We start from the raw sequence: 55623 nt of genomic DNA, 5'->3' as shown, positions 1-55623 counted from the left end.
GCACGTCGACCGAAGGCCCGGCGCGGCCCGCGGCGGCGTCCGAGCGGGCGGCGGCGCCGCGGACGGCAGTGGTGCCCGAGCGGCAGGCCGCGCCGGGGCGGTCGGCCGCACCCCCGCCGGCGGCCGGATCCGGGCCCGCCTCCCGCCCCGCCCCGTACAGCGACCCCGCGTCGGCCGTCCCGTGTGGCGGTCCGGCACCGGCCGCCCCGTCCCGCGACCCCGCGTCTGCCGCTCCCCGCGGCGACCCCGGGGCGCCGCCCGTGTCAACGATCCTGCCCGACGGCGCGGGCCCGGCCGACCCCGTGGCCCCGCCCGACCCCGCAGCGCCGCCCGAGCGCGCCGCGCCGCCCCGCCCCACGGTGCCGACCGCCTGCCCGGCCGGGCCGGCCGCACCGGCCACCGGAGACCCGGAGTGGAGGACCGCATGAACATCCTGCTCTGGCACGTGCACGGTTCCTGGACGACGGCGTTCGTCCAGGGCCCGCACACCTATCTGGTGCCCGTCCTGCCCGGCCGCGGCCCCGACGGCCTCGGCCGCGCCCGCACCTGGGCCTGGCCGGACTCCGTCCTCGAACGCACCCCCGAGCAGCTGCGCGACGAACCCGTGGACCTCGTCGTCCTCCAGCGGCCGCACGAGGCGGAGCTCGCCGAGCGCTGGCTCGGCGGGCGGCGGCCCGGCCGGGACGTCCCGGCCGTCTACCTGGAGCACAACGCGCCCGACGGCGACGTCCCCCACACCCGCCACCCGGCCGCGGACCGGGCCGGCCTGACCCTCGTCCACGTCACCCACTTCAACCGGCTGTTCTGGGACAACGGATCCACCCGCACCGCCGTGATCGAACACGGCATCGTCGACCCCGGCCACCTCTACACCGGCGAGGTGGAGCGCGCGGCCGTCGTCGTCAACGAACCCGTCCGCCGCGGCCGCACCACCGGCACCGACCTGCTGCCCCACCTGAGCGCGGCCGCGCCCCTGGATGTCTTCGGCATGCGCACCGAAGGACTTCCGGCGCACCTCGGGCTGGACGAGGAGCGCTGCCGGGTCCGGGACCTGCCGCAGAGCGAACTGCACACCGCCATGGCGCGGCGCCGGCTCTACCTCCACCCGGTCCGCTGGACCTCCCTCGGGCTCTCCCTGCTGGAGGCCATGCACCTCGGGATGCCGGTGGTCGCCCTCGCCACCACCGAGGCCGTGGAGGCCGTCCCCGCCGGAGCCGGCTTCGTCTCGACGCGGCCCGAGGAACTGGCCCGCGCCGCCCGCGCCTATCTGGACGACCCCGCGGCGGCCGCCGAGGACGGGGCGCGGGCCCGCACCGCCGCCCTCGAACGCTACGGCCTCAAGCGCTTCCTGAGCGACTGGGAGCACCTGATCGAGGAGGTCACCCGATGACCGTCACCGTCCGGAGCGGCGCGGGCTCCCTCGCCATCGCCCTCATATCCGAGCACGCCAGTCCGCTGGCCGTCCTCGGCGGAGTCGACGCGGGCGGACAGAACGTCCATGTGGCGCACCTCGCCGGCGCCCTCGCCGACCGCGGCCACAGGGTCACCGTCCACACCCGGCGCGATGCGCCCGACCTGCCCGACCGTGTACCGCTGCGCCCGGGCGTCGAGGTGTGCCATGTGCCGGCCGGGCCCGCGCGGGAGCTCCCCAAGGACGAACTGCTGCCCTACATGCCCGAGTTCGGCCGGCGCCTCGCCCGGCAGTGGGAGCTCGCGCCCCCCGACCTGGCGCACTCGCACTTCTGGATGTCCGGGCTGGCCACGCTGCAAGCCGCCCGCGAGACCGGCGTGCCGGTCGCGCACACGTACCACGCCCTCGGCGCCGTCAAGAAGCGCCACCAGGGCGGCGCCGACACCAGCCCGCCGGAGCGGATCCTGCTGGAGACGGAGATCGGCGAGAGCAGCGACCGGATCATCGCCACCTGCCGCGACGAGGTCGCGGAACTCATCACCATGGGCATCCCCGCCGGGCGGATCTCCGTCGTCCCCTGCGGCGTCGACACCGAGCGGTTCACCCCCGACGGGCCCGCCGCGCCCCGCGGGCCGCTGCCACACCGGCTGCTGCAGATCGGGCGGCTCGTGCCGCGCAAGGGAGCGGCTGTGTCGATCGCCGCGCTCGCCCTGCTGCCGGATGCCGAACTCGTCATCGCGGGCGGCCCGCCGCCGCACCGCATCGGCGCGGACCCGGAGGTGCGCCGGCTGCGCGCGCTCGCCCGGAAGGCGGGCGTGGCCGACCGGGTGCGCTTCACCGGCGGAGTACCGCCGGAGGACGTGCCCGCGCTGCTGCGCGGTGCCGACCTCGTCCTCTGCCCGGCCGACTACGAGCCGTTCGGCATCGTGCCGCTGGAGGCCATGGCCTGCGGAACCCCCGTGGTGGCCAGCGCCGTCGGCGGCCAGATGGACTCCGTCGCCGACCCGGGCACCGGGCGGCTCGTGCCGCCGGGCGACCCCGCGGCCCTCGCGGCCGCCGCCTCCGCGCTGCTGCGCAACCCGGAGCTGCGCGAGGCGTGCGGGCTCGCCGGGCGCCGCCGCGCCCTCCTCCGCTTCGGCTGGAACCGGGTCGCGGCCGCCACCGAGACCGTCTACCGGGACGTGCTCGCCCTGCGCCCCGCCGCCGTGACCGGAGCGGCCTGAACCGCGCCCCGCGCCGCGCCGCTTTCGCGGCCGCGCCACCGAACTCTTGTTCTTCTGGGAGGACGAACGCATGACGGACACGCTGCGCGCAGCACACGCACACTGCCAGTCGCTCCAGGACGCCCTCGGCCGGCTCCGCGACCGGGACCTCGGCCTGATCACCGCCTGGGGCGAACACCTCGCCGCCGTCCTCCCCGTGGGCGGCCGGCTGCTCGCCGCGGGCAACGGCGGCAGCGCCGCACAGGCCCAGCACCTCACCGCCGAACTCGTCGGCCGCTTCCAGCGGGAGCGTCCCGCGTACTCGGCGATCGCCCTGCACGCCGAGACGTCCACCGTCACCGCCATCGGCAACGACTACGGCTTCGAGGAACTGTACGCGCGCCAGGTCGCCGCGCACGGGCGGCCGGGTGACGTCCTCGTCCTGATGTCGACGTCCGGGCGCAGCCCCAACCTGCTCGCCGCCGCCGACACCGCGCGCGCCGCCGGACTGCGGGTGTGGGCGATGACCGGGCCCCGGCCCAACCCGCTCGCCGCCCGGGCCGGCGAGGCGCTGTGCGTCGACGCGGACAGCACGGCGACGGTGCAGGAGGCGCATCTGGTGGCGCTGCACCTGCTGTGCGCGGCGTTCGACTCTGCGGCGGCGGTGCCGGCGGCGGCCGCCGCGGCGGCAGGAGCACCCGCCGCCCCGGAGCCCGGGTCCCGCGCCGCCCGGAACGGACACGTGAACGGACATGTGAACGGCGTGCGGACCGCGACGGTGCGCCCCTGGCGGGACATCGCATGAGGACCGCCGCCTGCGGCGCCGCCCCGGGCCGGAACACAGCCGCCCCCGGCCGGACCACCCCCGGAACGGCACGCCACGCCGCGCCGGACCCGCACAGCGCAGCTGCGAGGTGATCATGAACCACCGTCCGCCTCTCGTCGTCGTCGGTGACGTCCTGCTCGACCGGGACATCGACGGCACGGCCGAGCGCCTGGCCCCCGACGCGCCCGCGCCCGTCGTGGACGTCGCCGGCGACCGCAGCCGCCCCGGCGGCGCCGGACTGGCCGCCGTCCTCGCCGCGGCGGACGGGCGCGAGGTCGTGCTCGTCACCGCCCTCGGTGACGACCCGGCGAGCCGCACCGTCCGCGCCGCGCTCTCCCCGCGCGTCCGGCTCGTCGAACTGCCGCTGCACGGCACGCTGCCCGAGAAGATCCGGGTCCGTGCCGACGGCCGTCCGCTGGTCCGGATCGACCGGGGCGGCGGCAGCCCCGGGGAGCCGGACGACGCCGTACGGGCCGCGCTGCGCGGGGCGGGCGCGGTCCTCGTCGCCGACTACGGGCGCGGCACGGCCACCGCCGTCCGCCGGTACCTCGCGGAGGCCGCGCGGCGCGTACCGCTGGTGTGGGACCCGCATCCGCGCGGGGACGAGCCGGTGCCCGGCGCCCGGCTGGCCACGCCCAACGCGGCCGAGGCCCGCGCCTTGGTGCCCGGCGGGCCGCCGGACCCCGGCCCGGGTGCTCGCCCAAGCGCTTGTACGGGTACGGAAGCCGGCGGTGCGGGGCCGGGCGCGGGCGGCGGGGGCGAGCCGGGGCCCGTGCCCGGTGCCGGGCCGGCCACGCCCAACGCGGCCGAGGCCCGCGCCTTGGTGCCCGGCGGGCCGCCGGACCCCGGCCCGGGTGCTCGCCCAACTGCCCTTACCTGCACGGAGTCCGACGGTGCGGACCGGACCGGTGCGGCTCTCGCCGGCGGAGCTGCGGGCTCGCGTGGCGCGGACGGTTCGGACACCGGCCCGGGCCCCGCCGAGTCCGCCGCCGGGTGGACGGCCGGCCGTGACACCGCCGGGAACGCCGCCGGGCACGACGCCACCGACCGCACCGCCACCGCCACCGGCGCCCCCGGTGACGACTCCCTCCGCGCCCACGGCATCCGCGGCGCCCGCCTCGCCGAACGCTGGCGGGCCGCCACGGTGGCCGTCACCCTCGGCGCCCGCGGCGCCCTCCTGACCCGCCCCGGGAGCGACAGCCCGATGCTCGTCCCGGCACCGCAGGCTTCCGGCGGCGACCCGTGCGGCGCCGGCGACCGCTTCGCCGCGGCGGCCGCCGCCGCGCTCGCCGACGGCGCGCTCCCCGAGGAGGCCGTGCAGCGGGCGGTCGCCGAGGCCGCCGCGTTCGTCGCGGCGGGCGGCGCCGGAAACCCCGCGCTGTGGCGCGGCCGGCCGTCCGCCGCCCACCGGCCCGCCGGCCCCGAAGACCCGTTCGCGCTCGCCGAGGCCGTACGCGCCCGCGGCGGCACCGTCGTCGCCACCGGCGGCTGCTTCGACCTGCTGCACGCCGGGCACGTCGGCCTGCTGGAGAACGCCCGCCGCGTCGGCGACTGCCTCATCGTCTGCGTCAACTCCGACGACTCCGCACGCCGCCTCAAGGGACCCGGACGGCCGTTCAACCACCAGGCCGACCGGGTCCGCGTGCTGGCCGGACTGGGCTGCGTGGACGCGGTGGCCGTGTTCGACGAGGACACGCCCGAGGAACTGCTGCGCGCCCTGCGCCCCGACATCTGGGTCAAGGGCGGCGACTACAGCGTCGACGCGCTCCCCGAGGCACCGGTCCTGCGCCAGTGGGGCGGACAGGCCCTCGTCCTGCCCTACCTGGACGGCCGCTCCACCACCGAGATCGCACGCCGCGCCGCGCTCGCGCCCGCGGCCACCACCACGGCCGGCACAGCCGGCACAGCCCCCGGAGCCGCCGGATGACCTCCCGCGACATCATCGACATCACCGCACCGCCCGGAACCCCGTCCCTGCTGGTGCTCCGCGCCCTCGGCCTGGGGGACCTGCTGACCGCCGTGCCGGCCCTGCGCGCCCTGCGCCGCGCCCACCCGGCGCACGAACTGGTGCTCGCCGCACCGGCCCGGCTCGCCGAGGCCGCCTTCGCCACCGGCACCGTCGACCGCCTGCTCCCCGCCGCCGCGCCCGGGCGCGCGGTACCCGAACGCGTCGCGTGGACGGGCCCGCCCCCCGGCATCGCCGTCGACCTGCACGGCAACGGCCCCGCGAGCCACCTGCCGCTGCGGGACCTGGGCCCCGGCCGGCTGATGGCGTACGCCCACCCGGACACCCCCGGCATCGCCGGTCCGGAATGGCGGGACGACGAACACGAACGCGCCCGCTGGTGCCGGCTCCTGGAGTGGTACGGCATCCCGGCCGACCCGGACGACCTGCGGATCCCCCTGCCCGGCAGACCGTCGCCGGCCCCCGGCGCCGTGATCGTCCACCCCGGCGCGGACGCCGGCGCGCGCTGCTGGCCCGCCGACCGGTACGGGGCCGTGGCCCGCGCGCTGCGCGAGGCCGGGCAGCGCGTGGTCATCACCGCCGGCGCGGGCGAGGGCGCGCTCGCCCGCTCGGTCGCCGCCCACGCGGGACTGCCCGCCACCGCCGTGCTGGGCGGCGACGCCGACGTGCCGTTCCCCGATCTGGCCGCGCTGGTCGCGCGCGCCCGCGCGGTCGTCGTCGGCGACACCGGCCTGGCGCACCTGGCGACGGCCCTCGGCACCCCGTCCGTCGTTCTGTTCGGGCCCGTCGCGCCGCGGCTGTGGGGCCCGCCGGACGACCCGCGCCACCGGGCGCTGTGGCACCCCGACAGCCCTGGGGCCCGCCCCGGCGACGCCCATGGTGAACAGCCCGACGAGCGGCTGCTGCGCATCACGGTGGAGGAGGTCCTGGCGGCACTGGCCACGCTGCCCGAACCGGTGGCCGCCCCGCCACCGCCCGGCGCCGGACAGCGGCCCCCGGCCGCCGCAGCCGCCGTCAGCGGATGACGGATGGACGGACAGGCGTGCGAACAGGCAGCCGGACGGCCGGACGGCCGGACCAACGGACGGCCGGACCAGCGGACCGGACCAACGGACGACCGGACGGCAGGACCAACGGACGACCCGGCGGGCAGGCCGGCACACGGCCGGCCGGCTCCGTCCGGGCAGCCGGCCCGTCCGCCGCCGGAGGGACAGCGGGCGACTGCGGGCGTCCGCGGCGGTCCCGGCGGGGCAGGCGTCGTGAAACAGCGGTTTCGGGGCACTTGCATCAGGGGGCACACCGGAACCGGGGACACCTCCCCGAAGTCCCGGCGGACCACCGGCCGGGAGGACACCGGCGCACCGGCCGCCACCGCGCCCCACCGGCCCCGGGCATCCGGGGCCGGCGAACGGAAGGAGACCGGACGATGAGCGACACCTACACCACCCCCTCCCAGGCCGAGGGCGACCGGGACGACGACCCGCTCGAGCAGGAGCACGAGATGACCCCGCGCACCACGCCCTCCCAGGCGGAAGGCGAACGGGACGACGAGGACGAGGAGTAGCGGCGGGCCATCCGGCGGGTCCCCGGCCACCCGCGAGGGAGACGGCCGGTCAGGCACGGCGGACGGGTCGGGCACGGCGGACTCTCGGGCACGACGGCCGGCCCGGCCCGGTCACCGCGAGCCCGCGGCGCGGCCGCCGGCATACCCCTCCCGGGCTGCCGGAAACCCGCCGCATCCCCTCCGCAGCCAGGGGGGACGGGGGGCGGGCCGCGTCCCGCCCCCCGTTCCGGCAGGGGGCCGACGGCAGGACGGCCGGATGGGCGCCCCGGGGTCCCGGGGCACAGCCGGAAGGCCGCACGCCGGCCCACAGCGCCCCCGCCGGCGCGATGAGCGCCAGGGCGGCGGCACAGCAGGGAAGCAGCACGGCACACCGTCACCACACGGCACTGCGCCGCGGCGCAGTGGAGAGCAGGAGCACGGCGCGGAGCGGGAAACACGGCGCGGAGCGGCAGGCCCGCCGGAAGCGGCACGAGCGGCGGACCCGGAGCCTGCCGGAGCAGAAGGAGCCGAGCATGACGAGCCAGAGCGGCACCACACCACCGGGCGCCGCCCGGGACGAACGGGATCGGGGGCTTCGCATCGTCGTCACCGGCGCCACCGGCAACATCGGTACCGGGCTGCTGCGGCAGCTCCGGGAGGACGACCGGGTCGGCTCGGTCCTGGCCATCGCCCGCAGACCGCCCGGCACCCCGCCGGAACGGCCGGCGGCCGGGGCAGGGACCGGGGCCGGGGCCGGAGGAGCGGGCAGCCCGGAGCACGCGGACCGGGACGACAAGACAGCGTGGCTGCGCGCCGACGTCTGCCAGGCCGACCTCGTACGGCATTTCGAGGGCGCCGACGCCGTCGTCCACCTCGCCTGGCTGTTCCACCCCTCGCACAAGCCGGCCGTGACCTGGCGCACCAACGTCCTGGGCAGCGCCCGGGTGTTCCGCGCCGCGGCCGCCGCCCGGGTGCCCGCCCTCGTCCACGCCTCCTCGGTGGCGGCCTACTCGCCCGGCCCCAAGGAGAGCGGTGTCGACGAGAGCTGGCCCACGCACGGCTGGCCCGCCTCCGCCTACTGCCGCGAAAAGGCGTATGTGGAGCGGGTGCTGGACGCCTTCGAACAGGACCATCCCGCGATGCGGGTGGTCCGGCTCCGCCCCGGCATCGTGTTCCGGCGCGAGTCGGCGGCCGAGCAGCGCCGGATCTTCGCCGGTCCGCTGCTGTCGCGCCGCATGGTCCGCCCCTCGCGCTACCCGGCGATGCCGGACGTGCCCGGGCTGCGCTTCCAGACGCTGCACACCGACGACGCCGCCGACGCCTTCCGCCGTGCCGTCCTGGAGCCCGTGCGGGGCCCCTTCAACCTCGCCGCGGACCCGCCCGTCGACGCGGAGATGCTCGCCCGGGTGTTCGGAACCCGGACGGTACGTGTCCCCGCCCGGCCCGTGCTGGCCGCGGCCGCGGCCGCCTGGCGGCTCCATCTCGTCCCCACTCCCGACGGACTCCTGGAGGCCGTGCTGCGCATGCCCCTGATGGACACCACGCGCGCCCGCACCGAACTCGGCTGGCAGCCGCGGTATTCGGCGGAGGAGACCGTCGAGGAGTTCGCCGCCGGCCTGCGCCACGGCGCCGGCGGCCCGACCCCCGCCCTGGCCGCCCGCCTCCCCGGCGGCGGCCGCGCCCGCGAATTCGCCACCGGCCTGGGGGAGCGCACATGACGCCCCGCGGAACGGCCGGACCCGGCGGCCGGGACGAGCCGCACCCGGGCCCGGGCACGGCCGCAACCCCGGCCACGGCCCCGGCCCCGCCGGCCGAGGCGGCGGGCCCCGTCGCGGCACCGCGTCCCGCCGCGGCCGGCGACGCCGACGCGGTGGTGATCGGCGCCGGCCCCAACGGCCTCGTCGCCGCGAACATCCTGGCCGACGCGGGCTGGAAGGTCCTCGTCCTGGAAACCCAGCCGGTGCCCGGCGGCGGCGTCCGCAGCGACCGGGGCGTCCACCCCGACTACGTCAGCGACCTGTTCAGCTCGTTCCACCCGCTGGCCGTCGCCTCCCCGGCGATCGCCGCGCTCGGCCTCGAACGGTACGGACTCCGCTGGAGCCACGCGCCCGCCGTCCTCGCCCATCCGCTGCCCGACGGCCGCTGCCCCGTCCTCCACCGGGACGCCGAACGCACCGCCGAGAGCCTGGAGGAGAGCGGGACGGGCGACGGCGAGGCGTATCTGCGGCTCGTCGGCCTGTGGGACCGCCTCGGCCCCGAACTGCTCCAGGGCCTCTTCACGCCCTTCCCGCCGGTGCGCTCCGCCGCGGTGCTCGCCGCCCGGCTCCGTGCCGCGGGCGGCCTGCGGCTGATGCGCACCCTGCTGCTGCCCGTACGGCGGCTGGGGGAGGAGGAGTTCACCGGCAGCGGCGGGCGGATGCTGCTCGCCGGCTGCGCGCTGCACGCCGACTTCCAGCCCGAGTCGCCCGGTTCCACCGCCTTCGGCTGGCTGCTGGCCATGATCGGCCAGCGGCACGGCTGGCCGGTGCCCGAGGGCGGCGCCCAGGCCCTCACCGATGCCCTCGTCCGCCGGCTGGAGGCCAGGGGCGGCGCCGTGCGGTGCGGCACCGAGGTGCGCCGGGTCGTGGTCCGCGAGGGGCGCGCGCTGGGGGTGCTCACCGCGGACGGCGAACCGGTACGGGCCCGGCGCGCCGTCCTCGCCGACGTTCCGGCGCCCGCGCTCTACGGCGGCCTGGTCGGCTGGGAGCACCTGCCGGCCCGGCTGCGCGACGACATCCGCCGCTTCCAGTGGGACCCCGCGACGTTCAAGGTCGACTGGGCGCTGTCCGGGCCGATCCCCTGGGCGTCACCCGCCGCGGCCGGCGCCGGCACCGTGCACCTGGCCGAGGACATGGACCACCTCACCCGTCACGCCGCCCAGTTGGCCACCGGCCACATCCCCGACCGGCCCTTCTCCCTGCTCGGCCAGATGACGACGGCCGACCCCGGCCGCTCGCCCGCCGGCACGGAGTCGGCGTGGGCCTACACCCACGTACCGCACCAGGTGCGCGGCGACGCGGGCGGCGAGGGACTGGACGGACACTGGGGCCCGACCGCGGCGGAGACGATGGCGCGACGCGTCGAGGCCGAGGTGGAACGACGCGCGCCGGGCTTCCGCGACCGCATCACCGCGCGCCGCATCCTCACCCCGCCCGATCTGGAGCGGCGCGACCAGAGCCTGTGGCAGGGCGCTCTCAACGGCGGCACCGCAGGCATCCACCAGCAGCTCTTCTTCCGCCCCGTGCCGGGCGGCGGGCGCCCCGAGACACCCGTCCGCGGCCTCTATCTGGCCTCGGCCTCCGCCCACCCCGGCGGCGGCGTCCACGGCGCCTGCGGCGCGAACGCCGCGCGGGCCGCGCTCCGCGGCCGGGGCGGCCCCGTCCGCCGGACCCTGACCCCGGGGCTGTCCGCGCTCCAGCGGTCGCTGATGGGCGGCGCGGGACGGGTCCGTCCGGGCGGCCCGTGAACGGCGCCGCCGGACCGGGCCGGGAACGCCGGGACCGGCCCGCAGGCCGTTCCCCCGCCGCTCGCCCCTGACACACCAGCCGCACCACCCGCCCCCGCCGGACGGAACCGCACCCCGGCCGGCCACGAACCCGCCGGCCCACCGGGCCCGGCCCCCTCGATATCCCCACAGAGAGACTGGAGAGCCCCATGGCCGTACGGTATGCGCTGATCCGCCGCCCGCCCGAGGCGGTGTGGGCCGTCCTCTGCGACGGCGAGAAGTACGAGCAGTGGGTCATCGGCACCGACGAGACCGAGGAGATCGACGCACGCTGGCCCGCCCCGGGCTCGGAGATCCGCTACACCGTGCGCCTGGGCCGCTGGACGTTCCAGGGGCGCACCGTGGTCCGGATCTCCGAGCGGAACGAACGGCTCGAACTGGAGGCCAAGGCCGGGCCGCTGGGCTCCGCGCGCATCGCGATCGAGCTGCGCCCGTGGGGCGGGGACTGCCTGGTGATCGTGGACGAGCACCCGCTGACCGGGCCGGGCGCCCGGCTGCACGGCATGGCCACCGAGGCGTTCCTCCAGCTCCGCCACCGCCGCATGCTCCACCGGCTGGCGCGCGTCGTGGAGGCCACCGAGGACTCCGGGCGGACGGTCCCCGCCTGATGCGGCCGGTTCCATGACACGCCGCCGGCGGCCGGTCCGGGGACCGGCCGCCGGCGGCGGTGTGCGTCCGAGCGTCGTCAGATGCGGTCGTCGTCGACGATGCGCACCGCGTCCTCCTCCGCCGAGAGCCCGTGCGTCGAGCCCTCCTGCGAGTAGACGTCCTGCTCGCGGGGGCGGTCGGGGTCGGGTTCGTCGTAGAGCAGGCCCGCGCGCGGGTCCTCCTCGCCGTTCTCGTCCTCGTCCAGTGGCCGCTGGTCGGCCTCCGGGTCGTCCCAGACGGCGGCTCCGCGCGGCTCGGCGAGCTCCGCCGGGTCCGGCTCCGGCACCTCGTCGGAGAGCCGCTCGTCGAGCGTCTCGCCCTCGCGGACCTCGTTCGGCGTCGTCTCGCGGAACTCGGCGAACGTCGGCTTGTCGCCCGGCACCGGCATCTGCTGCGGGTCGGACGCCCGCTGCTGCTGAGGGGTGCCGTCCTGCAGGTCGGGGATGCCCTCGTCCTCGGGATCCACCGCAGGGTCGTGTGGCGTGGTCACGGCACCGGCTCCTTCCATCGTCTGTCCGTCCCCCGGTCTTCCCCCACGCCGCTCGGGTGCCCGCGCGAGCGGTGGTCATGCGGTGGGACGAGGCCGGGCAGCCCGCCGAGCAGCGGCGACGAGGAGCCGCGGCCGGGGAGAGCCCGAGGCCGCCGGGCCACCGGGCCACTCGACCGCCCGGTCACCGGGCCACCCGGGAACCGGGTTCCGGGTTCCGGCGCGGAGTCCCGGAAACAAGCCCGGCGAAGGCACTCCGCCCCGCACCGGCCCGGGAACGCCGGGTGCCGGCCGCGGAACCGGGCCCGTCCCCAGGACGTACGCGCCCGGGACGGCGACCGGCGGCGGGCCGGGTCCGGAAGGGCCGCCGAGCCGTCCGGCGCGGCGACCGTGAACGGCGGCACCGCGACCGGCCGGGAACCTCCGTCCCGGCCGCCGCCGGTGCCGCCGTCCGGTACCCGGTCCGGGCCCCGGACGGGACACGGACCGGGGCGGACCGGGCCTCAGGTGAAGCGCTCGCCGCGACCGCCGCGTTCGCGCGCTCCGGGCCCCTCGGCGGTGCCCTTCCCCCGGCCGCTGTCGTAGTCGATCTGCTCCTTGCGGACCTTGGTGCTGACCTCTTCCTCCTCGGTCACCCGCTCGGCCTCCAGCCGCACCCGCTCGACGGGCACGGTCTCCTTGCGGACGACGGGGCGCTCCTCGTGGAGGGTGATCTCCACCTGCTTCTCCTCGATCGGGGAGGCGGAGGCACGGGTGCGCTCCTCGGGGCTGACGGGCTCCCGGGTGACCCGGACCTCCTCGTGGCTGACCGGGACGCTGGTGTGCACGTCCTCGGTGACCACGTGCTTGCGGAGCCGGGCGCGTCCGCTCTCGTGCTGCTCGGTGTCGATGTGCGCGCGCTCCTCGGAGCGCGTCATCTCCGGCGTGCCGCGGACCCGGGCGGTCTCGCGCTCGCGGGCGGCGGGCGCCGGGGCCCCGGCCGGGGCGGGTGCGCCCGCGGTGCGCCCGGGCCCGGTGGTCCTCGGGCTGCCCGCGGTGTCCTCGGGGCGGCGCCCGGGACGGCCGCCGGCCACGCTCATGTCGTAGTGCCGGTAGAGGTTCTCCTCCTCGGCGGGATCCAGGTGGCCGCCGGCGTCGATGCGCGGCGCCTCCTTGATGTCCTCCTTGCCGTACGGGACCTGCAGCCGGTCCGCGGAGATCTGCGCTCCGCCCAGCGGCACGAAGGTCTCCTTGGTCCCGAACATGCCGGTGCGCACCGTGACCCACTCCGGTTCACCGGAGGCGTCGTCCAGGTACACCTGCTGGACGGAACCGACCTTCTGGCCGTCCTTGTCGTACAGGGAGCGGCCGGCCAGTTCCTGCGGGCCTGTGCTCTGCGGTGCAGTCATCGCTGCGTACTCCTTCCGTGTGCATACGGGACGAGCAGGCGTGCTCTCTCTCCATTGCGCCTCGCCCGGCACACCCCTGCGACCGCTGCGAACGGCTGTTCCCGCACCTCGTCCCCGCACCGGCATGCCCGTGGGCGGATATGGATCCGGGTTTTCCGGTGGCATTGGGCCATACGGGTGAAGTACCGCCCGGAAACGGTCTGCGGGCACCTCGCGCCGCGCGCCGCCGGCATCCGCCCCCGCCGTCCCTCAGCGCACCTGGCCCTTCACCGCCGTCAGCAGGGCCAGCGGAGCGGCGGCCGCCCAGGCCTGCGGCCGGCAGGAGTGCGGGTACGGCACCGGGGCCGGCTGGTCGCCCCGGTCGTAGCCCGCCATGACCTCCGGCAGCCGCCAGCCGTGGGCGGCCGCGGCGTCCACCAGACCCCGGGTCACCTGGAGCACCTGCTCGGTCAGCCCGTACTGCGCGAGCCCCAGGACGGCCAGCGCGTTGTCGTGCGGCCGCACCGCGCCCTTGTGGTACGAGAGCGGGTGGTAGGCGGGCTGGTCCGCCGCCAGCGTCCGGATGCCCCAGCCGCTGAAGAAGTCCGGCTCCAGCAGACGCCGCCCGACCGCCTTGCCGTGCTCCCGGTCCAGGATCCCGGACCACAGCAGATGCCCCGCCTCCGAGCCGAGCGCCTCGGCCCGCCGGCCCGCCGAGTCCACGGCCTGCGCCGGGAACCCCGGCCCGTCCATCCAGAACTCCTGGTGGAACCGCTCGCGCAGCGCGGCCGCCGCCGCGTCGAGGCGGTCGGCGAAGCGGGGGTCCTCCCAGACGGTGCGCGCCAGGGCGGCCGTGCGGACCAGCGCGTCGTAGGCGTACCCCTGCACCTCCGCCACCGCCACCGGGCCCTTCGTCCGCACCTCCCGGCCGAAGCAGAGCGCGCCGGGGGTGTCCTTCCAGCTCCGGCCGGCCGCGGCCGTGCCCTCCACCCCGCCGGGCGCGGCACAGGCGAGCCAGCCGTGTCCGGACAGGCCGCCGTCGCGGAACATCCAGTCGACCGCGGACCGCGCCTGCTTCTCCAGCGCCACCGCGAGGCCGGTGTCCGAGGTGCGCTCGGTGTAGGCGTGCAGCAGGACGAGGAAGAGCGGGGTGGAGTCGACGGCCCCGTAGTAGCGCCCGTACGGCACCTGCCGGAAGCAGGACAGCTCGCCGTGGCGCAGCTCGTGCACGATCCGGCCGGGCTGCTCCTGGCGCTCGGGGTCGTGGGCCTGGCCCTGCGCGGCGGCGAGCGCGGGGAGCGTCGCGGCGGCGAGCCCGGGCCGGTACGGCAGGGCGAAGAGCGAGGTCAGCAGGGCGTCCCGGCCGACCAGGGCCAGGTACCAGGGGATGCCCGCGGCGGGCACCCGCAGCGGCTCGCCGTCCGGGCCGGTGGCGGGGGCGCGCAGCCCGGCCAGATCGGCCAGCCCCTGCTCGCAGGCGCGGGCCAGCCCGGTCCAGCCGATGACGTCGCGGGGCCGCGGATAGGCGCCGGCGAAGGACTCGTTGTCGGCGGCGACCCGCGCCAGGGCGTCGCCCGGCGGCCGGATGTGCGGGGGAGAGGAGGGAGCCGTGCCGGAGGGCAGCGCGCAGGCCTGGACGAGGATCTCGGCCGCTCCGTGCGGCGGGAGCTCCATCCGCCACTCCAGGATCCGGGCGGTGCCCTCGCCGGGCCGGGCCACCGCCTCCGGCGAGGGCACCGCGCGGACGACGGTCCGGGAGTGCCAGGAGGGCTCACCGGAGGGCGCCACCCGCTCGTAGCCGAACTCAACGCCGTCGGGGCGCTCCAGCGCGGAGCGGACCGCGCCCGGCTTCTCGTAGACCCGGTTCTCGAAGCGGAGCTCGAACTGGTCGGCGAAGTCGGCGTCAACGGTGAGCGCGATCCGCGCGACGGTGCGGGCGGGGCGGTTGCTCGTCACCCGCAGCAGCTCCAGCAACGACCGGTCCGCGACGGCCTGTTCGCGGAAGACCGTGTACGCGGGCGGTTCCGCGCGGCTGCCCGGCGGAGTGAGGACGGCGGCCAGCGGCCGGTCGGGCCCGGCCTGCCCGGCGGGGACGAGCACCTCCGGGGCGGCGCCCTCCAGGGCGAGCCGCCAGCGGCTGAGGTGGCGCGCGTCCCGCGCGAACAGCCCGTCGGGTGAGGCGCCGCGCGCCTCCGTGATGTCGCCGGAGTCGTTCACCGCGGCGAACGTGCCGTCGTGTACGAGGAGATGGTGTCCGGTCATCGGGGGAACTGCCCTTCGTCGGGCTCCCTGCGGAGCGGGTTCCAGGAGGCCGGGGGCGCGGACCCCGCCGCGGTGCGGATCGGCCGGGGGCTCGCGGGAAATCGGTATCACAGGCGGCGTCCGGCACCCGGTGGCGCGCGAGCCGCGCCGCGCGAGTTCGCCGTACCGGTCCAGCCCCCGCCGGGGACGGGTACGGGGGCCGGGCCGGGAGCCGCCGAACCGGGGTGCGGCGCGCGGGGATACGCCACCGGGAACGGGGCACGCGGGGAGAGGGCCGCCCGCGTGCCCCCCCCGGCTGATCCGAACCGGTGGCGCGCGCGTCACGGCCCCCGCGGGTCGGGGGCGTCCGCGCGCACCGGCGCCCCGCGTCTCCTACGGTTCGTGGGGGAGCGGACCCGCAGCAAGCACACCCCGACGGGCAGAGGAGCGCCGCCGATGAGTACCGAGCAGAGGCCGACCCACGTCAGCGTCCAGCTCACCGACTGTGCCCGGGACGACGCACAGGCGGTGTTCGCCGCCCTCGGACGGGCCTTCCCGCTCGTCGTCGAACCGGCCGGCCACGGCCCCGGCGCCGCGGACGGCCGCCCCACGGTGTGGTCGACGACCGTGGACGTCGCGCGGTCGGGCGGCCATGTGGACGGCGGCCCGCTGGAGGGCGCCGTCATCGCGGACCTCTCCGGTGGCTACCAGGCGGTCGGAAAGGTGCGCGAGGCGCTGGAGGAGTGCTTCCACGCGGAGGACAAGGGCAGCGCCTCCGGCGACCAGGAGATGGAGATCCGGCTGCGCATCACCCCGCGCGACTGAACGGGCGCGGCCCCGTCCGGCCCCGGGACCGCCGGGAATCCGGTGCGGGTGGGGTAACAGACCACTACTGATTCGTGGTTAAACTATTTCAAGCGCCGCTGACCGAACAGGGATACGGTTCCGCTCGCCGTGAGGCGACCGCGGACGACGGCGCTCCCCCTGCGGTCCCGGCCAGGTCCCCCCGTCCTGGCCGGGACCTTCCCGTTTCCCGGCCCGGGCCCGCTGCCCCCTCGCACCCGCGCCGGCAGCCCTCCGCGGAACGGACCGGCACCCGGGTGGCGCCATACCGGCCGGGAGGGTGCACCATCGGCGGATGGAGACTGAACGACAGCAGGAGGGCGGTGACCCGGCGTGCTGGCTCGACCGGGTCTGCGACGAGTGCGGCCGGATGAAGGAAGGACCGGACCCCACCGTCTGCGAGAACTGCGGCACCTCCGACCGGGCCCGCACCGGTGTGCCGACGCCCCTCGCGGACACGCCCGGCGGCGACGGCCGTGAGGACGGCGCGGACGACCAGGACGGCGAAGGCAGCCGGGACGGTGACGGCACGAATCCCGGCGAGCCCGGCGACAGCGACGGCGGCACCGCCGACCGCGACCGCGACGAGGAGGGCCGCGCGCGCAACGCCCGCCCGCGCGACGGACTCGGCAGGCCCCTGCCTTACGGCGCACCGGGCGTCGAACGCCAGCCGGAAGGGATCCCCCGCACCCCCGGCCAGACCCTGGAGGAGGCGCAGCGGCTCCTCGACGAGGGCAAACCCTTCCACGCCCACGAGGTGCTGGAGGACGCCTGGAAGGCGGCGGGGGAGGAGCCGGAACGGGGGCTGTGGCGCGCCATGGCCCAGCTCGCGGTCGGCATGACCCACGCGGCCCGCGGCAATGCCAGGGGAGCGGTCGCGCTGCTGGAGCGGGCGGCGGACGGCATGGAGCCCTACGCCGCCACGCCGCCGTACGGTATCGACGCGGCCGGGCTCACCGCGTGGGCCCGCCGCGCCGCCGCCCGGCTCGCCGCGGACGGAACGCCACCGGCCGCCGCCGCACCCCCGCGTCTCCGCCCGCCCGGCGCGACGGGCGGGAGCGCCGGGGAGACGCGGCAGGGCGGGCAGGCGCGGCAGACCGGCGGGACGGAGCAGGCCACCGGGGACGCCGGCACCCCCGGCTGAGCCCCGCCGTCTCCGCCTCCGCGCACACGGACGGGCCGCGGCGCCAATGCCGCGGCCCGCCCGTACGCACCGGTCCGTCCCCGCGGGTCGCCCGCCCGCGGGGAGCCGGTCTCAGCCGAGCTCCGCCAGGATCTTCTCCAGGAACGGCACCGTGCTGCTGGGCTGGTCCGCCTCCGCGCACAGCCGGTCCATGACGGCCAGGTAGTTGTCCAGGTCCTCCTGCTTGTCCAGGTACAGCGCGCTGGTCAGCTGCTCCAGGTACACGATGTCCGGCAGGTCCGGCTCCAGGAACCGCAGGATGGTGATGGGGCCGCCCGCGGCGGAGACGCCGCCGATGCTGAACGGGGCCACCTGCAGCACGATGTTGGGCCGCTGCGACATCTCGATGAGGTGCTCGATCTGCTCCCGCATCACGGCGTTGCCGCCGAGCGGCCTGCGCAGCGCCGCCTCGTCGAGCACCGCCCACAGCCGGGGCGCGCCCGGCCGGTGCAGCAGCTCCTGACGGGTCATCCGCAGCCGTACGCGGCGCTCGATCTCCGAGGCGGCGGCCCGCGGGTGCCCCAGGTAGGTGACGGCGCGGGCGTACCCTTCCGTCTGCAGCAGGCCCGGCACGAACTGGTTCTCGTACGTGCGGATGACGGAGGCGGCCTCTTCCAGGCCGAGGTGGGTCTCGAACCAGCCGGGAAGGATGTCGCTGTACTGGTGCCACCAGCCGGGCTCGGTGGCCCGGCGCGCGAGGGCGAGGAAGTCCTGCCGCTCGTTCTCGTCCGTGACGTTGTAGAGCGTCAGCAGGTCCGCCACGTCGCGCTCTTTGCACCCGACCCGCCCCAGCTCCAGCCGGCTGATCTTGGCGTGGGAGCCCCGGATCGCCTCGGCGGCGGCCTTGACGGAGACACCGCGCGCCTCGCGCAGCTTGCGGAGTTGTGTGCCGAGGACGATCCGCAGGACGGTCGGTCCACCCTGCGGATGCTCGAGAAAGCGCCTTATCGATGGTTCAAGGCCCGGCCGAGCGGCGGTCATGCTGGCTCCCCTGAGTGAATGGGCGAGTGCCCAGTGTTCCACCACTGGGGCCGTCTCGTACAGCAACAGAGAGTCACCGCGCGGCGGGTGGTCACTTCTCGCCGACCATGGCGTCGAACTCGCCGTCCTTGGCGCCGAGGAGGAAGACGGCGATCTCGTCGAGCGTGTAGACGAGGGCGGGCCCCTCCGGATCGCGCGAGTTGCGCAGGGCGATGCTGCCCCCCGGAAGCCTGGCCAGCTCCACGCAGTTGCCGCTGGGGTTGCTGTAGCGGCTCTTCTGCCACGCCGCCCCGACCAGCCGCGCCGCCGACACACCGTTCTCGTAACTCTGTTGCACCATTCGCCTCTTCTCTTGATTTTCCGGGCACGGGCGTGACCTACCGTCACCCCGTACTGAAGTCCTCAACGAATGCAATTGCAAGTGTTCTTGCAGATGTACTTGCAGTGATCGAGCGACTCCCGCGATAGTGAGACCGGACACGGCCGCGCCGCTTGCCGGGAAGGCGGGCGGGGGACGCCGGCGGTGCGGCCGTGTCCGAGCACGCCCCTAGCAGGCCGTCGCCGGCGCGCGGGAGACCGACCGGCGGAGCACAGAGGAGTGGTGAGCGTCAGCAGCAACCGCAAGCCCGCTTCGAGCTGCGCCATCGGCGAGCTCGCCCTGGACGCCAGGCAGGGGCGGGTAGGAGTCGTCATGGACACCCAGGGCGGCCGCATGTATCTGCGCCGCCCCGAGGGCGGTCGCGAGTGGGAGGCGGCACCCCAGGACGTCCGGCCCGCCACCCCCCGCGAGGCGGCCGAGGGCGCGGCCCACAGCGCCTACCCGCAGCAGAGAGGTTCTGTATGAGCGCGGAGACCATCCACCGCCACGCCGACTGGGTGCTGCGCAGAGAGCCGGCCCCCGAGGCGCCGCCCGCCGTCTACGAGGTCGAGTGCACCAGCTGCACCCACTCCTCCGGTGCCGCCGACGAGGCCGGCGCCGTCTACGAGTGGGCGGCCCGGCACGCCGCCCTGGGGCCCGGGCACACCGGCTTCCGGGAGATCGTCCACCGCTTCTGGCGGGCCTTCCCCACCTCCTGACCCGCGCCGGGCTCCGGGACACCGCACCGCACGGGCCCCGGCGGACCGTTACGACCGGTTCTCCCCGGGTACGCGGGTGGCAGCCCGCCCACCACGTGCCAGGAGGCGAACGATGCACGACCGACAGCCCGATGCCGCTTCCCCGGACTCCGTGGAGCACCGGCAGCGCGCGGACGCGGAGCGGCGCGAGGAGCAGCACATCCGCCCCGAGGCCACCCCGGAACAGGACGGCGCCGCGGCCCCCGGAGACCTGCCGATCGGCAAGGCCGACACCCCCAACGTGGCCGGCAGCGACGAACAGCAGCCCGAGATCGCCGAGGGGCCGGTGCCGGGCGTGCAGCCCGGCGAGAAGGAGCACGCCGCCTGGCGGCCGCCCGTGGCGGAGGACCCGCCACCCCGGGGCGCCGCGCCGGCCTCCGGCGACTACGAGGCGGTCCGCCGGCAGAAGAAGGAGGGCGGCCCGTAACCGCCCGTCGCGAGAACACGCCCGACCAAGGGGCCCGGCCGTCGTCACCGCACGGCCGGGCCCCGGGCATGACGCGTTCCCCCAGGCGTGACGCGTTCCCCCGAGCGGACGCACTTCACCGCCGCGCCCGCCGGGTTGCCGCCGCCCGGCGCCTCCTCCGGGTCAGGATCGTCCGGTCCGTCACGGCCGTCCGCCCGGACGTCCGCCCAGAACCGGGCATCAGGAGGCGTCATGAAGATTCTGCTGGTCGCGAGCGCGTTCAACAGCCTGGCACAGAGGCTGTACACCGAGCTCGGGGAACACGGCCACACGGTGGAACGGCTGACACCCGACGGTGACGAAGCCGTACGCCGCGCCGTGCGCCACTGCGCCCCCCAGCTCCTCATCGCGCCGGACCCCGCGCCGCCGCTCCCGGAGGACGTCCGCACCGCCCACCCCTGCCTGCTCGTGCGCACCGCGCCGCCGGGCGACCTCGGGCCGTCCCCGCTGGACTGGGCGCTGCGGGAAGGCGCGGACCGGTGGGGCGTCACCGTGCTGCGGGCGGCGAAGGAACCGGAGGAGGGCGACATCTGGGCCTCCGTCTCCTGCGAGGTCCCGCCGGCCGGCAAGGGCGACTTCCTGCGCGGTGAGATCGCCGACGCGGCCGCCGAGGCGGTGCTGCTCGCCGTAGCCAGATTCGCCTCGGGGACGTACCGCCCGGTACCGCAGGCGTCCCTCGAGACCCGGGTCGTTCGCCGGCCCCCCTTCACGCAGGAACTCCGCCGAATCGACTGGGAACGGGACTCCACCGCCACCGTGCTCGCCAAACTGCGCGGCGCGGACTCCCGCCCCGGGGTCCTGGACGAACTGCTGGGCGGTGAGTGGTTCCTGCACGGCGGCCACCCCGAGGACCGGCTCGCCGGCCGCCCCGGCCATCTGCTCGCCACTCGCGCCGGCGCCATCTGCCGGGCCACCACCGACGGGGCCGTCTGGATCCCCGAACTCCGCCCCAAGCGGCGGCCCGGCGCCCCGGCGGCCGTCCGGCGCCCCGCCACCCTGGCGCTCGGCGGCCTCCTCCCCGACCTCCCCGAGGTGCACGCCCCGCTGCGGCTCCCCGCCCAGCGCCGCACCTGGACCGACATCCAGTACGCGGAGCGCGGCCCGGTCGGCCACCTGCGGTTCTCCTTCCCGGGCGGCGCGATGAGCACCTCGCACTGCCGGCGGCTCCTCGCCGCCTTCCGCTTCGCCCGCAACCGGCCGACCTCGGTCATCGTCCTCGGCGGAGCCCGGGACTTCTTCTCCACCGGCCTGCACCTGCACGTCATCGAGGGCGCCGACGACCCGGCGAAGGAGTCCTGGGCCAACCTCACCGCGCTCAACGACCTGGTGGAGGCCGTGCTCACCACCACCGACCGGCTGGTGGTGGCCGCGCTCGGCGGCAACGCCGCGGCGGGCGGCGCGATGCTGGCCCTGGCGGCCGACGAGGTGTGGTGCCGCTCCGGCTCCGTCCTCAACCCGCACTACGGGCGCACGGGGCTGTACGGCTCCGCGTTCTGGACGTACACCCTGCCCCGGCGGGCCGGCGCCGACCGCGCCGCCGCCCTCATGGCCGAAGGGCTGCCGGTCGGCGCGGCCGAGGCCCGGCGGACCGGGCTCGCCGACCGCGTCCTGGACTGTGCGCCGAGGGAGTTCGGCGGCGAAGTGGTCCGGATGGCCGCCGAGTTGGCCGGCGACCCCGGCCTCGCCGTGCGGATCGCCGACAAGAAGCCGGCCCGGGAACGCGACGAGGAGATCCGTCCGCTGCGCGCCCACCGGGAGGAGGAGCAGGAGCGGATGCGCCGGGCCTTCTTCTCCGACGGCGACCCGTACCACGCGCGCCGCGCCGCGTTCGTCCGCCCCGGGCCCGCCGCGCTCACCCCGGCCGGGCGCACCGAGATCCCCTCACCGCCGGTGAAAGACATGACATGCGCGTAATGCTCGTCCACCCGAGCGCCCTGATGTACTCGGAACTCTTCCTGCGGCTGGAGCCGCTCGGGCTGGAACGGGTCGCCGCCGCGATCCGCGGGGCGGGGCACGAGGTGCGCGTCGTCGACCTCCAGGTGCTCTCCCGTGACCTGCTCGACCGCGAACTGGTCTCCTACGCCCCGGAAGTCCTCGGCATCGGGCTGAACTACCTCGCCAACATCCCCGAGGCCATCGAGATCGCGCGGATGACCAAGACGGTGCTGCCGCACTGCTTCGTCTTCTTCGGCGGGCACAGCGTCTCGTTCATCGCGGACCACGTGCTGGCACAGGCGGACGGCGCGGTCGACGCCGTCGTGCGCGGGGAGGGCGAGCCGGCCATGGCCCCGCTCATGGCGGCCGTCCGGGACGGCGGCCTGACGAGCGTGCCGGGCCTCGTCTCCACCGCGGGACGCGGCCCGGCGCCGCTGCTCCTCGACAGCCTCGACGAGCCGCGCCCGGCCCGCGATCTGATGCGGAGACGGAACCGGTACTTCATCGGCGAGCTCGACCCCTGCGCCTCCATCGAGTTCACCCGCGGCTGCCCCTGGGACTGCTCCTTCTGCTCCGCCTGGACCTTCTACGGACGCAGCTACCGCAAGGCGTCCCCGGAGGGCGCCGCCGAGGAGATGGCCTCCATCCGGGAGCCGAACGTCTTCATCGTCGACGACGTCGCCTTCATCCGCCCCGAGCACGGCGACGGCATCGCGGCCGAACTCGAACGCCGCCGCATCCGCAAGCGCTACTACCTGGAGACCCGCAGCGACGTCCTGCTGCGCAACGAGGAGGTGTTCGCGCGCTGGCGGCGGCTGGGGCTGAAGTACATGTTCCTCGGCATGGAGGCGATCGACGCCGAAGGGCTGGACCTCTACCGCAAGCGCGTCAGCCCCGACGACAACTTCCGCGCCCTGGAGCGGGCCCGGAAACTCGGCATCACCGTGGCCATCAACCTCATCGTGGACCCGGCCTGGGACGAGCAACGCTTCCGAGTGGTACGGGAGTTCGCTCTCTCCGTGCCGGAGATCGTGCACCTCACGGTGATGACCCCGTACCCCGGCACCGAGGTCTGGCACACCGAGGCCAGGCAGCTCACCACCCGCGACTACCGGCTCTTCGACATCCAGCACGCCGTCGTCCCCACCACCCTGCCGCTGGACGCCTTCTACCGCGAACTCGTCCGCACCCAGGCCGTCATCAACCGCAAGCACCTCGGCCTGCGCACGGCCGTGGGAGCGCTGGGCGTCCTCGGCCGCAACCTCGCCCGCGGCCAGACCAACTTCGCCCGCATGCTGTGGAAGTTCGGCCAGGTCTACAACGCCGACCGCCAACTCGCCGATCACGCCCGCCCGGTCCGCTACCACCTGCCGCTGCCGGAACGCCGCACCACGCCCGGGCGGCGCGAACTCTACGTCCACACGCGGCCGGTCAGGACCCGCACGGCGGAGGACGCCACCCCCGCGGAGCGGGACGGCACGGCGCCGGCCGAGCCGGACGGCAGCGCCCCCGCCGGCTGAACGGGACGCGGCCTCCGGCCTCCCGGTGCTGCCCGCGCGGACGTTAGGCCCCGGCGGGCCAGGGGTACGCGGTCCGGACCCGGCACCGGCCGGGGACGCGAAACGACGCGAGCCAACAGCGGGACGACAGCCAGAAGGAGAGAGCCGGAATGGGACACGGCGGAAACGTCATCGACGAACTGGCCACCGACCACCGAGAGGTCGAGGAGATGTTCGGCCGGATCGAGGCGCTGCCCCCGGGAGATCCCCGGCGCAAGGAGCTCGCCGAGGAGGCCGTCATCGAACTGGTCCGGCACTCCGTCGCCGAGGAGATGCACCTCTACCCGGCGGTGCGCCAGTACCTGCCGGACGGCGACTCCATCGCCGACAAGGAGATCGAGGACCACACCTCCGCCGAGCGGACCATGAAGCAGCTGGAGCGCCTGGAGGCGGACGACCCCGATTTCGACCGCCTCATCACCACCCTGATGCGGGAGATCCGCCTGCACATAGAGGACGAGGAGACCACCCTCTTCCCCCGGCTGCGCGCGGCCGTGGACGCGGAAGAACTCGACCGGCTCGGCGAGAAGGTCCGCCAGGCCAAGCAGACCGCACCCACCCGGCCGCACCCGGCCTCCCCGTCCAAGCCCCCCGCCAACAAGCTGCTCGCCCCGGGGACCGGTCTCGTCGACCGCGCCCGGGACGCCCTCACCGGACGCGGCAAGAGCGGCTGACCCCCCCCGCCGGGCCGTCAGACAACCCATGGAGAACCGATGAGCCAGGTCGCCGACTACGTACTCAACCGCCTGACCGAATGGGGCGTCCAGCGGGTCTACGGCTATCCCGGCGACGGGATCAACGGCCTGCTCGGCGCCTTCGACCGAGCCGCCGGGAAACCGGAGTTCATCCAGGCCCGGCACGAGGAGATGGCCGCGTTCATGGCCGTCGGCCACGCCAAGTTCACCGGCGAGCCCGGCTGCTGCGTGGCGACCTCCGGGCCGGGAGCCGTCCACCTGCTGAACGGTCTGTACGACGCCAAGCTCGATCACCAGCCGGTGGTCGCGATCGTCGGCCAGCAGAAGACCCTCTGCCTCGGCTCGCACTACCAGCAGGAGATCGCCCTCGAACAGGTCTTCGCGGACGTCTCCGAGTTCTGCCAGATGGTGGTCCACCCCGGGCAGGCCCGGCACGTCATCGACCGTGCCTTCAAGACCGCCCTCACCACCCGCGGCGTCGCCACGGTCATCATTCCGGAGGACATCCAGGAGGCCGACGCCCAGCCCTCGCCGCCCAAGGCGCACGGCTCGGTCTTCTCCAGCGTCGGCTGGAGCCCGTCCAGGATGCTGCCCGACGAGGACGAGCTCCGCCGCGCCGCGGCCGTCCTCAACGAGGGCGAGAAGGTGGCGATGCTCATCGGGCAGGGCGCGGCCGGCGCCGAGGGGGAGGTGATCGAGACCGCCGAACTCCTCGGCGCGGGGGTCGCCAAGGCCCTGCTGGGACGGGACGTCCTCCCCGACGACCTGCCCTGGGTCACCGGCCCCATCGGCCTGCTGGGCAGCAAGGCCAGCGACGAGATGATGCGGAACTGCGACACCCTGCTGATGGTCGGCAGCAGCTTCCCCTACGCGGAATGGCTGCCCGACGAGGGACAGGCCCGCGGGGTGGAGATCGACATCGACGGACGCATGATCGGCATCCGTTACCCGATGGAGGCCCACCTCGTCGGCGACGCCAAGGAGACCCTCCGGGCCCTCATCCCGCTGCTCAAGCGGAAGGAGGACCGCGGCTGGCGGGCGGAGATCGAGGGACACGTCCGGGAGTGGAACCGGATCTGCGACAAGCGGGCCGGGCAGCACTTCGACCACACCATCAACCCGCAGGCCGTGGCGAGTGAACTCTCCTCCCGGCTCCCGGACGGCGCCATCGTCACCGCCGACTCCGGCTCGGGCACCAACTGGTGGGCCCGCCACCTGAAACTGCGCGAGGGCATGCGCGCCTCCCTCTCCGGAACCCTCGCCACCATGGGGCCCGGGGTGCCCTACGCGATCGCCGCCCGGTTCGCCCACCCGGACCGCCCCGTGATCGCCTTCGTCGGGGACGGCGCGTTCCAGATGAACGGCATGAACGAGATGATCACGGTCAAGCGCTATCTGGACCGGCTCGCGGGCGGCCCGCCGTTCGTCTTCTGCGTCTTCAACAACCAGGACCTCAACCAGGTCACCTGGGAGCAGCGGGCCCTGGGCGGCGACCCCAAGTTCCCCGGCTCGCAGACCATTCCGGACGTGCCCTACGCGGCCTACGCCGAACTCCTCGGCCTGCGCGGCATCCGCTGCGAGTCGCCGAAGAAGATCGGCAGCGCGTGGGACGAGGCGCTGTCCGCGGGCGGCCCCGTCGTCCTGGAGTTCAAGGTCGATGCGGAGATCGCGCCGATCCCGCCGCACATCATGCTCGAACAGGGCAAGAAGGCGGCGGAGGCGGCCGTCCACGACCCCGAGCGGACCGGCATCGTCAAGCGCGGCGTCCGGCAGAAGCTCACCGAGTACGCGGAGCGGCTGCCGGGTCGGGACGGCGGATGACGGACGGCACATGACGGAGACCGGCGCCCCCGGGCGCCGCCGGATTGTGCCCTGCCCGCCTCCTGGTCCGAGACGATCGAGGAGGCGGGCGCGAGGTGTCCGCTGAAGGCCGAGTTGACCCGGACGCCGGCCGGATCCGGCTTCCGCCCGACCCGGCCGGCGGTGTTCTCCACGGCTTCGGTGTCGGCCACATGCAGCCGTCGGCGGCCAGCCGGCGGACCGTGGCCGGGCGACCCTGCGTGTGCGGTGTCAGCGGGCCCGGTCGCGGTGGAACCAGCGGCTCAGGGCCACCCGCAGCCGGCTGCGGCGGGTGGGGAGGCCGCCGTCCTCGGAGGGCGGCAACCGCAGTGGCACGGGCGTGCGCTGACGGTTCATCAAGAGGGTGTAGCGCTTCTCCCGGGAGAGGGGTTCCTCGTCCTCGGTGAGACCCCCCTCCACGCTCTGCCGCACCTCACCGGTCTCCCGGCCCTTCTCCAGCAGGTGCGTCTCGTGGTCCTGCAGTCCCAGGCAGAGCCGCTTGGTCAGGACGAAGACGAGTACCGGAAGCAGCACGAGGGAGAAGCGGAGGATCCACGTGAGCCGGTTGAGGGAGATCTCCAGGGTCAGGGAGATGACGTCGTTGCCGCCGGCCACCAGCAGGACGGCGTAGAAGGTGATCCCGGCGGCGCCGAGACCGGTGCGCGTGGGCCGGTCGCGGGGCCGGTCGCAGAGATGGTGCTCGGCGGAGTCGCCGGTCACCCACTTCTCCAGGAACGGATAGAGATACAGGACGAGGAAGAGCAGCCCGGGGAGAATGGCGGTGGGCACCAGGACGTTCCACATGAAGGTGTGGCCCCACAGCGTCGTCTCGAACGGCGGCATCAGCCGCAGGGCGCCCTCCAGGAAGCCGACGTACCAGTCCGGCTGCGAGGCCGTGCTCACCTGGTCGGGCCGGTACGGGCCGTAGTTCCACACCGGGTTGACCTGGGCCACGCCGCCCAGGACCGCCAGGATGCCGAAGACCGCCAGCGCGAGCCCGGTGGAGGTGGTGGCGAACTGGGGGAAGGACGGCTTGCCGACGACATTCCGGTTCGTTCTCCCCGGCCCGCCCCACTGGGTGTGCTTGAGATACACCACCAGGATGAGATGGACGACGACCAGGGCGATGAGCACGGCGGGGATGAAGAGGACGTGCCCGATGTAGAGCCTGGGGATGATCTCCGTCCCGGGGTATTCGCCGCCGAAGAGGAAGAAGCTGAGGTACGTGCCGGCCACCGGGATCGACAGCAGCAGGCTCTGCACCACCCGCAGCCCGGTGCCGGACAGGAGGTCGTCGGGGAGCGAGTAGCCGGCGAAGCCCTCGGCGACCGACAGCAGGAACAGGGTCACGCCGATGACCCAGTTGACCTCCCGGGGCTTGCGGAAGGCACCGGTGAAGAAGACGCGCAGCATGTGCAGGCCGATGGCCGCCACGAAGACCAGCGCCGCCCAGTGGTGCATCTGCCGGATCAGCAGCCCGCCGCGGATGTCGAAGCTGATGTCCAGGGTGGAGGCGTAGGCCCCGGACATCAGGGTGCCCTGAAGAGGCTCGTAGGACCCGGTGTAACGGACCTCCGTCATCTCCGGATCGAAGAAGAGGGTCAGATACGACCCGGTCAGCACCAGCACCACCAGGCTGTAGAGCGCGAGTTCGCCGAGGAAGTAGGACCAGTGCTCGGGGAACGCCTTGCGCAGCAGCGATCCCCCCTCCGCGACGGGCAGGCGGCTGTCGAGCGCGGTGAATCCGCTCTCGGCGGCGGCCCCGGCCCCGGCCTTGAGCCCGGCCCTCTTCCGCGGAAAGAGCATCGGCTTCCTCTCCTCTCCTCTGCGGTTCTCCGCCGTGGCGGTGCCTGTTCAGCGGTCGTTGTGCTGGAAGACGAATCCCACGATGCCCGGGATCAGGACCCCGACGCCCACCAGGAAGAGCCACAGGCCGTAGACCACCCCGACGCCCAGCAGGGCCGCGCCGGCGGCGGTGAGCACCGGGTAGTAGCTGCGCGGGGAGAAGAACGCGAGGGGACCGGCGGACTCGTGGACCGCCGCGTGCCGGCGGTCCTGGGGCCGTGTACCGCACCGCCGGAACTGGATCCAGAGGAAGAGCGCGACGAGCGAGGACATCACGAAGGAGACCAGCAGGACCGCCGTGCCGGCCGGCTCGACGGATCCCCAGACGACGTAGAGAGCGGTGACGACGGCGAAGAAGCCGGCCACACCGGTGAAGACCAGGGCCTCCGTCTTCATCCCCGGCCTCCCTTCTCCGGCCGCTCCGCCGGGTGTCCGGCGGACGCGGTGGGCGGACGGTGGCCCGCCCCCGACGTCCGCGGATGGTGCAGGTCAAAGGCGGGGGACTCGGACCGGATCCGGGGCAGGGCAGGGAAGTTGTGCCGGGGCGGCGGGCAGCTCGTCGCCCACTCCAGGGAGCGGCCCCAGCCCCAGGGGTCGTCCGTGGTGACCTTCTCGCCGTACTGGGTGGTCTTCCAGACGTTGTAGAGGAACGGCAGCGTGGAGAGGCCCAGCAGAAAGGAGCTGAGCGAGGAGACCGTGTTGAGAGCGGTGAAGCCGTCCGCCGCGAGGTAGTCGGCGTAGCGGCGGGGCATGCCCTGCTGCCCCAGCCAGTGGTGGACGAGGAAGGTGCCGTGGAACCCCGTGAAGAGGGTCCAGAAATGGATCTTTCCCAGCCGTTCGTCGAGCATCCGGCCCGTCATCTTCGGCCACCAGAAGTAGAAGCCGGCGAAGGTGGCGAAGACGATGGTGCCGAAGAGGACGTAGTGCAGATGGGCGACGATGAAGTAGGTGTCGGTGAGGTGGAAGTCCAGCGGCGGTGAGGCGATGAGCACTCCGGTGAGGCCGCCCAGGAGGAAGCTCACCAGGAAGCCGATCGACCACAGCATGGGGGTCTCGAAGGACAGCGAGCCCTTCCACATGGTGCCGATCCAGTTGAAGAACTTCACGCCCGTCGGCACGGCGATGAGGAAGGACATCAACGAGAAGAACGGCAGCAACACCCCGCCGGTGGCGAACATGTGATGGGCCCACACGGTCGCGGAGAGGCCGGTGATGGCCATGGTGGCGCCGATGAGCCCGAGGTAGCCGAAGACCGGCTTCCGGCTGAAGACCGGGATGATCTCGGTGATCACCCCGAAGAAGGGCAGCGCCACGATATAGACCTCGGGATGGCCGAAGAACCAGAAGAGGTGCTGCCACAGCAGCGCCCCGCCGTTGGCCGGGTCGAAGATGTGCGCCCCGAACATGCGGTCCGCGGCCAGTGCGAAGAGCGCGGCGGTCAGCACGGGGAAGGCCAGCAGCACCAGGATCGAGGTGAACAGCACGTTCCAGGTGAAGAGCGGCATCCGGAACAGTGTCATGCCCGGCGCACGGAGCGTGATGATCGTGGTGATGAAGTTGACGGCGCCCAGGATGGTGCTGAGACCGGCCACGATCAGCCCCATGACCCACAGGTCCCCGCCCGCTCCCGGGGAGTACTCGGCCCGGCTCAGCGGGGTGTAGGAGAACCAGCCGAAGGGCGCCGCGCCCTCGGAGGTGAGGAACCCGGCGACCACGGTCAGCCCGCCGAAGAGGAAGACCCAGTAGGTGAAGGCGTTGAGCCGGGGGAAGGCCACGTCCGGGGCGCCGATCTGGAGCGGCATGACGGCATTGGCGAAACCGGCGAAGGTCGGCGTCGCGAAGAGCAGCATCATGATCGTGCCGTGGATGGTGAACAGCTGGTTGTACTGAAAGGGCGTCATCAGCTGCATACCGGGCCGCATCAGCTCCGCCCGCATCAGCATCGCCATCAGGCCCGCGGCCAGGAAGAAGCCGAACGAGGTGACCAGGTACAGGTTCCCGATCACCTTGTGGTCAGTGGTGGTGAGCCAGCCGAGCACTCTCCGGCCCGTGCTCACCCGCCGCCCCGCGTCCACCCGTTTCCCTCCCTGTCCTCGACCGGCAGCCCCGGTGCCCGGTGCCCGGAACGGAGTCATCTATTCCCTGACGGGCCGGGGGAACACGGGATGACCGTCCACGCCCCCCAATAGGGCCGGTACGTCCACTCCCGGCGGACACATCCGTCCCACGCCGCCGATGAGTGGGCCCGTACGGCGGGGCCCGCCCCCGCATCCCGGCTGTTTCACGGCGCGCCGCCGGGTACCCGGTCCGCGTGTCACCTTCCCTATCGGCGCGAGGAGGCTTTCGCATGGTGCGCAAGAAGGTCGAGGGCGACGAGGAACAGCGGCGGGCCGCCGGGCGCGCGGCACACCGGGCGGGGGAGTCCCCCAGTGCCCGGGGCGCGACGACCGGGGCCTCCAAGCAGCGGACCCACCTCACGGACCGGTCCACCCGCACGCACGAGGAGAGGCTGGCCACCCCGCACAAGGGCAAGCAGCGGTGGCAGGGCGAACAGGCCCGGGCCGCCGGCGCGCCGTCCGGGCCGGAGAAGACCGAGTCCGCCTTCGCGGGCCGGGGCCGTCCGGCGTACACCGACGACCACGAGGTACTCTTCCGCGCCCTGGTGGAGGCGGAGGAGGCCCACGGGGGCGGGGCCGCGCTCGACGAGATCGCGCGGATCGCCCGGATATCCCACGAGAAGGCCCGGGTCCTGATGCACGACCTGGTCACCACCCACCGTCTCGCCCGCCAGGTTCCGGACACCGGCAGGACCGACCTGGGCCCGCTGTACGAGGTCAGGCCCGGCGGCTGAACCGCCGGCACCCCGGGGACCCCACGGGCCCGGGGCGGCACGGCCGGAGAACCGCCGCCCGTACACCGCTGTGCCGCCGTGGCGCGCCTGTGTACGAGCGGCGGTCGGCGTACGGCCGTGTACGGGCGCGGCTTGCCGCGCGGAGGGCGGCCCTCCGGCGGACGACCGGTGCGCTGGAGCCGCAGCACGGCCTCGACGGCGCCCCGGGGTGCCGGGCCTCCCCGAGGCACCCCGGCCGCCGGGGCGGGACCTTCCCGGGGCCCGCCCGTCGGGCGTGGTCAGGCCGCCTCGGCCAGCCCGTCGTGGAGACGCTCCAGGAGCGGGGCCCGGTGCAGAAGGGCGACCGGTTCCAGCAGGTCCGGATGGCGCAGCAGCGGGGCGGCCCGCCGGTCGCCGTCGTCGGGCTCGGTCAGCCGCCGGAAGTGGTACGGGAACCCGGACGGGTGCTCCCCCTCCGCCACGGCGGCCACCGCCGCCCCGGCCAGGGCCGGGTCGGTCAGCAGACACGCGGCCCAGCTCGCGAGCACCTCGTCGACCCAGGTGCGCCAGGCGTGGTCCTCCGGATCCGGCTCCGCGGCGTCCGCCCCGGTGAGCCGGTCCAGGCGGCCGGAGCCGCCGGGGCCCGTGAGGACGAGCAGTCCGGCGTCGAGTTCGGTCGGATAGCGCAGCATGGCGGCCACCGAGACGGCCTGGCGGGCCTGGACCTCGGCGTACGCGGCGTTGAGGGCGCCGCCCGCCGCGGGATAGGAGCGGGTGAGCCACCGGGTGGTGGCCGCTATGACGGAGGAGAGGCCGGCGGGCATGGGGCATCCGCGCTTTCGGTCCGCGGGGCAGGGCGCCGGGGGCGCGCCGGGCGGCCCCGCCGTGACGGGCGGTGGCCCGGACGCCGCCGGGCTCTCAGGGTAGCCGCCGCCCCGGCCGGAGGGACATGACCGTCGTCACCCCCGTCCCGTACGGGGCCGGGGCTCGGGCGGCCCCGCGCGGGGCGCATACCGGCATGCGGCGCGGGTACCCCGCGCACGGGTGGCGCAGGGCCACCGTCCCGGCGGCCCGGAACCCCGGAACAGCAGGAGGTGGGCCGATGGTCTTCGACACCGTACTCATCGACGCCGGCGAAGCGGATCTCCGAGGTGATCTCGTCTCGCCCGAGCCGACCCACGGCGTCGTGGCGTTCGCGCACGGCAGCGGCAGCTCGCGGCACAGTCCGCGCAACCAGGAGGTGGCGCGGGTCCTCCAGGACGCGGGCCTGACCACGCTCCTCTTCGACCTCCTCACCGAGGAGGAGGGGCGGCTGGACGCGGTGACCGCCGAACTCCGCTTCGACATCCCGCTGCTGGGCCGGCGGCTCGTGGCCGCAGTCGACTGGCTCGGGCGGCACCCGGCCACGGCGGGGCTCCCCGTCGGCCTCTTCGGCGCCAGCACCGGCGCCGCCGCGGCACTGATCGCCGCGGCGGAACGGCCGGAGCGGGTGCGGGCCGTGGTCTCGCGCGGCGGACGCCCCGATCTCGCGGGCCCCGCGCTGCCCCGGGTCCAGGCGCCCGTTCTGCTGATCGTCGGCGGTGAGGACCACGAGGTGCTGCGCATGAACCGGGACGCCGCCGAGCGGCTCGGCGGGTCCGCCACCGTGCACGTCGTCCCGGGCGCCACCCACCTCTTCGAGGAACCGGGGACGCTGGAACAGGCCGCCGCGGCCGCGCAGGGCTGGTTCGTCCGCACGGTCGCCGGGAAGCGGACCACGACGGCGGGGGCCGGTCCGTGACGGCCGCCGTTCTCCTCCCCGTTCCGCGCCCCGCCGCCCGGGCCGTCCGGGTTGTCCCGGCCGGGTCCGGAGCGGGGAGGAGACGCGATCTCACGGGCCGCCGGCCCGGGCGAACCCCGGCCGGCGCCGGAGAACCGGAAGGAAGACGAGCATGAACTACCACGACCGCAGGTCGGCCGGGCGCGAACTGGCCGGAGAGCTCAAGGAGCGCGGGCGCGCGGGCCGGCTGGAGAAGCCGGTGGTCCTCGCCCTGCCGCGCGGCGGACTGCCCGTCGCCGACGAGGTCGCCCGGGAGCTCCACGCACCCCTGGACATCGTCGTCGTCCGCAAGATCGGCGCCCCGTTCAACCCCGAGTTCGCCGTCGGGGCCGTCGCGGGCGAGGACGAGCCCTGGTACGACGAGCAGACGCTGCAGATGCTCGACCTCACCCCCGAGCGGCTCGCGTCCCGCGTCGAGGAGGAGCGCGCGGAGATGAGGCGCCGGGAGCACCTCTACCGCGAGGGCCGCCCGCCGGCGGACCTGGCCGGCCGCACGGCGGTCGTCGTGGACGACGGGCTCGCCACCGGCAGCACCGCGCGGGTCGCGCTCCGCGCCGTACGCCGCCGGAAGCCGGCCCGGCTGGTGCTCGCCGTACCGGTCGGCTCGCCGCAGGCGGTCGCCGCGCTGAGCCGCGAGGCCGACGACATCGTGTGCATGTGGCAACCGCCGTACTTCCAGGCCGTCGGGCAGTTCTACGACGACTTCGCGCAGACCCGTGACGACGAGGTCGTGGCCATCCTGCGCGAGTCCATGACCACCCGCTGACGAGCGGCCCCGAACCCGGCCGGAGCCGCCCCCGGCCGGCAGCGGATCCGCTCCGCACCGGTCCGCGGCCCGGCCGGCGCCCGCCCGGCGGGCCCGCGCGACGGTACGACCCCGGCGCCGGCTCCGCCGCCGTCAGGGCGGGAGTGCCGCCCGCGCCGGGTCCGTCACGGCCGGGTCCGCTCGCGCCGGATCCACCCACGCACGGGGCCCCGGCCCGGCAGCCCGTGCCCTGGCCGTGGCCGGCCGGCGGTGCGGTGGTCACCCCGTGCCGAGCACTCCCGGCCCCAGGTCCGCGAGGCGGGCGTGGCCGGAGAGGGCCAGCGAGAGGTCGAGTTCCGCCAGCAGGCAGCGCAGCACGTGCCGGACGCCCTCCTCGCCGCCGAGCGCCAGCCCGTACACATACGGCCGGCCGACCAGGACGGCCCGGGCGCCGAGCGCGAGCGCCTTGAGGATGTCGGCGCCGCCGCGCACACCGCTGTCGAAGAGCACGGCCAGCTCGTCGCCGACCGCCCCGGCGACCGCCGGAAGCACGTCGAGGGACCCAGTGGCCCCGTCCACTTGGCGGCCCCCGTGGTTGGAGACCACCACCCCGTCCATGCCCGCGTCCCGGGCGCGGCGCGCGTCGTCCGGGTGCTGCACGCCCTTGAGCACGATCGGCCCGTCCCAGTGCTCGCGCAGGAACGCCAGGTCCTCCCAGGTCTTGGTGGGGTCGGCGAACATCCCCGCCCAGTGCGCCACCGCCGCGAGCGGGTCCTCCTCCGGCGGCTTGGCCAGCCCGGCCAGGAACGCCGGATCGCTGAGGTAGTTGGCGATCCCGACGCGCTGGAGGAACGGCAGATAGGCCCGGTCCAGGTCGCGCGGGCGCCAGCCCAGCAGCCAGGTGTCCAGGGTCAGGACGAGCGTGCTGTAGCCGGCGGCGCGGGCCCGCCGCAGCAGGCTGAGCGTCACCTCGCGGTCCTTCGGCCAGTACAGCTGGAACCAGCGCGGCCCGTCCCCGGACGCCTCCGCGACCTCCTCCAGCGAGGCGGAGGACGCGGTGCTCAGCACCAGGGGGAGCCCCAGCCCGGCCGCGGCCCGGGCCACCGCCGGCTCGGCGTCCGGATGCGCGATCGACAGCACCCCGACCGGCGCCAGCAGCACGGGCGCCGGCAGCTCCGTTCCCAGCAGCGAACAGGACAGATCGCGCGTGCCGACGTCGCGCAGCATGCGCGGCACGATCGTCCGCCGCTCGAACGCGGCCCGGTTCGCGCGCACGGTCGCCTCGCCGCCCGCGCCCCCGGCCACGTAGCCGTACGCCTCCGCGGTCATCCGCTCGCGGGCCGCCGCCTCCACTTCCGCCGCGCCGGTGGGGAAGCGGGGCGGCTCACCCGTCAGCAGCCCGTGCAGATAGATCTCGTCCTGGTACGCGGCGAAGGCGGCCTGCGCGTGCGCGAGGTCCCGCGGGCGGTCCTGGCTCATGTCCGGGAGTCCCTTCCCTGTGCTCGGGTGTGGCGGCCGGTGCGCCGGCCGCTGTTCGGCCGGGTGTTCGGCTGGGGGGACACCGTACCGACCGGACGGTGCCTCTGCGGAAGACCCCTGCGGCCCCCGCCATTCCCACGCCGGACCAGGGCTGATAGAACGGTCCGCACTCCGGCGGCACGCCCGCCCGACCAGGGCGGCCGCGGAGACACACCGGGGGAAGCAGACGGCGCGCGCCCGCACAGGGGCCGTGCCGTACCGAGGGCAGCGCGGAAGGGTGGGCCGCAGTGGCGTACGACGCCGATGTGATCGTGGTGGGAGCGGGACTGGCCGGGCTGGCCGCCACCGCCGAACTGGCGGACGCGGGCCGCCGCGTGATCCTTCTCGACCAGGAGCCGGAGGCGTCGCTCGGCGGCCAGGCGCACTGGTCCTTCGGCGGACTGTTCCTCGTCGGCTCGCCCGAGCAGCGGCGGCTGCGGATCCGCGACAGCCGCGAGCTGGCCTGGCAGGACTGGCTGGGCACGGCCGGCTTCGACCGGCCCGAGGACCACTGGCCGCGCCGCTGGGCCGAGCGTTACGTCGACTTCGCCGCCGGGGAGAAGCGGTCCTGGCTGCACGGCATGGGCGTCCGGTTCTTCCCCGTGGTCGGCTGGGCCGAGCGCGGCGGGTACGACGCCCGCGGCCACGGCAACTCCGTACCGCGCTTCCACATCACCTGGGGCACGGGCCCCGGGCTCGTCGAACCGTTCGAGCGGCGGGTCCGCGAGGCCGCGGAGCGCGGCACGGTGGAGCTGCGCTTCCGGCACCGGGTGGACGAACTCACCGTCACCGACGGCCGCGTGGACGGCGTCCGCGGCACGCTGCTCGCGCCCAGCGCCGCCGAGCGCGGGCAGGCCAGCTCCCGCAACGCCGTGCGCGACTTCGAGCTGCGGGCCGGGGCGGTCGTGGTGGCCTCCGGCGGGATCGGCGGCAACCACGAACTCGTCCGCCGCCACTGGCCGCAGCGGCTCGGCACCCCGCCCGCCCGGATGCTCTCCGGCGTCCCCGCGCACGTCGACGGCCGGATGCTGGAGATCACCGAACGGGCCGGCGGCAGCCTGATCAACCGCGACCGGATGTGGCACTACACCGAGGGCATCGAGAACTGGAACCCGGTCTGGGCCCGGCACGGCATCCGCATCCTGCCCGGCCCCTCCTCGCTCTGGCTGGACGCCCTCGGACGGCGGCTGCCGGTGCCGCTCTTCCCCGGCTTCGACACCCTCGGCACGCTCGAGCACATCATGCGCAGCGGCTACGACTACACCTGGTTCCTCCTCAACAAGCGGATCATCGGCAAGGAGTTCGCCCTCTCCGGCTCCGAACAGAACCCCGACCTCACCGGCAAGAGCGTCCGCGACGTCCTCGGGCGCGCCCGCATCGACGTGCCGCGCCCGGTGAAGCGGTTCATGGACCGCGGCGCCGACTTCGTCGTCGAACGGGACCTCGCGGCGCTGGTGCGCGGCATGAACCGGCTCGCCGGGCAGCCGCTCATCGACGAGACGGAGCTGCGCCGCGAGATCACCGCCCGGGACCGGGAGATCGCCAACCCGTTCACCAAGGACCTCCAGGTCACCGCCATCCACGGGGCGCGCCGCTATCTCGGCGACAAACTCATCCGCACCGTCGCGCCGCACCGCCTTCTCGACCCGGCGGCGGGCCCGCTGATCGCCGTGCGGCTGCGCGTCCTCACCCGCAAGACCCTCGGCGGCCTGCACACCGACCTGAACGGCCGCGTCCTCGGCGCGATGGGCGAGCCGGTGGCCGGTCTGTACGCGGCCGGTGAGGCGGCGGGCTTCGGCGGCGGCGGGATGCACGGCTACCGCTCGCTGGAGGGGACCTTCCTCGGCGGCTGTCTCTTCTCCGGCCGCACCGCCGGGCGGGAGGCGGCGCGGGAGACCGGCTGAGGTACCGGTCGGCGACCGGGCGGCCGGGGAGGCCGGTGATCAGGACCCGGTGCGGGCGCCGCCGCACGGGCCGTCCGGTCCTCCCGGGCCGCCCGCGCCGGGGGAGGGCCCGCCGCTCGCCCCGGGCGCCCCGGGCACCTCTCCGCCCGCACCGGATGCCTCGCCGCCGGCCGTGCCAGGGGCCTGCCGCTCCCCGGCCCCGGCTCCGGCTCCGGCTCCGGCTCCGGCTCCGGCGCCGGGACCGGTGCCGGGGACGCGGTGCAGGGCCAGCAGGGCGATGTCGTCCCGCTGGTTGTTCCCGGTGAACTTCTGGAGGTCCGCGGAGATCGTCGCGGCGAGTTCGGAGGCCGGGATGCCGGACCACTCCCGGAGCCGCTCCCGCAGCGGGTAGAAGACTCCGAAGGGATCGCGGGCGTCCGTCACCCCGTCGGTGAACAGCAGCAGCGTGTCACCCTCCGGCAGCTCGAACTCCTCGATGCGGCGCGGCTCCGGGGACATCCCGACGAGGCCGAGCGGCACCCCCGGGTCCGCCAGCGGCACCGGACCGCTCTGCTCCGGGACCTCCCCGACGAGGCACGGCAGCAGATGCCCGCAGTTGACGACGAGACCGCAGGACCGCTCGTCGAAGGTGAGGACGAGCGCGGTGACGAAACGCTCCGGTTCCCCGGCCCGGCTGGCGAAGCTGTTGTGCCGTTCGACGGCGGACTCCAGGGCGTCCACGACGCCCAGCAGCCCCGGCTCGCGCTGCGCCGCCTCGCGGAACGCCCCGAGCACGGAGAACGCCGTGCCGATGGCCGGCAGCCCCTTGCCCTGCACGTCCGCGATCAGCACCCGGGTGCCGTACGGCGACATCGCGATCTCGTAGATGTCCCCGCCGACCATGCTGTCCTCCTCGACCGGCTGGTAGAGCCCGTCGATGACGACCTCGGGGGTGCGGAACGGCAGCGGGCGCAGCAACTGCCGCTGGAGCGCGGCGGCCGCCGACCGGAGCCGGCTGACCTCCGCGTTGCGGTGGATGCGGTACCGGCAGGCCCCGATGGACAGGCCGCTCATCAGGGCGACGCCGAACGTCGGCGGAATGACCTCCAGGACGTTCAGATGGATGCCGAGGAGCACGGCGAACAGCACGACCGTGCTCCACACGGCGGTGATCACGGTCTGCTTCACGGAGCCGATGACCGCCACGATGGCCGGCAGGAAGGCCATGAGCGACACCACGCGCCCCTCGGCCTCCACCAGGCGGCCGACGGTGAAGAGGACGAGGGAGGCCAGGAAGACCATCAGCAGCAGAACGGGGGTCTCCAGCAGGGCGTCCCGCCGCCGCGTGGACGCGGGCTGCCAGGGGGAGACCGTCATGGGCCCCGGACTGTCGCTCTTCGGCACCGTGCTCCCCGTCCGCGTGGTTCAGTCGGCCGTGGCCAGGACCTGGGGGGCGGCGTTCTTCAGCCGCGTCGTCAGCCAGCGGATCTGGCCGAGCGTCTCGCGGTGCAGCTCCTCCACGTCGTCCAGCAGCCCCTGGTCGCGGACGGCCCGCGCCACCTGGCCGAGCAGGAGCCACAGCAGGCCGGCCTCCTGGGCGGCGAGGTAGAGGTGACGCAGGTCGCGCAGGAGGAGCTGCCCGGCGGAGGTGTGGTGGCCCCGCCGCTCGGAGGACTTCTCCCGCACGGCGTCCGCGAGGTGCGCCAGGGTCTCGCTGTGACGGGGCCCGGACAGGTCCTGGCCGTACCGCCGGGCGGCGGTCCGCAGCCGCGCGGCGTGCTCCTCGCACTGTGCGGCCAGGGTGCGGCAGGGGTAGTGGGTGCCGTGGTCGGCGGCCTGGCGCTCGGCGACCCGGTGGAACTCCCGGGCCAGGGCCTCCTCGGCTCCGTGCAGTTCGGCGAGGAGGGTTCCGGTCCTGGTGGTCGTCACGGCGCTCACACCTTCCCCGCCGGCCGGGCCGCGGTGCTCCCGGTCCCGCCCGTGTCCCGGTTCTCCCCGGTGGGGGCGGCGGTCTCCGCGGTCAGGGTGCCGGGCGGCGGGGCGTCGGTCTGCCGGTCGGAGTCGGCCGTCCCGTGGGCGAGCGCGGTCGCCGCCGAGGAGATCTTCTGCACCCGGACCGCGCTGTACTTGTACAGCGGCTGCTTGGAGACCGGGTCCCACTCGGTGCGGGTGGTCTCGTTGGCGGCGCGGGTGTGCCGGCCGGGCTCGGTCTGGTCCCAGTAGCCGTAGTGGAACGGGGCGAAGACGACCCCCCGCCGGGTGCCCCGGCACACCGCGGGCGCCTCGATCTCACCGCGCCGGGACACCACCCGCACCAGGTCGCCGTCGGCGATGCCCAGCTCCGCGGCGTCCTCGGCGGAGAGCTGCACCCAGACGTCGGGGGCGGCCCGCCGCAGCTCGGGCACCCGGCCGGTTCTGGTGCGGGTGTGCCAGTGGTGCACGGTACGGCCGGTGGTGAGCTGGAGCGGGTAGGTCTCGTCCACCGGTTCGTGCGGGGGGAGGTACGGCGCCGCCCGCAGCCGGGCCCGTCCGGCGGGGTCCCGGGCCCGGTACTCGCCGGCCTCGTACTGGGCGCCCGTGGTGAGGTCGTGCCCGTAGTCCTCGCACTGGCCGGCGCGGGTGGGGAAGACGTGGTCGGCGTAGAGGCGCTCGGTCCCGTCCGGTGCCTCGGGCGTGCAGGGCCACTGGACGCCGCCGGAGCCGCGCAGCCGGTCGTACGTCAGCGCGCTCTGGTCGCATGGCCGGCCCCGGGTGAGGGCGGTGAAGTCCCGCCAGGCGTCCTCCGGGCTCCGCCAGGTGAGCAGCGGTCCGCCGTCCTTGTCGCGCAGGTCCATCCGGCGCGCGTACTCCAGCAGGATGTCGAAGTCGGAGCGCGCCCCGCCGGGCGGTTCGACGGCCTTCTCCGAGAGGTGGACCGTCCGGTCGGCGTTGGTGCAGCAGCCGGTCTTCTCGCCCCACAGGGCGGCGGGCAGCACGACGTCGGCGAGTTCGGCGGTCTCGCTGCGGAAGGCGTCGGAGACGACGAGGAACAGCCGGTCCTGGCCGAGCACCGAGCGGATGCGGCGCAGTTCGGGAAGGGAGACCGCGGGGTTGGTGCCCGTCACCCAGAGGAACCGCACCGAGCCCTCCTCGCAGTACCGGAAGATCTCCATGGCGTGGGTGGGCGGGCCCCAGTGCGGGATGCGCAGCGGCTCGACGTTCCACGCCTCGGCGATCTCGCGGACATGGGCTGCGTTCTGCCAGTTGCGGAAGCCCGGCAGGGCGCCGTTGGCGCCGGTCTCGCGGGTGTTCTGGGCGGTGGGCTGGCCGTTCATCTGGAAGACGGTGCGTCCGGGGCGGCCGATCATTCCGCGCAGCAGATGGAGATTGTTCACCTGGACGGCGGCGGCGGTCGCCTGGTGCGACTGGTAGACGCCCTGCAGCACGGTGGACACCAGCCGCTCGCCGGTGCCGAGGATCCGCGCGGCGGCGCGGATGTCCTCGGCCGGCACGCCGCAGACGCCGGCCGCCCGCTCGGGGGACCAGCCGGCGACCTCGGCGGCCAGCTCCTCGTAACCGGTGGTGCGCGCGTCGACGAACTCCCGGTCCAGCAGGCCGTGTTCGAAAATCTCGTGGAGCAGCGCGTTGAGCAGCGCCACATTGGTGCCCGGACGCAGCGCCAGATGGACGTCGGCCTCACGGGCGGTCTCGGTCAGCCGGGGGTCGGCGACCACCAGCCGGGGACGGTCCGGCCCGTGCAGCCGGTCGAGGATCCGGGACCACAGCACGGTCTGCGTCTCGGCGGTGTTGTGGCCGACGAGGAAGAGCGTGTCGCAGAGGTCGATGTCGGTGTAGGAGCCCGGGTCGCCGTCGCTGCCGAAGCTCTCGATCAGCGCCCACTCGGCGGTGGCGGTGCACAGCCGCGTATTGCCGTCGAGATGGGGCGTGCCGATGCCGCCGCGGGCGATGACGGTCTGCGCGTAGTACTCCTCGGCGAACAGCTGCCCGGAGGTGTAGAAGGCCATCGCGAGCGGCCCGTGCTCGGCGAGGACCTGACGGGAGCGGTCGGCGACGGTGCCCAGGGCGGTGTCCCAGTCGGCGGGCTCCAGCCGGCCGCCGGCCCGGACCAGGGGGCGGGTGAGACGGTCGGGGGAGTTGACGGCCTGCCAGCCGTACAGCCCCTTGGGCCCCAGCCGTCCGTGGTTGACGCGGTCGCCGGCGCGGCCCCGGACGCCCACCATCCGGCCGTCGTGCGAGACGGCGATGTCCAGACCGCAGCCGGTGGAGCACAGGACGCAGACCGAGGGGACCCAGGTGTGGACCTCCGACTCGTCCGCGGTGAGATGCCGGTCCACACGCTCGGGCCAGCGCTGCCCGGCGGCGAACGGTGTGCGGGCCCCCCAGATGTCGGCGGTGCGGTCGGTCACGGAACGCTCCTGTCAGCTGTGGTGCGGGCGGCTGTTACTCAGGGCTGCGTCTTCCGGGGGCTTCCGGGCCGCGGTCTCCGGGGGACGGACCGACGCTAGCCGCACCGCCGTCCGCGCCGGGCCCTGCCACGCCTGTCCATCCGGCCGATGCCCCGGCCGGCGGACAGCGGGAACGGCCCGCGAGCCCGCCGGGACGGCCCCGGAGCGGTACCGCCGGCGGGCAGGGGACGGGCGCGCGGGTACGGCGGGCGCCCGGACGGAGCACGCGGGCGCCGGAATATCCCCCGGCGCGGCGAGCAGGAGAAGCGGAGACCGCCCGGGTGCCGGCGGGACCGGCCCGCCCGCACCCCGGCGGCGCGACCAGCCACGGGAAGGAGTCCGGCATGACGACGGAACGGAACGACCGGAACGGGAATGAGCGGAACGAGCCGGCCCGCAAGCCCGCCACGGCGGCTCAGGAGGTCGAGGCGGAGATCCGGGCGGCTCAGCGGAGGGTGACGCCGGATGAGGACGCCGCCGCGCGCGACGGCGAGAGCGGCGACGCGCTCACCACCAACGCCGAGGCCCAGCGCGACCCGGGGGACCGGCACGGGTGACCGCGGCGCGGCGCATCGCGAGACCGCGGGGGCGCCCGCACGACGGCGGGGTGTCCGCACGACCGCGGACCTCCCCGCCACGTTCCGGCGACGTCGAGCCGCGGTCCTCGCGTGGGGCCCGGTGACGCTCGGCCGGGGCGGTCCCGCGTCCCCGCGTCGGTGGGGGGTCGGCCGGCGCTCCGGCAGTGACTCCCGGGGGCGTGGGACGTCAGCGCCGGGGCGGCAGGCGGTGCAGCCGTACGCCGGTGAGCCGGCCCTCCGAGATCCCGGCCGTCATGAAGGTGCAGTGCGGCTGTCGCCGGCGGTCGGTCGGCGAGCCGGGGTTCAGCAGCCGCGGCCCGCCGGGCGCCTCGGTGTCCCACGGGATGTGGCTGTGGCCGAAGACCAGGACGTCCAGACCGGGGAACTCCCGGGCGCAGCGTTCCTCCCGGCCCCGCGCGGCTCCGGTCTCGTGGACGACGCCGAAGCGCAGCCCGCCGAGTTCGGCGCGCGCCACCTCGGGCAGCCGGGCCCGCAGTTCCGGGCCGTCGTTGTTGCCGTACACGCCGATCAGCCGGCGGGCCCGGGTCTCGAGGAGGTCCAGCGTGGCCGTGTCCACCCAGTCCCCGGCGTGGATGACGACATCGGCCTCGGGCACCAGTTCCAGCAGCCGGGGCGGCAACTCCCGAGCCCGCTTGGGGAGATGGGTGTCCGACATCAGCAGCAGCCGCAGCGGGCCGCCGCCCGCCCGCCCGGCCCGCGGGTCCACCGGTCCGTCCGTGCTCCGCCGTCCGTCCCCGCTCCGCCGGGCCCCTCCGTCCGCGTGGCTCATCGCGCCGCACCGGCCGCCGCACCGTCCAGGGCCTCGGCCAGTCCGGTGAGCAGCTCCGGCTCCGGGGCCGAGCGGAACTCCTCGGCGCGCTGCCGGGCCACCGCCCTGCCCTCGCCCAGGCACCACTCCCACCAGCGGTCCAGCTCCTCCGCTCCCGCCGTCTCCACCGGCACCAGGGCGGGCCAGCCGCACGCCCGGGCCTGGGCGGTGAGCTTCGCCCCGCCCGCGACCGCGTCGACGGCCAGCACGGGCACACCGGCGCGCAGACCGGTGACCAGCCCGTGCAGCCGGTTGGTGACGAGGAGGTCGAGCCGCGCGACGACCGCCTCGAACTGGGCGACGGTGGCGGACAGCCGCCAGTCGTCCGGGTCGAGCCGGGTCTCCAGTTCGAGCCGCGCGCAGTCCTTGCCGTTCACCCAGGCGGTCAGGGCATCGCCGGCCGCCTCGTGCCGCCGCCGGCCGCCGTACTCGCCCTGCCCGCGGGTCAGCGCCACCCCGACGACGGGCGGGGCGGGGGAGCGGGGCGCGGAAACGGCCAGGTCGCGGCGGGGCCGGGCGCCGGGCGCGTCCCGGGCCAGCACCCGGTGGAAGCCGCGGACCGCCGGATCGTCCCCGTCGAGGACGGAGACGCCCACGGCGATGCGCGCACAGTGCGGGAAGCGCCGGTGCAGATCCTCGATCTGCGGCCCGTGCAGGGGACCGCAGACGAAGACCACCGCCCGGTACCGGCCGGGGTCGGCCTCGTCGAGCCGCAGCCCGTGCGGGCGGAAGCCACCGCTCCAGGCGGTGTCGTACGCGATGCCCCACCGGTCCAGGGCGCCCCGGACGCGGTCCAGCGACAGCAGGTCGCCCACCGTGGCCTCCCCGTGCAGAAAACTGAACCAGCCGGTCAGCAGCACTCTTCCGGCGCGCGGCGCGGTGTCCGTCCAGTCCGTCGGCATGCTCAATCGGTGTCCCTCCCCTGGGGCTTCCTGCACATCTGGCGCTGCGCACGGGGCGCGGTGCGCGGTGTGCGCGCAGGTTTCCGGCGCGCACCGGTCCGGGCCCGGGCCGCCGGTGGCCGTCCGGTCACCCCCGTGGGTCGTCTGCCGTCGAACAAGGTCCCAACGGCTTCCCCGGACACTACGGTGGGCCGCTGAGGCCTCCGGTGTGGTGTGGTCCCGACAGCTCCGTCACACCGGAGGCCTCGCCACGCGCACGCGTCCCGCGGGCGCCGCCACGGCGTGTCGCGGAAGTGGCGCCGTCCGCCCGCAGGGCGGGCCCGGCAGCGTTCCGGCGCGTGGGATCGCAAGGCGGAGGCCCCGTCCCGGTACGGAGGTACCGGGACGGGCCCGGCGGCGCGGCGTGGGGCACCCCCGGCCGCAGGCCGGGGGAGTGCCGGGCGCCGCCGGGCAGGCGGCATTTTCGCGGCGCGCCTTAGTCAGGGCCGGTTGCCCTTGGGCTTGGCGCGCTGGTCGGGAGTGCCGTGCGGCGGCGGATGGATCGGCTGGGGCGAGGTCTCGGGCGTGACGCGCGAGCCGCCGCCCGCGGCGTGCCGCGCCTCCTGCCGGAGATCCTCCCCGCCCGGCGACGGGGTCCCGCCACCGGCCAGCTGGAGCTGACGTGTGTTGATCATCTCCAGGACCCGGGTCCGGTTGGCGTGCTCGTGCTCGTAGTGGCGCAGGACCTCCAGCTCGGCGGAGTCCAGGGTGCGGAGGCGGTGCTCCAGCGCGCCGGCCGACAACTCGTCGTAGTCGGCCAGCGGGAGCGCCTCGCCGTCGTGCTTGCTCATGGGCAGCCTCCTGCGTTCGGCGTTCGGCCTCGGAGTTCGGCCTCGGAAAACCTCCGGGTTCCCGGGGGGTGGCCGCCGAAACGGGGGAGTGGTCCCGGATGCCCGCACGGGCGGCCGGCCGGCGGGGCCTGCCGGCCGGCCCCCGTGCTCGTGGGGCCGGAGCGGCGGTGCGGCCCGCGTCCCGTCCGGCCCCGGCATGTTCACGACGGCGTGCGGGACGCCGGGCGGGGCGGGGTGTCAGCCGCCGGCCAGGCGCGGCGGGAAGCCGCCGGTGGCGACCGGGCCCCAGCCGGTGATCGTCACCCGGATCAGCGACTTGTTCTGGACCCGCATCGCCTCCCGGTACTCGTCCCAGTCGGGGTGTTCACCGGAGATGCAGCGGAAGTACTCCACCAGCGGCTCCAGGGCCTCCGGCATGTCGAGGACCTCCGCGTCGCCGTCGACCTGCACGTACGGACCGTTGAACTCGTCCGAGAGGACGCACAGCGAGACCCGTGGGTCGCGGCGCGCGTTGTGGGCCTTCGCCCGCTCGGGATAAGTCGACATGACGATACGGCCCTCCGTGTCCACACCGCAGGTGAGCGGGGACATCTGCGGCGAGCCGTCCCGTTTGCGGGTCAGCAGGACCGCGCGGTGGCGCGGCCGGAGGAAGCCGAGGAGTTCGTCGCGGCTGACACGGTCGGCGGTGGCGATGGAACGGGGCACGTGTTCTCCAGAGGTCGATCGGTCCGGGCCGGACGGATGCCGCCCGGTGCGCCGTCCACCTCCCTACCCGGCGGGCGGAGGAACCCACCCGGCCCGGCTCACGTTCGTTGCCTCCCGCCGCGCCCGCCCGCGTCCGCTGTGTTCGCCCTCCCCATGGGCCCTGGTGGAACGGCTGCCCAGGGTCGGGCTGATGGCGGTCACCGGAGCCGCACGGGCCGCCGCCATAGGCCTTCTCCGGCTCCGGCCCCGGCGTCGGGGCCGGGACCCGTCTCCCGGCCGATGCCCGCGGCCCGCCGTCTCCGCGGCCTGCCGCGCCGTTACGACGCGAGGGCCGCGCCCGGGTGGGTACCGTGCACAAAGAGCCCGCAGTTGGCCGCGGGAAGACGGAGCGCTGGAGGTGCACGGATGTCGGGAGTGCCGCAGGCCCCGGTGGAGGACCACCGGGACGCGCGGAAGGACGGCCGGCCCGAGCCGGGTCCGCCGGCCGCAACGGACTCCGGGCGCTCCGCGCGGGACCCCTTCTTCGACAACGCGAAACTGCTGGCGATGGTGCTGGTGGTGGTCGGTCACGCCTGGCAGCCGCTCAAGGACAGCCGCGCCGTCTGGGCCGCGTACTTCTTCCTCTACACCTTCCACATGCCGGTCTTCATCCTGCTCTCCGGCTACTTCTCGCGGACCTTCCGCGGCCGGCCCCGGCAGGTCCAGCGGCTCGTCGCGGCTGTCCTCGTGCCGTACGCGGTCTTCGAGACCGTCTACACCCTCTACGGCAACGCCGTCGACGACCGGGGCAACGACATCAGCCTGCTGACGCCCTGGTACCTGACCTGGTTTCTGATCGCGCTCTTCGTCTGGCGGCTCACCGCGCCGCTGTGGCTGCTGCTGCGCCCGCCGCTGGCCATCGGGCTGTCCGTCCTGATCGCTCTGCTCGGGGCGGCGTTCGACGCGGACCCCGTCCTCAATCTCGACCGGGTCCTGCAGTTCCTGCCGTTCTTCGTGCTGGGACTGCTGATGCGGCCGGAGCACTGGGACCTCGTCAGGTCCCGGTGGATGCGGATCGTGTCCCTTCCCCTGCTGGCGGCGGGCCTGGTCACGGCCTACTGGTCCCGGGACCGGGTGACGTCCGAGTGGGCGGTCCGCAGCAAGACCTGGGAGCAGCTCGGTGTGGACTGGCCCGCCGGGCTCGTCATGAGCCTGGCCCTGCTGGTCTGTTCGCTGCTGCTCGCCGCCGCCTTCCTGGCCTGGGTGCCGCGCCGGCAGCACTGGTTCACGGCCTTCGGCGCGGGCACGCTGGTGGCGTATCTGCTGCACGGACTGATCATCCGGACCGCCGCCTGGGAGGGCTGGTACGAGCCGCGGTTCTGGCACACCCCGGCCGGTGAACTGCTGGTCACGGTGTTCGGCGTCGGCCTCGCCCTGGTCCTCACCTCGCCCCCGGTGCGCCGCCTCTTCCGGCCGGTCGTCGAGCCGAAGCTGGACTGGGCCTTCCCCGACCGGTCCGGGCCCGCGCCCGAGGAGGCCGCGGAAGCACGGCCGGCGCGAGAGGCGGACGCGGAGGCCGGCCCCGGCGGAGGGCCGTCCACGGGCACCGCCGGCTCCGCCACCGCATCCGGCGAACCCGCCGGACCGACGGCCCCGGAGTCCCGGCCGGAGCGCGCCGAGGAGCGCGCCGAGGAGCGCGCCCGAGCCGGAGCGGCGACGGGCACGGGCAGGGGCGCGGGCGGGGACACGCGAACCGGGAAGGGCTCCGGCCCCGGGGACACGGCCTGAGCACCTCCGGACGGAGGCCGCGCGCGAGCGCCGGAGGAGCGGGCCGGCGGGGCAGCCGGGGCAGCCGTCAGACGTGGGACAGCGTGAAGGACACCAGGAACCCGCACACCATGATCAGCCCGATGGCCAGATGGGCCCGGTCGAACGCCTCCGGGATCATCGTGTCGGCGATCATCGCGAGCATCGCGCCCGCGGCGACCGCCGTCACCGCTGCGACCACCGCGGTGGACAGACCGCCCACCACCGTGTAGCCGAGGACCGCCGAGACCGCGCTCGCCGCCGCGATCGCGCCCCACACACTGAATACGTAGCCCCCGCCGCGACCGGCCTCCTTCATCCCGGCCGCACTCGACAGCCCTTCCGGCAGATTGCTGATGAAGACGGCGGTGACGGTGACGAGGCCGACCGCCCCGCCCTCCAGCAGACCGACCCCGATGACGGCGGACTCCGGCACCCCGTCGAGCAGCGCGCCGAGCGCCAGCGCCCGGCCGGATCCCGACTGCTCCGCCTCCGAGGGCTGCAGCCGGTGGTGCCCGGACCGCTTGCGGTGCCGCGCCCCCCGGCGCGCCAGGACGACGTTGCCCGCGGTGTACGCGACGGCGCCGCCGACGGTGCCGATGACGGCCGGGGCCAGCCCGGCCCGTTCGTACGCCTCGCCCACCAGCTCGAACGAGACGGCGGACAGCAGCACACCGGCGCCGAACGCCATCACCGAGGCGATGAGCAGCCGGGGGACGCGCAGCGTGTAGCCGAGCAGCGCACCGATCAGCAGCGCGGAACCGGCGACCAGACCCCACCATCCCGCTTCCAGCACCTGTGGCACGAGCCCGGTCACCCTCCTCGGTCGTTTCCGCCGGCGCACCCGGCCGCCGGAGCCGGCCCACCTCGGTGGGCCCGCCGCGGTGGGCCTCAGAGACCGCCCCGGGCCGGGCCGGAGTCGTCCGGTGCGCGCCCCGCGGCCTCGTCCGCGACGTCCGCGAAGTCGTGCGGTCTGCGCAGCGGCCCCCACGCGCCTCGCTGCCGGGCCACCTCGGCCCGCGCCTCCGCGATGACCTCGGGGGCGATCCACGCGACCGGGCGGACCCGCGCCACCAGCGGCTCGTTGTCCGGACCCCGCCCGGCCTCCTCGCCCGTGAGCACCCAGGGCCGCACCCGAGAGCCCTCGGCCTCCCGCAGATGGCTGTAGTCGTACAGCCGCCGCGCCACCCACAGCAGCGTGGGCCGCTCCCCCCACCACGCCTCCACCCGCAGCGGATTGGCCGACAGACCGGCGAGCGGAACACCCGTCAGGCTGTCCCTGCTCACCCCGCTGTGACCCCGCAGATCCGTCCGCGGCCCGCGCGACCAGCGGACGAAGACCGGATCGACGCGCTCGACAAGGTCGGCCAGCCGGCGCAGCGAGGTGAGGACCGGAAGCTCTGCTGACGTCATGACGCTATCGGTTACCCGGGGCCGGACGGCGGCAATCCGGGCCGCGGAAGCTTCGGCCGACCGGGGACCTCGGCCGTCAGCCCCGGTCCGGCCCCGTGGTGCCCGAGCCGGGCCGGGCCATCAGACGGTGGGCCGCCGCCTTGACGGAGTCGGGCAGCACTCCGTTCGCGGCCTCCTGCACCTTCGTCCGCGCCGAGCCCGTGACGGCCTTCGGCTTCCCCTTCATCAGCGCGGCGAAGGCCTGCTCGGCCACCTGCGCCGGATCGTCCTTCGGACCCCGGCCGATCCGGGTGTCCTCCATGCCGGCGCGGCGGAAGAAATCCGTGTCCGTGGGCCCCGGCATCACCGAGGTGACCGTGACCCCGGTGTCCCTCAGCTCGTCCGCCAGCGCCTCGGTGAACGACTGGAGGAAGGACTTGGAGGCGTTGTAGACGGCCTGGTGGGGGCCGGGCATGGTGGAGGCGATGGAGGAGGTGATGAGCAGCCGGCCCTCGCCGCGGGCGGCCATGCCGCGCAGCAGGCGCTTCGCCAGGTGGACGGTGGAGGAGATGTTGAGGTCGATGACCTCGGCCTCGTCGGCCAGGTCGTTCTCCAGGAACGGACCGCCGCGGCCGACTCCGGCGTTGAGCGCGGCGGCGCTCACCGGACGCCCGGCCGCGGCGGTCTCCGCGTACAGCTGCTCCACCCCGTCGTAGGTCCGCAGATCGGCGCGGACGGTCCGGATGTCCGCTTCGGGGGCGGCCGGCCGCAGCCGGTCCGCCGCCCCCGCCAGGCGTTCGTCCTCGGAGTTGAGGAGCAGGTCGAAGCCGTTCCCGGCGAACTGCCGGGCCAGTTCGAAGCCGATCCCGCTGGAGGCACCCGTCACCACGGCCAGGGGCCGTTCGTCGTCACTCATGCGGGCCGGGTACCCGTGCCCCGCGCCCCAATCCCGCGCTCCGTGCTGTGCGCGGTGCTCGGGATCGGGGCGCGGGGTCGCCGGTTCAGCCTTGCTCCCGGTAGTCCTCCGGGGAGACACCGGCCTCCTCCAGGGCTTCCCGCATGCTGCGGCCCGCGCCGTCCCGGGTGCGTTCCCGTGCCTCCTCAGCGGACGAGCCCAGCACATCGTCGGTGGACGTGGTCTTCTCCCGGCTTTCCTCGGGCGTGCTCATGCGCTCTCCTCGCTCATCGCCTTGCTCGTCGTCCGTCCCGGTTCCCCCGGCGTTCCGGAGCCCGGATCGGGCCCGCGGCGGGCCGGCCGGCTCTCGTGCCGGGCGCGTCGCGACGGGTCCGGGTACCCGGGGACCGGAGGGTCATGTCCGGCCGGGTCAGGCGCCGCGCTCCGCCGCCACGGTCTGCAGACGGCTCGCGACCTCCGTCAGCTCGTGGTCGGAGGGGTCCGTGTCCGGAAGCAGGGCGGTGAGGTCGTCCCGGGAGATGATCTCCACGGCTCCCCGGTAGCGGTCGCCGTCCAGCTCCGCGGCGGGCACGACCTGTTCCCGGCCCTCCAGCAGGACGAGCACGGGCTGCCGGTCCGGGGACCGCAGCAGGTCCCGGACATGCTCATGGGTGATCACACGTGATCCTTTCCGCGGGGTTGCCTGTCACCTCGGGGCGGCGGCGGATCCGTCGTGCCGCGCCCCGCCTCTCCGTATGACCGCCCGGACGGTGGTGAATCACCGGAGCCCCGGCGGCCCGCCCACCGGGTGTCCGCGCGACGCCGCCCCATGCCTCGGCGCAGGACACGGACAACGGCCCGGAAGCAGGGGTCGGGAGGCCGGGGGCCCGGAGGCGGAGGCCCGGACGGGGCCCGGTCAGGCGAAGCGCAGGGCCTGGAGCGCGGAGCGGGCCTGCTGGGAGGTGAGGCTCTCCAGGGCGCCCTCGCCCCGCGCCAGACCCTCGGCGATCGGCTCCAGCAGATGGCGGAGCGTGGCACACTCCCCGTCCGGGGTGCTCAGGCAGACGAGCCCTTCGGGACCGCGCCGCACCGTCAGCCCCGGCTGGTCCGTGCTCATCCACTGACCGTAAGTGGTGTTGTCCATCGGGCCATTCTGCAAAACGGCCGCCCGCCGCGCAGCAACAGCGCGAGACATCACCCCCGAACGGTAGGGCCAAACGGGCGGAACGGGCGATCCCGGCTCCCGCCGCGGCGGTATCCGGAGGCACCGCGAACGGCGGACCGCCCGGTAATGGACCCGGCGGATTAGGGCAGATGTTCGGTACAGTCGGCTGGGATCCCCCGGCCCCCGACCAGCACCGAGGCCCGCCCCATGAGCACCGTCCAGGACAGACCCGAGCCCGCCGTCCCCAGCCCGGAGAACCGTGGGACGGCGGACCGCAAGCAGCGGATACGGCGCCGGCTGGAACGACTGCTGGGCATCGCCGCCACCGAGGGCAACGAGCTCATTCCACTGCGCAACGGCGACCGGATCTTCCCGGCGATGCTGGAGGCCATCCGCTCCGCGGAGCACACCGTCGACATGATGACCTTCGTCTACTGGCGCGGGGAGATCGCCCGCCAGTTCGCCGAGGCGCTCTCCGAGCGGGCCCGGGCCGGCGTGCGGGTACGGCTGCTGCTGGACGGCTTCGGCAGCCGGCCCATCGAGAAGGACCTGCTGGAGATGATGGACCGGGCCGGCGCGGAAGTGGCCTGGTTCCGCAAACCGCTGTGGATCTCGCCGTTCAAGCAGAACCACCGCTGCCACCGCAAGGCCCTGATCGTCGACGAGCGCGTCGCCTTCACCGGGGGCGTGGGCATCGCCGAGGAGTGGTGCGGCGACGCCCGCGACGAGAACGAGTGGCGCGACACCCACGTACGCGTCGCCGGCCCCGCCGTGGACGGCATCGCCGCGGCCTTCTCCCAGAACTGGGCCGAGTGCCACGACCTGCTCTTCGACGAGCGCGACCGGTTCACCGAGCAGGCCGCGCCCGGCGACGCGGTGGTCCAGGTCGTGCGCGGCTCCGCGAGTTACGGCTGGCAGGACATGCAGACCCTGATCCGGGTGGTCCTGGAATCGGCCGAGGAGCACATCCGGCTGGCCACGGCCTACTTCGCCCCGGACGACTACTTCGTCGAGCTGCTGTGTGCCGCCGCCCGGCGCGGGGTCGAGATCGACATCCTGCTCCCCGGGCCGCACACCGACCAGCGCGTGTGCCAGCTCGCCGGACAGCGCCACTACGAGGACCTGCTGGCGTGCGGGGTGCGGATCTGGCAGTACCAGCCGACGATGATGCACGCCAAGGTGATCACCGTCGACGGGGTCGCCTCCCTGATCGGCTCCACCAACTTCAACCGCCGCTCCCTCGAACACGACGAGGAAGTCATGCTCACCGTGCTCGACGAGACGTTCACCGGCAGGCTGACCGCCGACTTCGACGAGGACCTGAAGGTCAGCGAGCGGATGGTGGAGGGCCGCTGGAAGCGGCGCCCGGCGGCCCAGCGGCTGCGCGAGGCGGTCACCGCCCCTGTCCGCCGCTTCCTCTGACCGGGCCGCGGCGGACCGCCGGGTTCAGCCGCGGACCGCGTGGAAGAGACCGCTCATCTCCTCGGCCGTCATCTTCGCCCCGAAGACCCGGGTCCCGGGCTGGTGCCGGCGACCGCCCTGGCCGAGATTCCCGGCGTCGACCGGGTCGAAGCCGATGTCCCGGATCAGGCCCGCGACCACGGCCTTGGCGTCCTGGTCGCTGCCGGAGATCGGGACGGCGAGCCGGTCCGGCGCCCCCTTGGGGCGGCTGCCCGCCCGCAGGTTCTCCCAGTAGACGGCGTTGAACGCCTTCACCACGTTGGCGCCCGTGTGGGCGCGGATCTTCTGGCTGGAGGTGATGCGGTCCCGGTCGAGATCGGGATCGTGCCCGTCCCGCTCGGGGAAGTAGTTGCAGGTGTCGATGACGATCTTCCTGCTCAGCGACGCGGACGGCAGCTCGTGGTATCGCCCGAACGGGATGGACACCACGACCACGTCACCGAACCGCGCGGTCTCCTCGACCGTCAGGGCCCGGGCCCGGGGACCGAGCTCCGCCACCAGGTCCCGGAGTGTCTCCGGGCCCCGGGAGTTGCTGACGGCCACGTCGTAGCCGACCCGGGTGAAGTGCTGGGCCAGGGCGGAACCGATGTGCCCGGCGCCGATGATTCCGATCCGCATAACGTGTCCCTCTCTCGCGGGCTCTCGCAGGTCGCTTCGCTCCGCGGGCACGGGCGATACGTGCCTCCACGCCCGGAGTGCCCGTGCCCGCCCCCCGGAAACCTGGGCCACGGGTCCCCCGGCCGGTCCCAGCGGGCAGCCCTTCTCGGGCGGGCCGTCCCGGGCAGCGCCTCCCGGGCGCGCCCTCCTTGCTCTCCGCCTCTCTCCTCGCCCGGCTCTCCGGGGCGCGGCTCCGCCGCCGTCACCGGCCCGTCGGCGCGGAGCCCCTGAGCCCCGGCCCCTCCGGGCCCCCGAACCCGGAGCCCGAGCCCCCCGGGAGCCGGGCGGAAGCCGGGCGCCCGCTCCCGCCCCCCGGGCCCGGCCAGACGGGAGGCGGCCTCGCCGCTCAGCGGCCCCGGAAAGCGGCAGCGCCGTTCAGGGGCCCCGGAAGGTGGCCCGGTAGGCGCTCGGCGAGACGCCCAGCGCCGCGCGCAGATGCTGCCGCAGCGAGGCGCCCGTACCGAAACCCGCCTCCGCCGCGATCCGGTCCACCGGCAGATCCGTCTCCTCCAGCAGCTCCCGGGCCCGCTCCACCCGGCGCCGCGTCAGCCACTGCACCGGGGTCAGCCCGGTCTCCTCGCGGAACCGGCGGCTGAAGGTCCGTACGCTCATCGAGGACCGCGCGGCCAGCTCACGGAGCGCGATCGGCCGGCCGAGCTGCTCCTCGGCCCAGGCCCGGGCCGGTGCCGTGGACGAGACCCGCGGCTCCGGGACGGGACGCGGCACGTACTGGGCCTGGCCGCCCTCGCGGTGCGGCGGTACGACGGTGTGCCGGGCGAGTGAGGCCGTCACCGCGGCACCGTGGTCGCGGCGGATCATGTGCAGGCACAGATCGATCCCGGCCGCCTCGCCCGCCGAGGTCAGGACGTCCCCGTCGTCGGTGTAGAGCACGCCGGGATCGAGCCCGACGTCCGGGAACAGCTCCCGGAAGCGGGCCGCCGCCTTCCAATGGGTCGTCGCCGGGCGGCCGTTCAGCAGGCCGGCGGCCGCGAGCACGAAGGCGCCGGTGCACACGGAGGCGATTCGCGTCCCGGGCCCGATCCGGGTCAGGGCCGCCGCCGTGGCGGGGGAGAGGCGTCCCGCGGCGTGGACCTCGTCGTCGTCCCGCGAGGCCGGGACGATCACGGTGCGGGCCTCGGCCAGCGCCTCGGGGCCGCAGCCCACCCGGACGGGGAAATCGGCGTCCGTGCGGATGTCGCCCGGCTCGGGCGCGCACGTCACCACCTCGTACAGCGGCTCCCCGTCCGGCGACTCGGCGCGCCCGAACAACTGGTGCACCACGCCGAGTTCCATGGGGATCAGCCCGGGCCGGACGAGGACGGCGACCGGGTGACGGTCCGGGTGACGGAAGACGACCATGGCGCGATCCTTGCACATACCGGCCCTCCGGCCACTCGTTCCGGCGGCATCCCGCCAGCAGAATCGACACCGTGAGCAGGGCGGACACGCCCTGGCCGAGAAACCCGGGAAGCCCGGGAACCCGAAGTCCCAGGAGGGGACCGTCACATGCGAGTGCTGTGGATCCACGCCCACCCCGAGCCGCGCTCCCTGAGCGCCGCTCTCCGCGACGAGGGCCTGCGCGCCCTGCGCGAGCTCGGCCACGAACACCGGCAGAGCGACCTCTACGCCATGGGCTGGAACCCCGTCGTCGACCGCCGCGACTTCCCGGACCACGAACCGGACCGCCGCCTCGTCGTCTCCGCCGCCTCCAGGGCGGCCCACCTCTCCGGGCGGCTGAGCGACGACATCCGCGCCGAGCAGGAGAAGATCCGCTGGGCCGACACCCTGATCGTGCAGTTCCCGCTCTGGTGGTTCGGCCCGCCGGCCATCCTCAAGGGCTGGTTCGACCGGGTCCTCGTCAAGGGCTTCGCCTACGGCGTCAAGGACCCGGCGGGCGGCGGCACCCTGCGCTACGGCGACGGCGGCCTCGCCGGCCGGCGCGCGATGGCCGTCGTCACCACCGGCGGCGGCGCACCGGCCTTCGGCCCGCGGGGCATCAACGGCGACCTGGAGAGCCTGCTCTTCCCGCTGCACCACGGCACGTTCTGGTACACCGGCATGGAAGCCCTCCCGCCCTACGCGGTGTACGACGCGGACCGCCTGGACGGCACCGGGTACGCGGCGGCCGCCGCCGGGCTCCGCGAACGGCTGCGCACCCTGCCGGACGCCGCGCCGATCCCGTTCCGCCGCGAGGCGGGCGGGGAGTACGACGCGGACCACGTCCTGCGCCCGGACGTGGCACCCGGACGCACCGGGGCGGCGGCGCACCGCGCCGATCCGGCCCCGGCCGGCCCCGCGGCCCGGGGCGGCCTCGTGCCGTGCGGCGCGCCGGGGCCGGGCGGCGGGACGGAACCGGCGGGCGGGGCGGGGGCGGTCAGCGGTTCGGCAGCCTGACCACCGTCAGGAAGAACTCGTCGATCTGCCGGATCGCCGAGATGAACGCGTCGAGGTCCACCGGCTTGGTGACGTACGCGTTGGCGTGCAGCTTGTAGCTGCGGAGGATGTCCTCCTCGGCCGCGGAGGTGGTCAGCACCACCACCGGGATGGTGGACAGCTCCGAGTCCGACTTGATCTGCTCCAGGACCTGCCGGCCGTCGTACTTGGGCAGGTTGAGGTCCAGCAGGATCAGGTCGGGCCGGGGCGCCCCGGCGTGGGCGCCGCGCTGGTACAGGAAGTCCAGCGCCTCCTCGCCGTCCTGGACGACGTGCAGCGTGTTGCCGATCTTGTCCTCGAAGGCCTCCCGGGTCATCAGGACGTCGCCGGGGTCGTCCTCGACGAGCAGGACCTCGATCGGGCGGGGGGTGTTCATGCAGTGGCTTCCTCATGGGCGGTGACAGCGTGCGGAACCGCACGGCCGGGGAGGGTGAAGCAGATGCGGGTGCCCTCGGCCCGTTCGGTGTCCAGAGTGATCTGACCGCCATGATGCTCGACGATCTTCTTGCAGAGTGCCAGACCGATGCCGGTTCCGGTATACGTCTCCCGGCCGTGCAGCCGCTGGAAGATGATGAACACCTTCTCGCTGAACTCCGGCGGGATGCCGATGCCGTTGTCGGTCACGCAGAACCGCCAGGTCCCGCTCTCCCCGCTCTCCCCGCTCTCCCCGCTCTCCCCGTCCTCTCTGTCCTCTCCGTCCGTCCCGTCGCCCCCGGACCACTCGGCGGTGATCTTCACCTCGGGCTCACGGTCGGGGGAGCGGAACTTCACGGCGTTGCCGACGAGGTTCTGCCAGAGCATCGCCAGGGTCGTCGGGTCGCCCGTCACCTCCGGCATCGTCTCCGGGCGCTCGATGCGGGCGCCGGACTCCTCGATCGCGGTCGAGAGATTGGCCAGGGCACGGTCGAGGGTCTCGTCGAGCGGTACGGGCCTGCGGTCGTCGTTGACGCGGCCGACCCGGGAGAAGGTCAGCAGGTCGTTGATGAGGATCTGCATCCGCTTCGCCCCGTCGACGGCGAAGGCGATGTACTGCTTGCCGCGCTCGTCCAGCTCC

The 55623-nt window shown here is 75.0% G+C and carries 52 protein-coding genes and 1 pseudogene (1 of these 53 only partly in view); 26 read left to right on the top strand and 27 right to left on the bottom strand.

The window, feature by feature from the left end; all coding sequences use genetic code 11:
* The first annotated feature begins 424 nt into the window (after positions 1–424).
* The 9 genes from IF83_RS0108480 to IF83_RS0108430 all read left to right on the top strand — a co-directional run bounded on the left by IF83_RS0108480 (position 425) and on the right by IF83_RS0108430 (position 11100).
* Positions 425–1390 carry a glycosyltransferase gene (locus tag IF83_RS0108480; RefSeq protein ID WP_030543454.1) on the top strand — a complete coding sequence of 322 codons (966 nt, stop codon included), beginning with the start codon at positions 425–427 and terminating at the stop codon, positions 1388–1390.
* On the top strand, positions 1387–2634 hold the full coding sequence (locus IF83_RS0108475; RefSeq protein WP_030543453.1) for a glycosyltransferase: 1248 nt from the start codon (positions 1387–1389) through the stop codon (positions 2632–2634). The genes IF83_RS0108480 and IF83_RS0108475 overlap by 4 nt, the downstream gene beginning before the upstream one ends.
* Positions 2635–2704: 70 nt before the next feature.
* Entirely contained in the window at positions 2705–3418 is a 714-nt protein-coding gene (locus IF83_RS0108470) for a D-sedoheptulose-7-phosphate isomerase (RefSeq protein WP_078843301.1), read from the top strand.
* Between the two features lie 115 nt (positions 3419–3533).
* Complete coding sequence (gene rfaE2, locus IF83_RS31830) at positions 3534–5366, top strand: D-glycero-beta-D-manno-heptose 1-phosphate adenylyltransferase (RefSeq protein WP_078843300.1); 1833 nt, start codon at positions 3534–3536, stop codon at positions 5364–5366.
* Positions 5363–6430, top strand: coding sequence for a glycosyltransferase family 9 protein (locus IF83_RS0108455; protein WP_051722578.1), 1068 nt, complete (start codon positions 5363–5365; stop codon positions 6428–6430). The genes rfaE2 and IF83_RS0108455 overlap by 4 nt, the downstream gene beginning before the upstream one ends.
* A gap of 401 nt (positions 6431–6831) precedes the next feature.
* Positions 6832–6969 (top strand): hypothetical protein, encoded by a 138-nt coding sequence (locus IF83_RS34045; protein ID WP_167343577.1) that lies wholly within the window; start codon positions 6832–6834, stop codon positions 6967–6969.
* 512 nt (positions 6970–7481) lie between these two features.
* Positions 7482–8666, top strand: coding sequence for an NAD-dependent epimerase/dehydratase family protein (locus tag IF83_RS0108440; protein WP_030543450.1), 1185 nt, complete (start codon positions 7482–7484; stop codon positions 8664–8666).
* The gene (locus tag IF83_RS0108435) at positions 8663–10453 is read left to right on the top strand and encodes a phytoene desaturase family protein (protein WP_107046724.1); all 1791 of its coding nucleotides are present in this window, start codon (positions 8663–8665) and stop codon (positions 10451–10453) included. The genes IF83_RS0108440 and IF83_RS0108435 overlap by 4 nt, the downstream gene beginning before the upstream one ends.
* A gap of 188 nt (positions 10454–10641) precedes the next feature.
* Positions 10642–11100 (top strand): SRPBCC family protein, encoded by a 459-nt coding sequence (locus IF83_RS0108430; RefSeq protein ID WP_037679146.1) that lies wholly within the window; start codon positions 10642–10644, stop codon positions 11098–11100.
* Positions 11101–11177: 77 nt separating this feature from the next.
* On the opposite strand, the gene IF83_RS0108425 is transcribed toward IF83_RS0108430, so the two are convergent.
* The 3 genes from IF83_RS0108425 to IF83_RS0108415 all read right to left on the bottom strand — a co-directional run bounded on the left by IF83_RS0108425 (position 11178) and on the right by IF83_RS0108415 (position 15256).
* Positions 11178–11630, bottom strand: coding sequence for a DUF5709 domain-containing protein (locus IF83_RS0108425; protein ID WP_030543447.1), 453 nt, complete (start codon positions 11628–11630; stop codon positions 11178–11180).
* A 500-nt stretch (positions 11631–12130) separates the two neighbouring features.
* Positions 12131–13015: a DUF2382 domain-containing protein gene (locus IF83_RS0108420; protein ID WP_030543446.1), complete on the bottom strand. Its 885-nt coding sequence runs from the start codon at positions 13013–13015 to the stop codon at positions 12131–12133.
* 249 nt (positions 13016–13264) lie between these two features.
* On the bottom strand, positions 13265–15256 hold the full coding sequence (locus IF83_RS0108415) for an amylo-alpha-1,6-glucosidase (protein WP_030543445.1): 1992 nt from the start codon (positions 15254–15256) through the stop codon (positions 13265–13267).
* Between the two features lie 435 nt (positions 15257–15691).
* On the opposite strand from IF83_RS0108415, the gene IF83_RS0108410 reads away from it, so the two are divergent.
* The gene (locus IF83_RS0108410; RefSeq protein WP_030543444.1) at positions 15692–16060 is read left to right on the top strand and encodes a hypothetical protein; all 369 of its coding nucleotides are present in this window, start codon (positions 15692–15694) and stop codon (positions 16058–16060) included.
* Positions 16061–16514: 454 nt separating this feature from the next.
* Positions 16515–17114 (top strand): annotated as a pseudogene (locus IF83_RS34620) (DUF309 domain-containing protein); the annotation flags it as partial.
* Between the two features lie 219 nt (positions 17115–17333).
* Here IF83_RS34620 and IF83_RS0108400 read toward each other — a convergent pair.
* Together IF83_RS0108400 and IF83_RS0108395 are read right to left on the bottom strand one after the other, a co-directional pair.
* Positions 17334–18242, bottom strand: a complete 909-nt coding sequence (locus IF83_RS0108400) for a helix-turn-helix domain-containing protein (RefSeq protein WP_030543442.1) — start codon at positions 18240–18242, stop codon at positions 17334–17336.
* 91 nt (positions 18243–18333) lie between these two features.
* Positions 18334–18582, bottom strand: a complete 249-nt coding sequence (locus IF83_RS0108395) for a DUF397 domain-containing protein (protein ID WP_030543441.1) — start codon at positions 18580–18582, stop codon at positions 18334–18336.
* Positions 18583–18843: 261 nt separating this feature from the next.
* On the opposite strand from IF83_RS0108395, the gene IF83_RS0108390 reads away from it, so the two are divergent.
* The 7 genes from IF83_RS0108390 to IF83_RS0108360 all read left to right on the top strand — a co-directional run bounded on the left by IF83_RS0108390 (position 18844) and on the right by IF83_RS0108360 (position 25834).
* On the top strand, positions 18844–19086 hold the full coding sequence (locus IF83_RS0108390; RefSeq protein WP_158711015.1) for a hypothetical protein: 243 nt from the start codon (positions 18844–18846) through the stop codon (positions 19084–19086).
* The gene (locus IF83_RS0108385; protein ID WP_030543439.1) at positions 19083–19319 is read left to right on the top strand and encodes a DUF7848 domain-containing protein; all 237 of its coding nucleotides are present in this window, start codon (positions 19083–19085) and stop codon (positions 19317–19319) included. Before IF83_RS0108390 ends, IF83_RS0108385 begins: the two co-directional genes overlap by 4 nt.
* Positions 19320–19431: 112 nt before the next feature.
* Entirely contained in the window at positions 19432–19785 is a 354-nt protein-coding gene (locus tag IF83_RS0108380) for a hypothetical protein (protein ID WP_030543438.1), read from the top strand.
* Positions 19786–20016: 231 nt separating this feature from the next.
* Positions 20017–21738, top strand: a complete 1722-nt coding sequence (locus tag IF83_RS0108375; RefSeq protein ID WP_030543437.1) for an enoyl-CoA hydratase-related protein — start codon at positions 20017–20019, stop codon at positions 21736–21738.
* Positions 21729–23279, top strand: a complete 1551-nt coding sequence (gene hpnR, locus IF83_RS0108370) for a hopanoid C-3 methylase HpnR (RefSeq protein ID WP_078843289.1) — start codon at positions 21729–21731, stop codon at positions 23277–23279. The genes IF83_RS0108375 and hpnR overlap by 10 nt, the downstream gene beginning before the upstream one ends.
* Positions 23280–23428: 149 nt before the next feature.
* Positions 23429–23992 carry a hemerythrin domain-containing protein gene (locus IF83_RS0108365; RefSeq protein WP_030543435.1) on the top strand — a complete coding sequence of 188 codons (564 nt, stop codon included), beginning with the start codon at positions 23429–23431 and terminating at the stop codon, positions 23990–23992.
* Positions 23993–24031: 39 nt separating this feature from the next.
* Positions 24032–25834, top strand: a complete 1803-nt coding sequence (locus tag IF83_RS0108360) for a thiamine pyrophosphate-requiring protein (RefSeq protein ID WP_030543434.1) — start codon at positions 24032–24034, stop codon at positions 25832–25834.
* Positions 25835–26083: 249 nt separating this feature from the next.
* On the opposite strand, the gene qcrB is transcribed toward IF83_RS0108360, so the two are convergent.
* From qcrB to ctaD, 3 genes are read right to left on the bottom strand one after another with little or no spacing between them, the layout of a single operon-like run.
* Complete coding sequence (gene qcrB, locus IF83_RS0108355; protein WP_051722577.1) at positions 26084–27658, bottom strand: cytochrome bc1 complex cytochrome b subunit; 1575 nt, start codon at positions 27656–27658, stop codon at positions 26084–26086.
* Between the two features lie 48 nt (positions 27659–27706).
* A complete protein-coding gene (ctaF, locus tag IF83_RS0108350; protein WP_030543432.1) occupies positions 27707–28093 on the bottom strand; it encodes an aa3-type cytochrome oxidase subunit IV in 387 nt (128 codons plus the stop codon).
* Positions 28090–29832 (bottom strand): aa3-type cytochrome oxidase subunit I, encoded by a 1743-nt coding sequence (gene ctaD / locus IF83_RS0108345; protein WP_078843288.1) that lies wholly within the window; start codon positions 29830–29832, stop codon positions 28090–28092. The genes ctaF and ctaD overlap by 4 nt, the downstream gene beginning before the upstream one ends.
* 212 nt (positions 29833–30044) lie before the next feature.
* Between ctaD and IF83_RS33005 the strand changes: the two genes are divergently transcribed.
* Positions 30045–30548 (top strand): hypothetical protein, encoded by a 504-nt coding sequence (locus IF83_RS33005; RefSeq protein WP_030543430.1) that lies wholly within the window; start codon positions 30045–30047, stop codon positions 30546–30548.
* A gap of 278 nt (positions 30549–30826) precedes the next feature.
* Here IF83_RS33005 and IF83_RS0108335 read toward each other — a convergent pair whose 3' ends face one another.
* Entirely contained in the window at positions 30827–31351 is a 525-nt protein-coding gene (locus IF83_RS0108335; protein WP_030543429.1) for a hypothetical protein, read from the bottom strand.
* 278 nt (positions 31352–31629) lie between these two features.
* Between IF83_RS0108335 and IF83_RS0108330 the strand changes: the two genes are divergently transcribed.
* Both IF83_RS0108330 and IF83_RS0108325 read left to right on the top strand, forming a co-directional pair.
* On the top strand, positions 31630–32307 hold the full coding sequence (locus IF83_RS0108330; protein ID WP_030543428.1) for a dienelactone hydrolase family protein: 678 nt from the start codon (positions 31630–31632) through the stop codon (positions 32305–32307).
* Between the two features lie 151 nt (positions 32308–32458).
* Entirely contained in the window at positions 32459–33112 is a 654-nt protein-coding gene (locus IF83_RS0108325) for a phosphoribosyltransferase (protein ID WP_030543427.1), read from the top strand.
* A 258-nt stretch (positions 33113–33370) separates the two neighbouring features.
* On the opposite strand, the gene IF83_RS0108320 is transcribed toward IF83_RS0108325, so the two are convergent.
* Positions 33371–34570: an alpha-hydroxy-acid oxidizing protein gene (locus IF83_RS0108320; protein WP_051722575.1), complete on the bottom strand. Its 1200-nt coding sequence runs from the start codon at positions 34568–34570 to the stop codon at positions 33371–33373.
* Positions 34571–34857: 287 nt separating this feature from the next.
* On the opposite strand from IF83_RS0108320, the gene IF83_RS0108315 reads away from it, so the two are divergent.
* Positions 34858–36513: an FAD-binding dehydrogenase gene (locus tag IF83_RS0108315; RefSeq protein WP_030543425.1), complete on the top strand. Its 1656-nt coding sequence runs from the start codon at positions 34858–34860 to the stop codon at positions 36511–36513.
* Between the two features lie 39 nt (positions 36514–36552).
* Here IF83_RS0108315 and IF83_RS0108310 read toward each other — a convergent pair whose 3' ends face one another.
* Genes IF83_RS0108310 through IF83_RS0108300 form a run of 3 tightly spaced genes read right to left on the bottom strand, consistent with a single transcriptional unit; the run spans position 36553 to position 40898 of the window.
* A complete protein-coding gene (locus IF83_RS0108310; protein ID WP_158711014.1) occupies positions 36553–37896 on the bottom strand; it encodes a PP2C family protein-serine/threonine phosphatase in 1344 nt (447 codons plus the stop codon).
* A gap of 21 nt (positions 37897–37917) precedes the next feature.
* Complete coding sequence (locus IF83_RS0108305) at positions 37918–38421, bottom strand: hypothetical protein (protein ID WP_037679218.1); 504 nt, start codon at positions 38419–38421, stop codon at positions 37918–37920.
* Positions 38422–38426: 5 nt separating this feature from the next.
* Entirely contained in the window at positions 38427–40898 is a 2472-nt protein-coding gene (locus IF83_RS0108300; protein WP_078843286.1) for a molybdopterin oxidoreductase family protein, read from the bottom strand.
* A 383-nt stretch (positions 40899–41281) separates the two neighbouring features.
* Here IF83_RS0108300 and IF83_RS0108295 point away from each other — a divergent pair, with 383 nt between their 5' ends.
* Positions 41282–41494: a hypothetical protein gene (locus IF83_RS0108295; RefSeq protein ID WP_158711013.1), complete on the top strand. Its 213-nt coding sequence runs from the start codon at positions 41282–41284 to the stop codon at positions 41492–41494.
* Positions 41495–41702: 208 nt separating this feature from the next.
* Here IF83_RS0108295 and IF83_RS0108290 read toward each other — a convergent pair whose 3' ends face one another.
* The 4 genes from IF83_RS0108290 to IF83_RS0108275 form a co-directional block, all read right to left on the bottom strand.
* Positions 41703–42206 carry a metallophosphoesterase family protein gene (locus IF83_RS0108290; protein WP_030543420.1) on the bottom strand — a complete coding sequence of 168 codons (504 nt, stop codon included), beginning with the start codon at positions 42204–42206 and terminating at the stop codon, positions 41703–41705.
* Between the two features lie 95 nt (positions 42207–42301).
* Entirely contained in the window at positions 42302–43246 is a 945-nt protein-coding gene (locus IF83_RS0108285) for a glycosyltransferase family protein (RefSeq protein WP_030543419.1), read from the bottom strand.
* Between the two features lie 479 nt (positions 43247–43725).
* Positions 43726–44076, bottom strand: coding sequence for a hypothetical protein (locus tag IF83_RS0108280; protein WP_030543418.1), 351 nt, complete (start codon positions 44074–44076; stop codon positions 43726–43728).
* A gap of 237 nt (positions 44077–44313) precedes the next feature.
* Complete coding sequence (locus IF83_RS0108275; protein ID WP_030543417.1) at positions 44314–44781, bottom strand: PPOX class F420-dependent oxidoreductase; 468 nt, start codon at positions 44779–44781, stop codon at positions 44314–44316.
* 405 nt (positions 44782–45186) lie between these two features.
* On the opposite strand from IF83_RS0108275, the gene IF83_RS0108270 reads away from it, so the two are divergent.
* A complete protein-coding gene (locus IF83_RS0108270) occupies positions 45187–46548 on the top strand; it encodes an acyltransferase family protein (protein WP_078843285.1) in 1362 nt (453 codons plus the stop codon).
* A 67-nt stretch (positions 46549–46615) separates the two neighbouring features.
* On the opposite strand, the gene IF83_RS0108265 is transcribed toward IF83_RS0108270, so the two are convergent.
* The 6 genes from IF83_RS0108265 to IF83_RS0108240 all read right to left on the bottom strand — a co-directional run bounded on the left by IF83_RS0108265 (position 46616) and on the right by IF83_RS0108240 (position 49997).
* A complete protein-coding gene (locus tag IF83_RS0108265) occupies positions 46616–47383 on the bottom strand; it encodes a ZIP family metal transporter (protein ID WP_394297307.1) in 768 nt (255 codons plus the stop codon).
* A 74-nt stretch (positions 47384–47457) separates the two neighbouring features.
* Positions 47458–47979 (bottom strand): DUF6098 family protein, encoded by a 522-nt coding sequence (locus tag IF83_RS0108260; RefSeq protein WP_244176932.1) that lies wholly within the window; start codon positions 47977–47979, stop codon positions 47458–47460.
* A 76-nt stretch (positions 47980–48055) separates the two neighbouring features.
* The gene (locus IF83_RS0108255; RefSeq protein WP_030543413.1) at positions 48056–48874 is read right to left on the bottom strand and encodes an SDR family NAD(P)-dependent oxidoreductase; all 819 of its coding nucleotides are present in this window, start codon (positions 48872–48874) and stop codon (positions 48056–48058) included.
* Between the two features lie 85 nt (positions 48875–48959).
* Positions 48960–49127, bottom strand: a complete 168-nt coding sequence (locus IF83_RS34040; protein ID WP_167343576.1) for a hypothetical protein — start codon at positions 49125–49127, stop codon at positions 48960–48962.
* 156 nt (positions 49128–49283) lie between these two features.
* Complete coding sequence (locus IF83_RS0108245; RefSeq protein ID WP_030543412.1) at positions 49284–49532, bottom strand: hypothetical protein; 249 nt, start codon at positions 49530–49532, stop codon at positions 49284–49286.
* A gap of 237 nt (positions 49533–49769) precedes the next feature.
* The gene (locus tag IF83_RS0108240) at positions 49770–49997 is read right to left on the bottom strand and encodes a hypothetical protein (protein ID WP_030543411.1); all 228 of its coding nucleotides are present in this window, start codon (positions 49995–49997) and stop codon (positions 49770–49772) included.
* Between the two features lie 228 nt (positions 49998–50225).
* On the opposite strand from IF83_RS0108240, the gene IF83_RS0108235 reads away from it, so the two are divergent.
* Positions 50226–51440 carry a phospholipase D-like domain-containing protein gene (locus IF83_RS0108235; RefSeq protein WP_030543410.1) on the top strand — a complete coding sequence of 405 codons (1215 nt, stop codon included), beginning with the start codon at positions 50226–50228 and terminating at the stop codon, positions 51438–51440.
* Positions 51441–51464: 24 nt separating this feature from the next.
* Here IF83_RS0108235 and IF83_RS0108230 read toward each other — a convergent pair whose 3' ends face one another.
* A complete protein-coding gene (locus IF83_RS0108230; protein WP_279617212.1) occupies positions 51465–52148 on the bottom strand; it encodes an NADPH-dependent F420 reductase in 684 nt (227 codons plus the stop codon).
* A 363-nt stretch (positions 52149–52511) separates the two neighbouring features.
* Entirely contained in the window at positions 52512–53495 is a 984-nt protein-coding gene (locus IF83_RS0108225) for a GlxA family transcriptional regulator (protein WP_030543408.1), read from the bottom strand.
* 147 nt (positions 53496–53642) lie between these two features.
* On the opposite strand from IF83_RS0108225, the gene IF83_RS0108220 reads away from it, so the two are divergent.
* Positions 53643–54530 carry an NAD(P)H-dependent oxidoreductase gene (locus tag IF83_RS0108220; RefSeq protein ID WP_078843284.1) on the top strand — a complete coding sequence of 296 codons (888 nt, stop codon included), beginning with the start codon at positions 53643–53645 and terminating at the stop codon, positions 54528–54530.
* Here the strand turns inward: IF83_RS0108220 and IF83_RS0108215 are convergent.
* Positions 54511–54945: a response regulator gene (locus tag IF83_RS0108215; RefSeq protein WP_030543406.1), complete on the bottom strand. Its 435-nt coding sequence runs from the start codon at positions 54943–54945 to the stop codon at positions 54511–54513. The two genes, IF83_RS0108220 and IF83_RS0108215, sit on opposite strands and share 20 nt — an antisense overlap.
* On the bottom strand, positions 54942–55623 hold the end of the coding sequence (locus tag IF83_RS0108210; protein ID WP_394297306.1) for a sensor histidine kinase. Its footprint extends 1016 nt past the window's final position; the window shows 682 of its 1698 coding nt (coding positions 1017–1698); its start codon lies beyond the right edge, outside the window — the gene reads right to left on this strand; its stop codon occupies positions 54942–54944. Before IF83_RS0108210 ends, IF83_RS0108215 begins: the two co-directional genes overlap by 4 nt.

Source organism: Streptomyces albus subsp. albus, assembly GCF_000719865.1.
Lineage (GTDB): Bacteria > Actinomycetota > Actinomycetes > Streptomycetales > Streptomycetaceae > Streptomyces > Streptomyces albus_E.
Note: the sequence above shows the minus strand (reverse complement) of the source record. Positions and strands in the feature narration are given on the sequence as shown.

Bases quoted from the DNA above. Each gene is read 5' to 3' on its own strand.
- IF83_RS0108480 (WP_030543454.1), top strand. From the start codon at position 425: ATGAACATCCTGCTCTGGCACGTGCACGGTTCCTGGACGACGGCGTTC.
- IF83_RS0108475 (WP_030543453.1), top strand. From the start codon at position 1,387: ATGACCGTCACCGTCCGGAGCGGCGCGGGCTCCCTCGCCATCGCCCTC.
- IF83_RS0108470 (WP_078843301.1), top strand. From the start codon at position 2,705: ATGACGGACACGCTGCGCGCAGCACACGCACACTGCCAGTCGCTCCAG.
- rfaE2 (WP_078843300.1), top strand. From the start codon at position 3,534: ATGAACCACCGTCCGCCTCTCGTCGTCGTCGGTGACGTCCTGCTCGAC.
- IF83_RS0108455 (WP_051722578.1), top strand. From the start codon at position 5,363: ATGACCTCCCGCGACATCATCGACATCACCGCACCGCCCGGAACCCCG.
- IF83_RS34045 (WP_167343577.1), top strand. From the start codon at position 6,832: ATGAGCGACACCTACACCACCCCCTCCCAGGCCGAGGGCGACCGGGAC.
- IF83_RS0108440 (WP_030543450.1), top strand. From the start codon at position 7,482: ATGACGAGCCAGAGCGGCACCACACCACCGGGCGCCGCCCGGGACGAA.
- IF83_RS0108435 (WP_107046724.1), top strand. From the start codon at position 8,663: ATGACGCCCCGCGGAACGGCCGGACCCGGCGGCCGGGACGAGCCGCAC.
- IF83_RS0108430 (WP_037679146.1), top strand. From the start codon at position 10,642: ATGGCCGTACGGTATGCGCTGATCCGCCGCCCGCCCGAGGCGGTGTGG.
- IF83_RS0108420 (WP_030543446.1), bottom strand. From the start codon at position 13,015: ATGACTGCACCGCAGAGCACAGGCCCGCAGGAACTGGCCGGCCGCTCC.
- IF83_RS0108415 (WP_030543445.1), bottom strand. From the start codon at position 15,256: ATGACCGGACACCATCTCCTCGTACACGACGGCACGTTCGCCGCGGTG.
- IF83_RS0108410 (WP_030543444.1), top strand. From the start codon at position 15,692: ATGAGTACCGAGCAGAGGCCGACCCACGTCAGCGTCCAGCTCACCGAC.
- IF83_RS0108400 (WP_030543442.1), bottom strand. From the start codon at position 18,242: ATGACCGCCGCTCGGCCGGGCCTTGAACCATCGATAAGGCGCTTTCTC.
- IF83_RS0108395 (WP_030543441.1), bottom strand. From the start codon at position 18,582: ATGGTGCAACAGAGTTACGAGAACGGTGTGTCGGCGGCGCGGCTGGTC.
- IF83_RS0108385 (WP_030543439.1), top strand. From the start codon at position 19,083: ATGAGCGCGGAGACCATCCACCGCCACGCCGACTGGGTGCTGCGCAGA.
- IF83_RS0108380 (WP_030543438.1), top strand. From the start codon at position 19,432: ATGCACGACCGACAGCCCGATGCCGCTTCCCCGGACTCCGTGGAGCAC.
- IF83_RS0108375 (WP_030543437.1), top strand. From the start codon at position 20,017: ATGAAGATTCTGCTGGTCGCGAGCGCGTTCAACAGCCTGGCACAGAGG.
- hpnR (WP_078843289.1), top strand. From the start codon at position 21,729: ATGCGCGTAATGCTCGTCCACCCGAGCGCCCTGATGTACTCGGAACTC.
- IF83_RS0108365 (WP_030543435.1), top strand. From the start codon at position 23,429: ATGGGACACGGCGGAAACGTCATCGACGAACTGGCCACCGACCACCGA.
- IF83_RS0108360 (WP_030543434.1), top strand. From the start codon at position 24,032: ATGAGCCAGGTCGCCGACTACGTACTCAACCGCCTGACCGAATGGGGC.
- qcrB (WP_051722577.1), bottom strand. From the start codon at position 27,658: ATGCTCTTTCCGCGGAAGAGGGCCGGGCTCAAGGCCGGGGCCGGGGCC.
- ctaF (WP_030543432.1), bottom strand. From the start codon at position 28,093: ATGAAGACGGAGGCCCTGGTCTTCACCGGTGTGGCCGGCTTCTTCGCC.
- ctaD (WP_078843288.1), bottom strand. From the start codon at position 29,832: ATGACTCCGTTCCGGGCACCGGGCACCGGGGCTGCCGGTCGAGGACAG.
- IF83_RS33005 (WP_030543430.1), top strand. From the start codon at position 30,045: ATGGTGCGCAAGAAGGTCGAGGGCGACGAGGAACAGCGGCGGGCCGCC.
- IF83_RS0108335 (WP_030543429.1), bottom strand. From the start codon at position 31,351: ATGCCCGCCGGCCTCTCCTCCGTCATAGCGGCCACCACCCGGTGGCTC.
- IF83_RS0108330 (WP_030543428.1), top strand. From the start codon at position 31,630: ATGGTCTTCGACACCGTACTCATCGACGCCGGCGAAGCGGATCTCCGA.
- IF83_RS0108325 (WP_030543427.1), top strand. From the start codon at position 32,459: ATGAACTACCACGACCGCAGGTCGGCCGGGCGCGAACTGGCCGGAGAG.
- IF83_RS0108320 (WP_051722575.1), bottom strand. From the start codon at position 34,570: ATGAGCCAGGACCGCCCGCGGGACCTCGCGCACGCGCAGGCCGCCTTC.
- IF83_RS0108295 (WP_158711013.1), top strand. From the start codon at position 41,282: ATGACGACGGAACGGAACGACCGGAACGGGAATGAGCGGAACGAGCCG.
- IF83_RS0108285 (WP_030543419.1), bottom strand. From the start codon at position 43,246: ATGCCGACGGACTGGACGGACACCGCGCCGCGCGCCGGAAGAGTGCTG.
- IF83_RS0108280 (WP_030543418.1), bottom strand. From the start codon at position 44,076: ATGAGCAAGCACGACGGCGAGGCGCTCCCGCTGGCCGACTACGACGAG.
- IF83_RS0108270 (WP_078843285.1), top strand. From the start codon at position 45,187: ATGTCGGGAGTGCCGCAGGCCCCGGTGGAGGACCACCGGGACGCGCGG.
- IF83_RS0108260 (WP_244176932.1), bottom strand. From the start codon at position 47,979: ATGACGTCAGCAGAGCTTCCGGTCCTCACCTCGCTGCGCCGGCTGGCC.
- IF83_RS0108255 (WP_030543413.1), bottom strand. From the start codon at position 48,874: ATGAGTGACGACGAACGGCCCCTGGCCGTGGTGACGGGTGCCTCCAGC.
- IF83_RS34040 (WP_167343576.1), bottom strand. From the start codon at position 49,127: ATGAGCACGCCCGAGGAAAGCCGGGAGAAGACCACGTCCACCGACGAT.
- IF83_RS0108240 (WP_030543411.1), bottom strand. From the start codon at position 49,997: ATGGACAACACCACTTACGGTCAGTGGATGAGCACGGACCAGCCGGGG.
- IF83_RS0108235 (WP_030543410.1), top strand. From the start codon at position 50,226: ATGAGCACCGTCCAGGACAGACCCGAGCCCGCCGTCCCCAGCCCGGAG.
- IF83_RS0108225 (WP_030543408.1), bottom strand. From the start codon at position 53,495: ATGGTCGTCTTCCGTCACCCGGACCGTCACCCGGTCGCCGTCCTCGTC.
- IF83_RS0108220 (WP_078843284.1), top strand. From the start codon at position 53,643: ATGCGAGTGCTGTGGATCCACGCCCACCCCGAGCCGCGCTCCCTGAGC.
- IF83_RS0108215 (WP_030543406.1), bottom strand. From the start codon at position 54,945: ATGAACACCCCCCGCCCGATCGAGGTCCTGCTCGTCGAGGACGACCCC.